Origin of the sequence: Blautia sp. HCP28S3_G10, assembly GCF_052065235.1 — a bacterium.
Taxonomy (GTDB): domain Bacteria; phylum Bacillota; class Clostridia; order Lachnospirales; family Lachnospiraceae; genus Blautia_A.
The window spans coordinates 1-57,671 of the sequence record NZ_JBQHUL010000013.1; the positions used below are offsets into that span (position 1 = coordinate 1).

Genomic DNA, 57,671 nt, shown 5'->3' on the forward strand with positions numbered 1-57,671 from the left:
TATTACCTGATTGACACTGGGACAATTATATCATGGGCTTTACTAAGCCTATTGAACAAATATTTATTGAGTTTTCAAGGTACATTTATGTATCTAAAAGATATTATACGAGGAGGAATAAAAATGAGCGAAAAACATCTGACCTGTATCGGCTGTCCTGTGGGCTGCCAGCTGACAGTTACCATGAATGGCAGAGATGTTACGGAAGTGAGTGGAAATAACTGCAAACGTGGTGCAGTATACGGAGCAAAAGAGGTGACAAATCCGACAAGAATTGTGACTACTACAGTACGTGTGACAGGGGGAGAGATCGGAGCAGTTTCCGTGAAAACGAAAGAAGATATTCCGAAAGAAAAAATCTTTGACTGTATAAAGGCTTTGAAGGATCTGGAAGTAAAAGCACCTGTACATATTGGTGATTTGATTTTGGCGGATGTAGCAGGAACAGGCACTGATATAATAGCAACAAAATCGGTAGATGTGTCTAACTGAACCCCCTGAAACAACAGTAATTACAATATTTTGCCATACACATCAGCAGTAATAAATTCATTGACATTATCTCCTTGAAACGCTATCATTGTATAGGATAAGGATTACAAAGGAGAAACATAAATCATGACAATTTCTATGATAGGAATTGACCACGACAGGGCTCCGGTAGACATTCGGGCTCTGTTTGCGTTTACAAGAAAAAATGCCGGAGAGGCAATGGAAAGACTTAAAGAAATGTCTTCTGTGCAGGGGTGTATTATTCTGTCCACATGTAATCGCCTGGAAATCTGGGCAAGCCATGAAGAGAATCAGAAATTATCACTGTACAGATGTCTCTGTGGACTGAAAAATATAGACGATGATTCATATGAAAACTATTTTACTGTCAGACAGGACAAAGAAGCTGTTGAACATCTGTTTTATCTGGCGGGCGGCCTGAAATCCCAGATACTCGGTGAAGATCAGATCCTGACACAGATCAAAGACGCACTGAATCTTGCAAGAGAGCATTTTACTACAGACGGGGTGCTGGAGGTGCTTTTCCGCATGGCAGTTACTGCCGGTAAAAAGATAAAAACAGAAGTGCCTCTTGCGCATGGAAATCCATCTGTGATTCATCAGGCAGTCAGAAAACTGGAAGAGCAGGGATATACTATGCGTGGCAAAATCTGCATGGTGATCGGCAACGGTGAGATGGGTAAGGTTGCAGCTCAGACACTTCGGGATGCGGGCGCAGATGTAACAGTAACTGTCCGCCAGTACAGAAGCGGTATGGTCAGTATTCCTATAGGATGCAGCAGGATCCATTATGGAGAGAGGATGAAATTTCTGCCACTCTGTGATGTGGTTGTCAGTGCTACGGCCAGTCCGAATTATACATTAAGAGAAGAATTGTTTCAGGATGTGAAACTTACGAAACCGTTACTGCTTCTGGATCTTGCAGTACCACGTGATATCGAACCGGCGCTTGGAAATAAAGAAGAAATCACACTTTATGATATGGACAGTTTCCGTTCAGAAAGATTTTCACCGGAAGCAATGGAAAGCCTCGAAAAAGCAGGTGCTATTGTACAGGAACAGATGGAAGAATTTTTCCAGTGGCTGGTTGGCAGGGATATCATACCAAGAATACAGGAAATCAGGGCAGATGCAGTTCAGGATCTGAATCTGCGTATCGAAAAAATACTCAGGAACACTCCGATGGAGCAGAATGACAGGGAAAATCTTCTGAAGGCAGTAGATACTGCTGCAGGGAAGGTGGTCAACAAAATGATCTTCGGACTGAGAGACAGCCTTAATCAGGAAGCATTCCTGGACTGTGTGGCAGGATTGGAGAAATTATATGAGGAATAAACATTTTTTTCCCATGTTTGTAGATCTTTCTGACAAGAATGTCGTAGTTGTCGGAGGTGGTAACATAGCTACCCGCAGAGTAAAAACTCTGCTTCAGTTTACAAGAAATGTTACTGCGATCGCCCCGAAATGTACAGTCGAGCTGCAGGAACTGGGCAAGGCCGGATATGTAAATCTTATTACCCGTCCGGTAAAAAGATCTGATTTTGACATGGCTTATATGGTTATAGCAGCAACCAATGACTGGAAGCTGAATGATGAGATATACAGAGTCTGTAAGGAAGAAGGCATTTATGTCAATGTTGCAGACGACAAAAGCAAGTGTGATTTTTATTTCCCGGGTATTTATATGAAAGATGAAGTTGTGGTCGGGATCACTGCAAGCGGGCTTAACCACAAAAAAGCACGCAGAGTCCGTGTGGCAATACAGGAAGCAATGGAGGAAACATCTGAAAATGAAGAAGACTGAGATCGTGATAGGCAGCAGAGAAAGCCGCCTTGCAGTTCTGCAGAGTGAGATGGTTCGTGATTACATAGAAGAGAAGCATCCGGAACTTACAGTTAATATTCTTACAATGAAGACAACAGGGGATAAAATACTTGACCGTACATTGGACAAGATTGGCGGCAAAGGCCTTTTTGTCAAGGAACTGGACCGTGCACTTTTTGATGGAAGGTCACAGCTTTCCGTACACAGTCTGAAAGATATGCCAATGGAAGTACCGGATGAACTTCCACTTCTTGCATTTTCGAGAAGAGAGGATCCGAGAGATGTTCTTGTACTTCCGGAGGGCAGTGCTGAAATTGATCCTTCAAAACCGCTGGGATGTTCCAGTCTCAGAAGAACTCTTCAGCTGCAAAAAATATATCCTGATATGAAAGTAAAAAGTATACGTGGAAACTTACAGACACGTCTTCGCAAGCTGGACGAGGGAGAATATTCTGCACTGGTTCTTGCGGCCGCAGGACTGAAAAGGCTTGGACTGGAAAACAGGATCAGTCGTTATTTTACCCCGGATGAAATACTTCCGGCTGCAGGTCAGGGAATTCTGGCAGTCCAGGGACACAAAAATCTTGAATATGATTTCCTTGAAGGTTATGGAGACAGGGACGCATGGGATGTCGGAACTGCTGAAAGAGCATTTGTAAAATACCTTGATGGTGGATGTTCATCACCGGTAGCTGCTTACGGGGAAATTGAGGGAGAAGAAATATTTCTTCGTGGATTATATTATATAGAGGAAACAGGAACTTATATAAAAGACAGCATACGGGGCAATCGCAGAGATGCCGCAGAGCTTGGAGCTTCTCTTGCAAAAATAATGAAAGAATCCTGTAGTGAAGCATTATGTTCCGATGAAAAAAAGACAACAGAAAAGGAGAGGCATAATGAATAAGGGAAAAGTTTGGCTTGTAGGAGCAGGACCGGGAGACATTGGCCTTTTTACTCTGAAGGGAATGGAAGTTTTAAGGCAGGCAGATGTTGTGGTATATGACAGTCTTGTTGGCCAGGGTGTGCTTGCAAAAGTTCCGGATACAGCCCGCCTGATCAATGTGGGAAAAAGAGCAGACAGACATACCATGCCTCAGGAACAGATTAATCAGGTGCTTCTTAAGGAAGCGCAGGAGGGGCACAGAGTGGTAAGGCTCAAAGGCGGAGATCCGTTTCTTTTTGGAAGAGGTGGAGAAGAACTTGAGCTTCTTACACAGAATGGAATTCCCTATGAGGTTGTTCCGGGAGTAACTTCTCCGATTGCAGTTCCGGCTTATAATGGAATTCCTGTAACACACAGGGATTTCTGCTCTTCACTGCACATTATTACAGGTCACAGAAGAGCCGGACAGGAATATGATATTGATTTTAACGCATTGGTCCGTACAAAAGGAACTCTTGTATTTCTTATGGGAATTGCCGCACTGCCGGATCTCATGAAAGGTCTTCTTAAGGGAGGCATGGATCCAGATATGCCGGCAGCTGTTCTGCAGCAGGGAACCACAGCCGGCCAGAAGCGTGTCGTTGCTACGTTGGGAACACTGGAAGATGAAGTGAAAAGGCAGGGGATCGAAACGCCGGCAATTATTGTTGTCGGAAAGGTCTGCACACTGGCAGATGAATTTGCCTGGTATGAACGGCTTCCTCTGGCAGGCTGGAAAGTACTGGTCACAAGACCAAAAGAACGCAGTTCACGTACAGCAGATATTCTCCGCCGTAAAGGTGCAGAGGTACTGGAACTTCCATCCATAAAGACTGTTCCGCTTGAAAATGAGAATCCGCTCCACAGTGCAATGGACAGAATCGGAGAATATCAGTGGCTGGTGTTTACAAGTCCGACGGGTGTGGAAGTTTTTTTCAGAGAACTGCGCCTGCAGCACAAAGATATCCGAAGTCTTGGCAGTATTAAAATTGCCTCTATTGGTCAGGGAACTGCAAAAGCGCTGGAAGAAAAAGGACTTCTTACAGATCTCATACCGGAAGTATATGATGGAGATTCTCTGGGAGAAGCGCTTGCTGCAGAGCTGAAAGGCGGCGAAAAGATTCTTATACCGAGGGCCGAAAAAGGTAATAAAAATCTTACAGCGATACTGCGGGAGGCCGGAGCATCTGTAGATGATGTGGCTACTTATGAAACGGTATATCAGAAAAGTGAACTGATTCATGTGGGAGATGAAATCCGTAAAGGTTCGATCAATTGCGTGGTATTTACCAGTGCATCTACAGTAAAAGGTTTTGTAAACAGTACAGGCCTTGAAGATTATTCGGGTATCACAGCGGCATGTATCGGCAAACAGACAAAGGCTGCTGCAGACAGTTACGGAATGAAAACTTATATGGCAGAAAAGGCAACAATCGAGGCTCTGGTGAGTCTTGTGGAAAATATAAAAGCAACAGAACAGGAGTGATAAAAATGGATCTTATTCAGAGACCAAGAAGATTACGTGGCAGCGAAACACTGCGAAAAATGGTAAGAGAGACAAGAATCGACAAATCTTCTCTTATATATCCGCTTTTTGTAAGAGAGGGAAAAGGAATTGAGGAAGAAATTCCATCTATGGAAGGACAGTTCCGTTACAGTGTGGACCGTCTTCCGTATGAACTGGAAAGACTTCAGAAAGCAGGTGTTTCCAGTATCATGCTTTTTGGGATTCCGGATCACAAAGATGAAGTGGGAAGTGGTGCATATGATGAAAACGGCATTGTGCAGAAAGCTCTGAGAGAGGCCAGAAAACAGTTCCCTGATATGTATTACATAACAGATGTATGTATGTGTGAATATACTTCTCACGGACATTGTGGAGTACTCTGTGGTCACGAAGTAGAAAACGATGCAACACTTGAACTCCTGGCAAAAACAGCACTCTCTCATGTAGAAGCCGGTGCAGATATGGTAGCACCATCCGATATGATGGACGGTCGTGTGCGTGCGATCAGAGAATGCCTTGACAAAGCAGGACACAAAGAAACACCGATCATGTCTTACGCAGTTAAATATGCATCTGCTTTTTATGGTCCGTTCCGTGATGCAGCAGGTTCAGCACCGGCATTTGGTGACCGTAAGAGTTATCAGATGGATTACCACAACAGAAGAGAAGGAATGAAAGAGGCACTTACTGATATTGAAGAAGGTGCGGATATTATTATGATCAAACCTGCCATGTCTTATCTGGATATGGTTTCTGAGGTGTATAAAGCTACAAATGTCCCGATTGCAGCATATAGTGTCAGTGGCGAATATGCAATGGTGAAGGCAGCGGCAAAAATGGGCTGGATCGAAGAAGACAAGATCGTGTGTGAGATGGCTGCAAGTGCATATCGTGCAGGCGTTTCCATTTATCTTACCTACTATGCAAAAGAACTTGCGAAATTTATTGATGAAGGGAGAATTGGCTAATGGACAGATCAGAAGAATTATTTGAACGTGCAGTCAAAAGAATCCCAGGTGGCGTAAACAGTCCGGTACGTGCCTATGGCGCTATTGGAATGGCTCCACGTTTTATCGACAGGGCAGAGGGCTGTCATATTTATGATGTAGATGGAAATGAATATGTAGACTATATTGATTCCTGGGGGCCGATGATTCTCGGACATAATTTCCCCAAAATCCGTGAGGCAGTAGTAAAATCCTGTGAAAAGGGCTTAAGCTTCGGCTGTGCTACGGAGATTGAAGTAGAAATGGCAGAGTTTATCTGCGAACGTATTCCTCATGTGGAAATGGTTCGTATGGTAAATTCCGGTACAGAGGCTGTCATGAGTGCAATCCGTACAGCGAGAGGTTTTACTGGAAGAGACAAGATTGTGAAATTTGCAGGCTGTTATCATGGACACAGTGATGCACTTCTTGTGAGTGCAGGATCCGGCGTTATGACCAGCGGAGTACCGGACAGTGCAGGTGTGCCGAAAGGCTGTACCCAGGATACCATGACAGCAGTTTATAATGATCTTGAAAGTGTACAGAAACTTTTTGATGAGGCTCCGGATCAGATCGCCTGCGTGATCGTAGAACCGGTAGCTGCCAATATGGGAGTCGTGGCACCCAGCAAAGGATTCCTTCAGGGATTGAGAAGCCTCTGCGATAAATATGGAGCACTTCTTATCTTTGATGAAGTTATTACAGGTTTCCGTCTTGCTTTTGGAGGAGCTGCCGAATATTTCGGAATCCGTCCGGATATGGTGACTTATGGCAAGATCATCGGAGCAGGAATGCCTGTTGGTGCATATGGTGGAAGAAAAGAAATCATGGAAATGGTTTCACCGGCAGGTCCTGTTTATCAGGCAGGAACACTCAGCGGAAATCCGATTGCCATGGCAGCAGGCCTTACGCAGCTGAAATATCTTTATGCACATCAGGAAGTATATAAAGATCTGGAAGCAAAAGGTGAGAAACTTTATGGGGGAATGCGCGAAATCCTTAAGAAGGCAGGTTCTCCATATCAGATTAATTATGTATCTTCTCTGGGAAGCATTTTCTTTGCGGAAGAGGAAGTGAAAGATTATACATCTGCAAAAACGTCTGATACAAAGGCTTTTGCACAGTATTTCCTTTATATGCTGAAAAACGGTGTCCATCTGGCGCCTTCGCAGTTTGAAGCAATGTTCCTTTCCATTGCACATACAGATAAGATTATCGAGGAAACTCTGGAAAAAGTACAGAATTATTTTACAAAGTAGGAAATGTGTAAGACCAAGTTGCTGTGAACAGTAACAGAAATGATAGAGGTTGCTAACTTGTCCTTGAGGAAAGTTTGTGATATAATGGTTGCACTTGGGTTGCGGTGAAACAGCACGGCAACAACTTAAATGAACAGTAAGCGAGCTTAGGAGGCAGTATAATGGGGAATAAAAAATATGTAGCTTATGTGGGAACATATACCCATGGCAACAGTAAAGGTATTCAGGTTTATGATGTTGATGTAGAAAAAGGTACTCTCAGAGAGCGTAATGAAGTTCAGGTAAGTAATGCGTCTCATACTGCAGTATCCAAAAACGGCAAATATCTCTATTCTATTGAAGATGAGGGCGTTGCAGTTTTTAAGCGTGATGAGAACGGAGATCTGGAACGAATCAACAGAGTCGGAATTGACGGCATGAGAGGATGTTTCCTTGCTACAGATGTTGACGGTAGATATCTTTATGTCGCAGGATACCATGACGGCAAAGTTACAGTTGTACATACTCACAAAGATGGTAGTCTGGGAAGAATTATGGATGGTGTTTTCCACAAAGGACTTGGAAGCGTGGCAGAACGAAATTTCCGTCCTCATGTAAACTGTGTACGTCCTACTCCGGATAACAAATATCTGTGTGCAGTTGATAATGGTATCGATCAGGTAAAAATCTACAGAATTAACAAAAGGCGTCATAAACTGGAACTTGTAGATATTCTCAGATGTCCGAGAGAAAGCGGACCGAGGATCATACGTTTCAGTGCAGACGGCAGATTTGCCTATATTCTTTTTGAACTGAGTAATGAGATTAAGGTATACAGCTATGACGGAAGTGGAAACACACCGGAATTTGAACTTCTTCAGAGCATAAGTACTCTTACGAAAAAACATGACAAGGATGCTTTTCATAATGCAGCTTCCGGTCTTGCTCTTGCACCTGATGGCAAACATCTTTTCTGTACAACAGCAGGAGAGAATACAGTTTCCATGTATGAGATTAATGATGAGACAGGACTTCTCGAAAAGAAGTTCACACTTCCGGTCAGTGGAGATTATCCGAAAGATCTTGTTATTTTCCCGGATAATAAACACATAGCAATAGCAAACCATGCAAGCAATTCAATCACATCTTTTACAGTTGACTATGATAAAAATATCATTGTTATGAATGATAAGCCACATAAAATCGAGACTCCGAACAGTATTCATATCTGGCCGGTGCCGGGAGACTGGGATCCGGTTGAAATACCGGAAGATTCAGAGGAAACAGAGGAAACAGAAGAATAATTGCTTTGAAAATGACTAGACTAATACAACAGAAAAGAAGAGCAGAATATGAAATGGTATAATGAAGCAGTTTTTTATCATATTTATCCGCTGGGACTTGCCGGTGCACCGAAGATAAATGATTATGGAGAACCGGTACACAGACTGAATAAACTGATTCCGTGGATCGACCATATTAAAGAAATCGGATGTACAGCTCTGTATATCGGACCGCTGTTTGAGAGCGTGGGTCACGGATATGAAACGACGGATTACCGTAAACTGGATTCCCGTCTTGGGACAAATGAAGATCTGAAAGAATTCGTCAGTATCTGTCATGAAAAAGGCGTCCGGGTTATTTTTGACGGTGTGTTTAATCATACAGGAAGAGATTTCTTTGCATTTAAGGATATTCAGCAGAACAGAGAACATTCCCGTTATCTGAACTGGTATTGTAACGTAAATTTCTATGGAAATAATGAATATAACGATGGCTTTTCCTATGAAAACTGGGGAGGCTATAATCTTCTGGTCAAACTGAATCAGAGAAATCCTGAAGTCAGGGATTATATCTGTGATGTGATCCGGTTCTGGGTATCAGAATTTGATGTGGATGGAATCCGTCTGGATGCAGCTGACGTACTTGATTTTGATTTTATGCGTGCACTGCGCAGGACAGCAGAAGAAGTAAAAGAAGATTTCTGGCTGATGGGAGAGGTCATTCATGGGGATTACAGCCGCTGGGTAAACGGAGAGACACTTCACAGTGTTACCAACTATGCCCTGCATAAGGCTCTTTACAGTGGACACAATGATCACAACTATTTTGAAATTGCCCATACAGTGAAATATTTGCAGAATATGGGAAATCTTGATCTGTATAATTTTGTGGACAACCATGATGTGGAACGTATTTATACAAAACTGTCCAACAAAGCTCATTTTGCACCGGTTCATGTGCTTCTCTATGCTCTGCCGGGAGTTCCGAGTATTTACTACGGCTCAGAATTTGGCATCGAGGGAAAGAAAGAACGCTTTTCTGACGATAGCCTGAGACCGGCACTTGAACTTGACGACTACAGAGATGCTCTTAAAGAAAACTCATGTACTGTACTGGTAGCTGCGCTTGGACGCATTAGGCAGAAAACACAGGCTCTCAGCTATGGTAGTTATACCGAATTACAGCTGACAAACCGCCAGTATGCTTTTGCAAGAGATTTTGACGGTGTTCGTGTGATTATTACAGTGAATAATGATGATTGTGATGCGGGAATGAATCTTCCAGCCGGACATGCAGCAGAATATGCAGGAATGTTGACGGGGCAGAAAGTGTCTGTGGATAACGGACACATACAGATAAACATTGCTGCCAACAGCGGGGAAATCTGGGTTCCTGTTCAGAACGGACAGGAATACGAAAAAGTAGTGATGCCGGAAGTCAGAATGCCGGAAGAAAAGAAAACTGTTTCAGATACAGAAGAAAAAGCTGCAGAAGAAATAAACTCTCAGTTAGCTGAACCATGTAAAAATGAAACACAAAAAGAAACTGAAAAGGTTATTGATCTTCATAAAATTCCTGAAGAGATGTCTGTAGAAGAACTTCAGCATGCGATTCTTGCAAAAATGGCAGGCAACGGACCGGTGACAGACCAGATGAAAAAAACGGTTACAGATAATATATGGCATGATTCACTGGTGAATTGGCTGAAGAGTTTCAGATAAATAATCAGTAATATGCAGATAACACAAAAGCGTGTACCCCTTACAAAGGAGTCACGCTTTTTGCATACTCTGGCAATATGTGATAGAAATTATTTACTGTAAAAATCACGGATCCGATCCATCTGTGAACTCATATTGGAAAACAGAGCATCTGTGACTGCAAGTGCACACATAGATTCAATCACCACAACTGCGCGTGGAACAATAACCGGATCATGACGTCCGTGAATTTCGAGAGAAATATTTTCGCCCTCTTTTGTGACTGTGTTCTGAGGCTGGCTGATAGATGGTGTGGGTTTTATTGTGGCACGTACGAGAATTTCGCTTCCATCACTGATTCCGCCCATGATACCGCCGGCATGATTGGAGGTTTTGCGGATCTGTCCGCTCTGGCAGGAAAAACCGTCATTATCTGATGAGCCCTTAAGAGAAGCAGTCAGGATTCCGTCACCAATCTCAACGGCTTTTACAGCACCGACAGACATGACTGCTTCTGCAAGTACAGCATCAAGCTTTTCAAAAACAGGAATACCAAGTCCGGCAGGTACACCTTTGATCCGGCATTCGATCACACCGCCTGCGCTGTCCTGTTCTTTCATACACTGCTCAAGATATTCACCGGCTTTTGCAGCTGCATCAGCATCCGGCATGTAAAATGCGTTATTGCTGATTTCATCTTCATGAAATTCGTTTATTGAGACAGGACCGATAGAACTGGTGTAAGTGCAGAAAGAAACTCCGAGGTTTTCAAGAATTTTGGAAGCAATTGCTCCGCCAGCCACACGACCGATGGTTTCACGGCCGGAAGAACGTCCGCCGCCTCTGTAATCGCGAAAACCATATTTGGCATCGAAAGTATAGTCTGCATGTCCCGGGCGGTAGGAATATGCGATATTGCCGTAATCCCTGGAACGCTGGTCTGTGTTTTTTACGATGACGGAAATTGGTGTGCCGGTAGTTTTGCCTTCGAAAACACCGGAAAGAATTTCAGCCAGATCTCCCTCTTTGCGGGCGGTAGTATAGCGGCTCTGCCCGGGTTTACGTCTGTCAAGAAACTTCTGTATATCTTCTTCGCTGAGTGAAAGACCGGCGGGACAGCCGTCAATAACTGCTCCAAGGGCTTTTCCATGGGATTCTCCCCAGGTGGTAACTGTAAAATTTTTTCCAAAACTGGATTTATTCATAAATGTGTTCCTTCCCTGCCAGAGTTTCCGGCATTTCAGTATTAATCTTCATTTTAGTGAAAGAAACTGTGAACAGCTTTTTTCAGTTTTCGAAAACCATTATAGCATAACAGTTTCAGAAAAAAAATGAAGAATTGACAAAAATTCGTGCACAATTTATAATGTAACTTGTATTTTTGTGTGATTGGGAGTATTCGGTTTATATACCGAAATAAGGTTACTGTGAATAGAATGAACAGTAACGAAATAAGAGAGTGGAAGGGGGAGAAAATCGTGGTTAGAATGTTTCGCACATCAGACGGAGCCATTCATGAAATACAGGAACCGCAGGAGGGTTGCTGGATAGCTCTTACAAATCCCACAGCTACGGAGATTTTTGAGATATCAGAGCAGTTTCAGATTGAAGTGGACGATTTAAGAGCCCCTCTGGATGAGGAAGAGCGTTCCCGTATAGAGGTAGAAGACACATACACACTGATTCTTGTCGATGTTCCTATGATCGAGGAACGAAATGACAAGGACTGGTACGGGACAATCCCTCTTGGTATTATTGTAACTGACAAGATAATCTTCACCATATGTCTGGAAGATACACAGGTACTTACCAGATTTATGGAGGGACGTGTGAGAAACTTTTTCACATACATGAAGACGCGTTTCATTCTGCAGATTCTGTACAGAAATGCCAGTATGTACCTGCGTTATCTGCGTATCATAGATAAAAAGAGTGAACAGGTAGAAGAAAAACTTCATTTTTCGCCAAAAAATCAGGAACTGATCGAGCTTCTGGAACTGGAAAAATCACTGGTGTATTTTACAACATCTCTGCGGTCGAATGAGGCAGTACTGGAAAAGCTGATCAAGGTAGAAAGCATTAAGAAGTATCCTGAAGATACAGAACTTCTTGAAGATGTTATCATTGAGAATACACAGGCTATCGAGATGGCCAATATATATAGTGGTATCCTCAGCAGCATGATGGATGCTTTTGCCTCTGTAATTTCCAACAATCTGAACGACGTTATGAAGATCCTGTCCGTGATCACAATCGTTATGAGTATACCTACGATCATTTTCAGCGCATATGGAATGAACCTGGCACCGTCAGGAATGCCTTTTTCCAGTACGCAGCTGGGATTTCTGGTTGTTATTCTGATATCCATCGCAGCCAGCATTATTGCTGCAATCTTCTTATCAAAGAAAAAATATTTCTAGGAGTGATTTTATGAACTGGATGGACAAACTTGAACGTAAGTTTGGAAGATTCGGAATTGAGAATCTTACAGTTTACGTTATTATCTGCTATGTTGTGGGATATGTGCTTATGTATCTGAATCCGTCTCTTTTGAATATGATGAGTCTTGATGTGGCAAAAATCATGCAGGGACAGATATGGAGACTGGTAACATGGGTGATTTACCCGCCGAGTACAGGTAATTTTATTCTGTTTCTGATTTCAATTGCTTTCTTTTATTATCCGGTAGGTACTTCGCTGGAACGTACCTGGGGAAGCTTCAGATATACTCTGTATATCTTTTCCGGACTGCTGTTTGTGCTGATCGCAGCATTTATCACATATTTTGTTACAGGTGGCTATATAGTGGTAGATGGTATTGCATATGTGATCGGAGGAGGAATTTTTACAACATATTATGTCAGCCTTTCTGTGTTTCTTGCATATGCTGCAAGCTATCCGGATATGCAGATACTGCTGTATTTCGTGATTCCGATCAAAATGAAATGGATGGCAGGAGTGTACGTGGCAATTGTTCTATATCAGATGATAACATATCTGAGAGCCGGTCTCTGGGTAATGGCTGTTCCGATTGCTGCATCACTTTTGAATTTTGTTCTTTTCTTTTTTAGTACAAAAAACATGCATCATTATAATCCGAAAGAAGTGAAACGGAGAAAAGAATTCAAGAAGGCAATGGCCCAGAGCAGAGTGAATCCTGCAGCTGGTGGAGTCACAAAACATAAATGTGCGATCTGCGGGCGTACAGAAAAAGATGATCCGAATCTGGAGTTTCGTTTCTGTTCCAAATGCAATGGAAATTATGAATACTGTCAGGATCACCTTTTTACACACCAGCATGTGAAATAATTTACACGAGGAGAAAAATTATGAAAAAAAAGCCGTTTGTAACACTGGAAAAACTCCAGGAAATTACTGCCCAGTATCCGACACCTTTTCATCTTTACGATGAAAAAGGAATCCGTGAAAACGCAAAGGCATTAAAAGAAGCTTTTTCATGGAACAGGGGATTTAAGGAATTTTTTGCAGTAAAAGCAACTCCGAATCCGTATCTGATCCAGATCCTTCAGGAATATGGCTGCGGCTGCGACTGCTCATCCATGACAGAACTTATGCTGTCAAAGGCAATTGGATGCAAAAAGGGGGATATTATGTTTTCCTCCAACGATACTCCGGAGGCAGAATTCCGCTATGCAGATGAGATCGGCGGGATCATCAATCTTGATGATATCACTCACATTGAAAGTGTTGAGCGTGCTGTAGGCAGAATCCCAAAGACAATCAGCTGCCGTTACAATCCGGGCGGACTGTTCAAGATCAGTAATGATATCATGGATAATCCTGGAGATGCAAAATACGGAATGACAACAGAGCAGATTTTTGATGCTTTCCGTATTCTGAAAGAAAAAGGTGCTGAGGAATTCGGTATCCACGCATTCCTTGCCAGCAATACAGTAACAAATGAATATTATCCGATGCTTGCGAAAGTCATGTTTGAACTTGCTGTGAAACTTCAGAAAGAAACAGGTGCTCATGTAAGCTTCATCAATCTTTCCGGCGGAATCGGAATTCCATACAGACCGGATCAGACTCCGAATGATATCCGCGTGATCGGAGAAGGTGTCCGCAAAGTATATGAAGAAGTACTTGTACCGGCCGGAATGGGTGATGTTGCAATTTATACAGAACTTGGCCGTTTCATGATGGGACCGTATGGCTGCCTGGTAACAAAAGCAATTCATGAAAAACATACTCACAAAGAATACATTGGTGTAGATGCCTGCGCAGTAAACCTGATGCGTCCGGCAATGTATGGTGCCTACCATCATATAACTGTAATGGGAAAAGAAGATCAGCCATGTGATCATCTGTATGATGTAACAGGTTCACTCTGTGAGAATAATGATAAATTCGCTATTGACCGTTATCTTCCGAAGATTGACATGGGAGATCTCCTTGTTATCCACGATGCAGGTGCCCATGGATTTGCTATGGGATATAACTACAACGGCAAACTGAAATCAGCAGAAATCCTTCTTCATGAAGACGGAAGCTTTGAGATGATCCGCAGGGCAGAGACTCCGAAAGATTATTTTGCAACTTTTGACTGTTTCCCGATTTATGAAAAACTTCTCCAGGATGAAGACAGACTTGTAAAATAAAACAAAACTCCGGGCAGATTTTGATCTGTACCGGAGTTTTTTTGTAAATAAAAAACTCTTCCCAACAGGAAAGAGCCTTATCATTCATGCCGCTGGCCGGACTCGAACCGGCACGGTTTCCCGCTTGATTTTGAGTCAAGTGCGTCTGCCAATTCCGCCACAGCGGCATATGAACCAAGAATTATAATAACATAAATGAGAATGCCCTGCAAGCTTTTTTTTATTTTATGAAAAGTTTATAAAATTTCATTTATTGTACATTGAATTGTGTGCGAAAAAGTGATATGTTACATCACATGAACTGTGTTGGGCATATTTCCCTGCGCAATCGTATTAACAGATATGGAGGACAGGAAATTAAATGAAGTTCGGCAATAAAAAACCGGAAAAAGTACCTATGTATGTGTATTATATCATCGTAGGGGTGATTATCATTCTTCTGAATATGCTGGTTGTCCCTGCGGTGCAGGAGCGTAGCGTACAGAAGACAGATTATTCTACATTTATCCAGAATGTGGAAAAAGGTAAAGTGACAAAGGCAACTATAGACGAAGCTTATATCTATTATGAAATGGAATCCGGGGATACAGGAAGTACAGTAACCTGCAAAACCGTAAAGATGGATGATCCGGATCTGGTGAACCGTCTTCTGGACGCAGGTGTATCTATGGATGAGGTTCTGCCGGAAAGCCCGTCTATTCTGGCAACCCTTCTTCTGAGTTATGTAGTTCCGATCGTGATCTTTATTTTCCTTGGCAGATGGCTCGGCAAAAAAATGATGTCATCTATGGGTGGTGGCCCCGGAGGAGCAATGTCATTCGGGAAGAGCAATGCGAAGGTTTATGTAAAGTCTTCAACAGGAATTAAATTTTCAGATGTTGCAGGAGAAGATGAGGCAAAAGATCTTCTTACGGAAATTGTAGATTACCTTCATAATCCGCAGAAATATACAGAAATCGGAGCATCAATGCCTAAGGGTGCACTTCTTGTAGGCCCTCCGGGAACAGGTAAAACACTTCTTGCAAAAGCAGTTGCAGGTGAGGCAGAAGTTCCGTTTTTCTCTATTTCGGGATCGGAATTTGTTGAGATGTTTGTTGGTATGGGTGCTGCAAAAGTTCGTGACCTGTTTAAACAGGCAAACGAAAAAGCACCGTGTATCGTATTCATTGATGAGATAGATACGATTGGTAAGAAACGTGACGGTGCCGGATTTACAGGCGGCAATGACGAGCGTGAACAGACGCTGAACCAGCTTCTTACAGAGATGGATGGTTTTGATGGTTCCAAAGGTGTTGTGATCCTCGCAGCAACAAACCGTCCGGATTCTCTTGACCCGGCGCTTCTTCGTCCGGGACGTTTTGACAGAAGAATTCCGGTAGAACTCCCGGATCTTCAGGGAAGAGAAGAAATTCTCAAAGTTCATGCAAAAAAAATCAAGATTGCGGATACTGTGCGGTTTGATGAGATTGCAAAAGCAGCAGCAGGAGCTTCCGGTGCAGAACTTGCCAATATTGTAAATGAAGCTGCACTGCGTGCAGTGCGTGATGGGCGTAAATTTGCAACACAGGCTGATTTTGAAGAAAGTATTGAAGTTGTTATTGCCGGTTACCAGAAGAAAAACCGGGTTCTTTCCAATAAGGAGAAGCTTATAGTGTCTTATCATGAGATTGGACATGCACTTGTTGCTGCAAAACAGACGGAATCAGCCCCTGTACACAAAATTACTATTATTCCACGTACTTCCGGAGCACTTGGATATACGATGCAGGTAGATGAAAAAGAACATTTCCTTATGTCAAAAGAGGAACTGGAGAACAAGATCGCTACATTTACAGGTGGACGGGCAGCAGAAGAGCTGATCTTCCATTCAATCACAACAGGCGCATCAAATGATATCGAGCAGGCAACAAAGATCGCAAGAGCGATGATCACCAGATATGGTATGAGTGATGACTTTGACATGGTTGCAATGGAAACAATGAGTAATCAGTATCTTGGAGGAGATTCAAGTCTGGCATGTTCTTTTGAAACACAGACACTGCTTGATAAGAAAGTTGTGGAACTTGTCCGGAGACAGCATGAAAAGGCTCTTAAAATCCTTCAGGATAATATCGGAAAACTTCATGAACTTGCGAAATATCTTTATGAACATGAGACTATCACGGGAGAAGAGTTTATGAAGATTCTTCAGGAACCTGCGCAGATAATTGCAGATGAAGAAAACAAGTGAACAATAGTAATTCCAAGTTGCTGTGAACGGAGTGAACAGTAACACATTCCGAAAATCAAATTTAATTTTTCGGGTATTTTGTGTTGAAAAATAGCATATAATAGAGTACAATATATATAGTTTAAATGTAACGTACATTTCTGGGATGTGCGAGGCCCCTTTTTTTATTTGAACCTACATTGATTAATAGGGAATCCAACATCGCTGATGTAATGTCAGGCCTCCTTTGCTGTGGAAGACAGATCATTCAGTTGAGGACACCCAACCTGGCTTAGGCTAGGCGTCAAATGGAAGGGAACGGCATCCTGGAGTAATTAAGAAGAAAAATGAGCCATTGATATGGCTCTTTTTTTGAATGGTTGGAGGAATTGGCATGGTAACAGAAAGACTTTTTGGAAAACTTCCGTCGGGTGAAGAAGTGTATATTTATCATATGGAGAACAAATCTGGTGCGTATGCGGAAGTTCTCCAGTTTGGTGGGATTCTCGTCAAACTCTGCATTCCCGACAGAGAAGGGAAACTGAGAGATGTGGTACTTGGATATGACAAACTGGAACAGTATGAAGAGAATGGCTGCTTCTTCGGTGCAACAGTCGGACGAAGCGGAAACAGAATTGCCGGATCAAGATTTATGATTGACGGAAAAGAAATAAAACTTACTCCAAATGAGGGAGAAAATAATCTTCACAGTGGACCGGATGGATTTGAAAAAAAATTATGGAAAGCAGAGATTCTGTCACAGGAAAAAAATGAAGTAAGATTTTCAAGAATCAGTCCGGACGGGGAGAATGGATTTCCGGGAGAATTTGCTGTTTCTGTTACATATATATTTACTGAAGAAAATGAATTGAAGATCATCTATGAAGGAGTCAGTGACAAAGCAACAGTTGCAAATATGACAAATCATTCTTACTTTAATCTGAATGGTGAGGGAAGTGGTACAGCGCTGGACCAGTATATGACAATTCATGCAGCTTCTTATACACCGGTAGGTGCAGGAGCTATTCCTACAGGTCTGTATGCAGATGTTGCAGGTACACCGATGGACTTTTGCAAAGCAAAAAAAATCGGACAGGATATAAATGTGGATTTTGAGCAGCTGAAACTGACAGGCGGATATGATCATAACTATGTGACTAATTATTATAACAGGGCGAGTGTAAGAGAAATTGCAGATGCCTGGTCAGAAGAATCAGGTATTGAAATGAAAGTGCTGTCAGATTGTCCCTGCGTTCAGTTCTATGCAGCTAATTTTGTTGAACAGGAACATGGCAAAAACGGACATATCTATAATCAGAGAGAAGCATTCTGTCTTGAAACCCAGGTGGAACCAAATGCAGTAAATGTAGAGGCGTTCCATTCTCCGATCATTGATGCCGGCGAAAAATATCATTCTGAGACAAGCTATTGTTTCTCAGTACGAAAATAAACGATATTGTAACTGCTGCAGGCAGATAATGTTGTGGAATATGATATATTTATCTGGTTTTTCTCATATAATCAAGTATGAGAAAAACCAGATTTTTTTTGACAAAAAATATATTCCTGCTTTTTGTACTTGCCTGGCTGCTTTTCCTGAATAATATAGTTAACAGAGAAGTGAAACAGCAGGCCGCGTTTCAGGAGAAACAGCAGGTAAAATATGAAATTTCTCCAACACCTGAACTGAAAAGTAAAGGAAACGTGACAGAAGAAAAAACGCACGAAATCAGAATACGAGTCCTGATTACGGACACCGGATTTCAGAATCCGTACCATCAGAATGTGAAGCTGACAGCAGGAGAGGAAGAATATGAATGGAGAGCAGAAGATCTGAAAGAAACGGTCAGGATTCCTGAACAGAAAAACGGAATCAGACTGCTTTCGATAGAACGACAGCAGGGAAATCCCGTGTACAGAGGAAGTATGGAGATTATCCCGGAAGAAAAGGGTATATTGTTGGTGAATGAACTTCCGCTGGAAGAGTATCTGAAGGCAGTAGTTCCTAGTGAAATGCCCTCTTTTTATGAAAAAGAAGCGCTGAAAGCACAGGCAGTCTGTGCGAGAACTTATGCAAGAAAACAGATGGAAACCTGTTGTATGGAAGAATATAATGTGCACGTTGATGACAGTGTGAACTATCAGGTATATGCAAATGTAGAGCCACAGGCATCTACAGATGAAGCGGTAGATGAGACAGGAAATCAGATTCTGACCTGGAATGGAGAACCGATAGAAGCTTATTATTTTTCAACATCAGCAGGGGTAACAAGCACAGATCAGATCTGGGGTGCCGAAAAAGCCTCTCCGTACCTGAAAAGTGTTCAGTGTGAATTTGACGCAGGGGAGCCGTGGAACAGATGGGAGGTTTCAATCCCATGGGAGACAGTGGCCAGGCGTGCAGAACAGACAGCAGAAGGAAAAGGAACACTGGTCGGTCTGCAGGTTGATAAGAAAAATCAGAGTGGAGCAGTAACCGGACTTCGGGTAATCCTGGAGAAGGGAAGTTTCCTTCTGGAAGATGAATATTCTGTCAGACAGTTCCTTTCACCGGAGGGCCTGGAAATTACAGAAAAAAACGGACAAAAAACAACAGGTGGAAGTCTGCTTCCGAGTGCATATTTTCAAATGCGGGCAATACAGGGTAAGATGTTACAGATAGATGGGGGTGGATATGGACACGGAGTGGGCATGAGTCAGACTGCGGCAAATGAAATGGCGAAAGAGGGATATTCATGTCAGGAAATCCTGGACTATTTTTTTACGAATGTTGAAATAAAAGAAGAATAAGACTTTCTAACTATTGTATCCTGGTGGCACAAAAGGTCAAACTTGTCACATAAAAGAATTCATGGTATTATGAAGCATAAACATATTTGACCGTTGGGAGAATAAATATGGAAACAAACAGAGAAAAAGGCAAGCTTCAGCTTATTTTGGGATTTATGAAGCGTATGCAGGAGGATCATATAGGTGCATATGCTGCACAGTCCGCATATTTCCTGATCATGTCGTTTATTCCCTTTGTTCTTGTACTGACAGCCATAGTTCAGTACACACCTCTGACGTATAAGGTAGTCAGACAGGCGATTATTGGATTTGTTCCGGATAATCTGCAGGAATTTGTGCTTAAGATCATTGCAGAAGTATTTACAAAGAGCGCTGCTGTCCTTCCGATTTCCGGTGTTTTTGCATTGTGGTCCTCGGGTAAGGGTATGATGTCCCTGATAGCAGGGCTGAATACAATCTATCATGTAAAGGAAACACGAAACTGGCTGATTAACAGAATTTATTCAGTGCTGTATATGTTTTTGTTTGCGATAGCATTGATCATCAGTCTACTTATGCTGGTTATGGGAAACCGTATTCATTCGCTCCTTGTAGTGCGTATGCCTCTGCTGGGCAGGATGATGGGAAGAATATTAAATGCGAAGACTTTTCTGGTGTTTGTTGTGTTGTTTTTGGTATTTCTCGTGCTGTACAGATATCTTCCAAACAGAAAAGCATCTCTGAAAAGCCAGGTTCCGGGGGCGTTTATCATTGCAGTTGCATGGTCCCTGTTTTCCTATTTCTTTTCCCTGTACTTCACATTCTTCCCGAATTTCAGCAATATGTACGGAAGTCTGTCCGCACTTATCATGGTTATGCTGTGGCTCTATATATGTATGAATCTGCTGCTTTATGGAGCTGAGATCAATGCATATTTTGAAAATCAGTTCAGGCAGGCACAGATAACTGTGTGGCAGGCAATAAAAAAACAGCTTGACAGAATTTTTCCTCTGTGGCATCATAAGAAAAGATGAAAAGCTGTGAAGGCGTTTCAGGAAATTGTTTTCTTACAGAGAGAGGAGGCCATCGGCTGGAAGCTTCCTTAAGTTCAGACAGTTTCTCAGTTTCCCGCCGGAGCTTCGTTTCTGAAATTACAGTAGGAAGCGACGTCCATGCGCGTTAAGCATAACCAAGTGCCTGTATTTTTTTGTACAGGAAACAGGGTGGTACCGCGGGTATATTTCCGTCCCTTTTACAGGGACGGTTTTTTTATGTAATAGGAAATTACTCCGTAATGTTCCTATTACAAAAAAACGCTTCGCGAGGATGCGACCAGATGCATGAGGAATATGTCTGCTGAAGCAGACTGCATCTGGCGCGCAAAGCGTAGCAAGTCCCTCAAAGATTGAGGGATTCAGGGAGTTTGAAGCGGACTTGTCCGCTTTGTTTATGCATTAGTAACTGTTCATGTATTAATTAAACACAAGGAGAGACAAAATCATGGATATGAAGGAAAGACTTCAGGAACTGGCAGAAGCAGCCAGAAAAAGGATTGAAGAATCAGATGGTCCTGAAAGACTGAATGAAGTAAAAGTTGCCTATCTTGGTAAAAAAGGTGAACTGACAGCTATTTTAAAAAGTATGAAAGATGTTGCACCGGAAGAACGTCCGAAAGTTGGCCAGATGGTAAATGAAACCAGAGCAAAAATTGAAGCTCATCTGGAAGAAACCAGAAAGAAACTTGAGGAAGCTCTCAGAGAAGAAAAAATGAAAGCAGAAGTGATCGATGTTACACTTCCTGCAAAAAAATCAATGATCGGTCATCGTCATCCGAACAGTATTGCACTGGATGAAGTAGAAAGAATCTTTATTGGTATGGGATACGAAGTTGTAGAGGGACCGGAAGTAGAATATGCAGATTACAACTTTACAAAACTGAACATTCCGGAAGACCATCCAGCAAGAGACGAACAGGATACATTCTTTATCAACGATTCTATCCTTCTTCGTTCTCAGACTTCACCAGTACAGGCGCGTACCATGGAAAAAGGAAAACTGCCGATTCGTATGATCGCACCGGGACGTGTATTCCGTTCAGATGAAGTAGATGCAACACATTCCCCTTCTTTCCATCAGATCGAGGGCCTTGTTATTGACAAGAATATTACGTTTGCTGATCTTAAGGGAACTCTTGAAGAATTCGCAAAGGAACTATTCGGACCTGAAACAAAAACAAAATTCAGACCACATCATTTCCCGTTTACAGAGCCAAGTGCAGAAGTAGATGTATCCTGCTTCAAATGTGGCGGAAAAGGCTGCCGCTTCTGTAAAGGATCCGGCTGGATTGAAATCCTTGGCTGTGGAACTGTTCATCCAAATGTTCTCCGTATGTGTGGTATAGATCCGGAAGAATATACAGGATTTGCTTTTGGTGTGGGACTTGAGAGAATCGCCCTTCTGAAATACGAGATCGATGATATGCGACTCCTCTACGAAAATGATATCAGATTCCTTAAACAGTTTTAATCCGCATAAGAGAATGGAAGCACGAACGTAGTGAGTATTTACATTCTATGCGGATTTAACGACAGAATCTTTAAAATATGCCGTAAGGCAGATTGGCAGTTTCATAAGAAACTGGATTCTGGAGTTTAACTCTGGATTTCGGAGTTTAATGCCCGGGGTTTGATCTCAGATTGAAATAACAATGACTTTATCGAAAGGTGGTAATATATAATGAATACTTCAATGTCCTGGATTAAAATGTATGTGCCGGATCTTGATGTTACGGCTCAGGAATATACAGATGCGATGACTTTGTCAGGAACAAAAGTAGAAGGTTTTGAGAAACTGGACGCAGATCTTGACAAAATCGTCATTGGACAGATTGAAAAAATAGAAAGACATCCTGATGCAGACAAACTGATCATCTGCCAGGTGAATATAGGAAATGAGACAGTACAGATCGTTACTGGTGCTCCAAACGTAAAAGAAGGAGACAAAGTTCCGGTAGTTCTGGATGGCGGACGTGTAGCAGGCGGCCATGACGGAAAGAAAACTTCTGGTGGAATCAAAATCAAAAAAGGTAAACTCCGTGGAGTAGAATCCTGTGGTATGATGTGTTCCATCGAAGAACTGGGAAGCACAAGAGAAATGTATCCGGAAGCTCCGGAATACGGTATTTATATTTTCCCGGAAGATGCAGTAGTCGGAGAAAGTGCCATCAAAGCACTTGGCCTTGATGATGTCGTTTTTGAATATGAGATCACATCCAACCGTGTAGACTGCTATGGTGTCCTTGGAATTGCAAGAGAGGCAGCAGCTACTTTTGATAAGAAATTTGTACCGCCTGTAGTAAAAGAAACAGGTAATGATGAAAAAACTTCTGATTATGTCAGGGTAACTGTAGAAGATCCGGAACTCTGCCCGAGATATACAGCAAGAGTTGTAAAAAATGTCAAGATCGGACCTTCTCCGAAATGGATGCAGAGATGTCTGGCTTCCAATGGAATCCGCCCGATCAACAATCTGGTAGATATAACCAACTATGTAATGGAAGAATATGGACAGCCGATGCATGCCTATGATCTCGACACAATTGAGGGAAATGAAATTGTAGTGCGTCGTGCAAAAGACGGTGAAACATTTGTGACACTGGATGGACAGGAACGTACCATGGACAAAGATGTTCTGATGATCTGTGACGGCAAAAAAGCAGTAGGCATTGCAGGGATTATGGGCGGTGAAAACTCCATGATCACAGATAATGTAAAAACAGTACTGTTTGAGGCAGCATGCTTCAACGGAACAAACATCCGTCTCTCTTCTAAGAGAATCGGACTTCGTACAGATGCTTCCGGTAAATTCGAAAAAGGTCTTGATCCGAATAATGCAAAAGCAGCAATTGACCGTGCATGCCAGCTGATGGAAGAATTTGGCGCTGGTGAAGTTGTGGGCGGCATTGTGGATGTATGCAATGAAGTAAGAGAACCGTCAAGAGTCCCATTCGAGCCTGAACGCATCAACGGACTTCTGGGAACAGATCTTACAAAAGAAGAAATGATTGCATATCTTGCAAAAGTTGAACTTGCGTATGATCCGGAAACAAACGAGATCGTTGCACCTACTTTCCGTCAGGATATCCACTGCATGGCAGATGTTGCAGAGGAAGTTGCCAGATTTTATGGATATGACAAAATTCCTACAACTCTTCCAAATGGAGAAGCTACTACAGGAAGACTTCCATTCAAGCTCCGCATTGAGCAGATTGCAAGAGATATTGCTGAATACTGTGGATTCTCTGAAGGAATGAGCTATTCATTCGAGAGCCCGAAGGTATTTGACAAACTTCGTATTCCTGAAGACAGTAATCTTCGCAGGGTGATCACTATCAGCAATCCTCTCGGAGAAGACTACAGCATTATGCGTACAACAACATTAAATGGTATGCTTTCTTCTCTGGCAACAAACTATAACAGAAGAAACAAAGATGTTCGTCTTTATGAGATTGGTAAGGTTTATCTTCCGAAAGCTCTTCCGCTTACAGAACTTCCTGATGAGAGAGTACACTTCACACTGGGAATGTACGGCGCAGGTGATTTCTTTGATATGAAAGGTGTATGTGAAGAGTTCTTTGAAAAAGTCGGAATGAAGAAAAAACCTCATTATACACCGGACAGCAACAAATCTTACCTCCATCCTGGAAGACAGGCAAATATCGTATATGAAGGTAAAGTAGTGGGATATCTCGGAGAGGTACATCCGCTCGTTGCAGATAATTATGGAATCGGTGACAGAGCTTATGTTGCGGTGATCGATATCAGGGATATTCTTGAATTCTGCAGCTTTAATCATAAATTTACAGGAATTGCAAAATATCCGGCAGTTACCCGTGACCTGAGCATGGTAGTTCCGAAGAAAGTTTTGGCAGGACAGATTGAAGATGTACTGGTTCAGAGAGGTGGAAAAATCCTTGAGTCATATCAGCTCTTTGACATTTATGAAGGTGCACAGATCAAGGCAGGATACAAATCCATGGCGTATTCTGTTGTATTCCGTGATCATGATAAGACCCTGGAAGAAGCAGAAATCACAGCAGCAATGAAAAAGATCCTGAATGGCCTTACAGATCTGGGAATCGAGCTGAGAAGCTGATGAAAATTTATGTGGTTCGTCATGGAGAGACTAAATGGAATGTACTTCATAAGGTTCAGGGTGTGGTAGATATACCGCTGGCTGAGGCCGGAATTATCCTGGCACAGAAAACTGGTGAAGCATTAAAAAATGTACATTTTGATGTATGCTTTACAAGTCCTCTTCAGAGAGCAAGGCAGACAGCAGAACTGATACTCAGGGAACAAAAAGACAATGTTCCGGTGATTACAGATGACAGAATCCGGGAAATTAATTTCGGAGTGCTGGAAGGAATGGTATGCCGGGACAAAGATGGAAATTATCTGAATGAAGATATGAAAACTTTTTTTACAGATCCGCTTCATTTCAAACGTCCTGAGGACGGAGAAAATATTTCGGATGTCATTCAGAGGACCAGAGAGTTCTGGGAGGAAAAAATAAATGATCCTGCTTTACAGGATAAGACAGTACTTGTGGCTTCTCATGGGTGTGCTGTGAGGGCACTTCTTCAGAATATATACCAAGATCCAGAGAATTTCTGGCATGGCTGTATTCCGCCAAACTGCAGTGTTAACCTTATTGAAGTTACAGATGGCAGAGCCAGATTTCTGGAAGAAGACAAGGTATATGCATAAGCAGTAAAATAAAAGAGAGCAGCTTTTCGGACAGATCCCGGAAGGCTGCTTTTTGCATAAATGTTTTTTTTGTGAAAACAGGGTAAAGTAGGGAAAACAGCTTGTGACTGAAAAAATGGTATGATAATATAGAATGTAATGATAAGGAGGTCAATATGAAGAAAAAGGTTATGAATGTGCTGCTTTTTCTGATTGTTCTGGCAGCAGCCATAGGAATGACTGTCTATGTTGGACAGGGTGCAACAAGTGTTCTAATTTATAATTTTGCATTTCTTGGAATTATGGTTGTAGTCTATATTGCAGGACTTGCAGGCGGAATGTTCCGCATAAACCGTATTTCAGATGCACTTTCTGATGGAACACAGGAATTGAAACATTTACTGGAAACTCCGGGAAAAATGGAAGTATCCAGAATACCTTCACTGAACGGGATTTTTCATCACAGATATCTGGATGACAGAATGCAGTCATTTACAGATGCAGTCTCGAAAAGCCAGGAGGGAATTGTAGACATTGAAGAATATCTGAATGAGGAAGACCTGGATATTCATATACATAAAAAAATTCTCGAGATGGCACCGGATCTGTTTACAAGCCTTGGTATACTTGGTACATTTGTAGGTCTTGTATGGGGACTCAAGAACTTCGAACCTTCTAATTATGAGGCAATGACAAATTCTGTGGCTTCACTTGTAGATGGTATCAAAGTGGCATTTCTCACATCTATTTATGGTATTGCAATGTCACTGATCTACAGTTCGGGAATGAAGGCAGAGTATTCATCAATGACTGAAAGCCTTCAGGAGTTTCTTGAAACATTCCATGCATATGTAATGCCGAGCGCAGAAAGTGAATCCAGAAATCTTCTTGTATCCAGCCAGAAAAATCAGGAAGCTGCCATGACTCTTATGGCAGAAAAAGTTTCAGGACAGATGGTAGAGAGCTTCGAAAAAGTAATAACGCCTACTTTCCGGAAAATGAACGATTCCCTGGATATACTTGTCTCATCTGTGACAAAATGTCAGGAAGACGCAGTCAGAGAAATTCTTGATGCATTTCTGAAAGAAATGAATCTTTCTTTTGAAGCGCAGTTCAGAGATTTCGGCAAGGCACTGGCACAGCTGAAAGATGCCCAGACAGACAATACAAATTATACTACTAACCTTTACCAGGCAATGAGTAAACAGCTTGGCGATGCATATGTCGAACATGAGAAGAACATGCAGAAAATGCTGGAAGAGTCCACAAAAATGCAGAAGGATTACCTGTCTGCAGCAGGACGTATCCTTCAGGATAACCAGACGATCCAGAAACAGCAGCAGGCAGATTATCAGCATCTGGCAGATTATCTGAAAGAAGCAGAAACTTCTTCTGCGAAGTTCTGGGTTGCATGTAATCAGACCATGCAGAAATATGTTGAAGCTGCAGCTTCAGGAATGGAAAAAATCTCTGCTGCAGGTAAGAACAATGTGGAATTACTGAACGCCAGCCAGAAGGTTGTTGAGGAATTTGACAGGAAACTTCAGGAATTTGCCCAGTACCAGAAACTTTCCTATAAGACTATGGAACAGGTTCGCAGACTTCTTACTGATATTTCTGTTTCAGGAGCAGGAAACGATGTCCAGCTTACTTCAGGACAGCTTTCCAGACAGGAATCCCTGGATCAGATCCGTGATCTTGTAGAAGCACAGGGAGATCAGCAGGCGGCACTTCTGGAAGACATTTCCAGAAATATCCGTGAGCTGTCAAAAGGAGCACAGAAAGGCAAATTCGGCATATTCAGATAAAGGAGAGACAGATGCGCAGAAAGAAAAAATCAGAGGACAGCGGATTTAATGTCTGGCGTTCCTACTCTGATATGATGGCAGGCGTGCTGCTGCTTTTTGTTCTGATCATGTGTGTGACTCTTTTTCAGGCGCAGAAAAGCTATAACGAAAGCCTTAAAGAGCAGGAAGAAAAGATTGCTCTTCAGGAAGAATATAATCAGGAACTTCTGGATAAGCAGAATGCTCTTGACGAAAAAGACGGAACTATTCAGACACAGGATGAGAAGCTGAAAAGTCAGTCGCAGAAACTGGCTGATCAGGAAAAAAAGCTGTCAGAACTGGCTGCAAAGCTGAAAGAGCAGGAGAAAACTCTTAATGCCCAGCAGTCTGATCTGGACACAAAAACAGCCCAGCTGAAAGACCAGCAGGCTCAGATTGACCAGATCATCGGAGTAAAAGCTGATGTTATTGAAGCACTCAAAAATGAATTTTCCAATAATAATATAGATGTTAATATTGATGCCCAGACCGGAGCGCTGACACTTCAGTCGAATGTCCTTTTTAATTATGATGAAGCAGAACTCAGTGATGCCGGCAAACAGGCACTTGAACAGATCCTGCCTATTTACTGCAAGGTGCTTCTGCAGGAAGACTATATGAAATATCTTGCGGAGATCATCATTGACGGATATACAGATACAGATGGTGACTACAGTTATAATCTTCAGCTTTCCCAGCAGAGATCACTTGCTGTTGCACAGTATCTTCTGGACATTCAGGGGAATTTCCTCAGTTCAGACCAGTCGCAGAGCCTGGAGAATTATCTGACTGTTAACGGCCATTCTATGGCAAATCCTGTACTGGATGCAAATGGTAATGTGGACAAAGATGCTTCAAGGCGAGTTGAAATTAAATTCCGTCTGAAAGATGATGAGATGATCGATGAACTGAATAAAATCATGTCAGAATCCGGAGAATCAGCTGAATCAGAAGCATCTGATGCGACAGCCACAAATTCAGAATCCTGATTTTTCTCCAAAAACATCTTGCAATAGTGGATTTTCTATAGTATAATCAACAATGTTGTAAAAAAGATGGTCCTCTGTTACAGATCATGTATTAAGAACATCCAGTTAAGAATAGGAGAGAAAAAATGAACGACATTATCAAAAACATCGAAGCAGAACAGCTTAAAGCTGAAGTGCCGGAATTCCGCACAGGAGACACAGTAAGAGTACACGCACTGATCAAAGAAGGAAACCGTGAACGTGTTCAGATCTTTGAAGGAACAGTTCTTAAGAAACAGGGCGGAAGCACAAGAGAAACTTTCACAGTAAGAAAGAGCTCTAACGGTGTAGGCGTAGAAAAAACATGGCCACTTCATTCCCCACATGTAGTTAAAGTTGAAGTTATCCGTCATGGTAAAGTTCGCCGTGCTAAGCTGAACTACCTGAGAGATCGTGTAGGTAAAGCTGCTAAGGTTAAAGAGCGTGTAAGATAATTCGATAATTCGAAAATTTCAAATGGTTTAAAGCAGGGACAATAACGACAGCTATTGTCCCTCTTTTCCATTATGGGGTATACAGATATGGATATAAAAAACTGGAAAGAACATCCGAAAGTTCAGGAAGTCAGACAGAAGTTTGAAAATGAAAAAGTCCGCAGCTCCATGAAATGGGTGTTTGAAATAATCGTTACGCTTGTATTTGCTGCTTTGGCCGCTATTATGATGTTTCAGACAGTAACCATGCAGGAAAGTTCAATGGAACCTACAGTTTCTGTAGGAGACAGATTTTTTATAAATAAAGCAGTATATAAATTTTCTTCACCAAAACGGGGCGATGTGATTGTTTTCAGGACAAATGCAAGTGATGATGCTGCATTACACATCCGCAGGATCATAGGACTCCCGGGAGAAACTGTTCAGATTTCAGATGGCAGAATTCTTATAGATGGAGAAACTTACAAAGAAGGCAGAGATTTTCCGAATATCAGTAATGCAGGAATTGCATCAAGTCCGGTAACGCTGGAGTCAGGGGAATACTTTGTACTTGGAGACAACAGAAATAACAGTGAGGACAGCCGGTATGCAGACATAGGAATGGTCAAAAAACGCTATATTGTAGGTAAGATATGGTTTACCTGTTCTCCGTGGAAGAAGATTGGAGTTTGGAAAGGTTAGGTAATATATGAACGTACAGTGGTATCCGGGTCATATGACCAAAGCAAAAAGACAGATGCAGGAAGACCTGAAACTGATTGACCTGATTATTGAACTGGTAGATGCCAGAGTGCCTTTATCCAGCAGAAATCCGGATATTGATAAACTTGGACAGAACAAATCAAGACTGATTCTTCTGAATAAAGCAGATCTTGCAGATGATCGTCAGAATGAAGCATGGAAAGAATATTTTCAGAAACAGGGTATTTACGTTGTGAAGGTCGATTCCCGAAATGGTGCAGGAATGAAAACCATACAGAATGTGATTCAGGAAGCATGCAGAGAAAAGATCGAACGTGATCGTAAACGTGGAATCAAAAACCGTCCTATCCGTGCAATGGTAGCAGGAATTCCGAATGTTGGAAAATCCACATTTATTAATACTTTTGCAGGAAAAGCCTGTGCAAAAACCGGAAACCGTCCCGGCGTAACAAAGGGCAAACAGTGGATCAGACTGAACAAAAACGTGGAGCTTCTGGATACTCCGGGAATTCTCTGGCCGAAATTTGAAGATCAGCAGGTGGGGATGCGCCTTGCATTTGTAGGCTCCATCAAAGATGATATCCTTAACATGGAGGAGCTTGCGCTGGAGCTGATAAATTATCTCAGAGAAAACTATCCCGGAATGCTGAACGGACGTTATGGGATATCAGAAGAGGGGGCGGCAGTTGAAGTGCTGGGAGAACTTGCACGGGCAAGGGGCTGCCTGAAACGTGGTGAAGAGCTGGATTACACGAAAGCTTCAGGAGTCCTTTTTGATGATTTCAGAAGCGGTAAGATCGGAAGAATCACGCTTGAATGGGCAGAAGCCTGACTGAGAGAGGTTCAGGGAGAATAAATGAAAACAATAGGTGAGATTAAGACGGAATTTCTTAATACCGGGTATACAGGCTGGCAGGAGCTCTGTGATGTCTACAGAAGTGACGAAAGAGCAGGAGTTACGAAGCTTGTACAACAGTATGAAAAAAAGATCAAGAATCTGGAAAACGAAAAACTTCGTATGCACAAGATGATGGAATATGAGCATAAATATGAACATCTGGGATATCTCTGCGGCATAGATGAAGTAGGCAGAGGGCCGCTTGCAGGACCGGTAGTTGCCTGCGCAGTGATTCTTCCGCATGACCATCATATTCTTTATCTTAATGATTCGAAGAAACTGACTGCCCACAAAAGAGAAGAACTGTATGATGTGATCCTCAGGGAAGCTGTGGCTGTGGGTATCGGGATGGCAGGACCTGCAAGGATAGATGAAATAAATATTCTTCAGGCAACTTATGAGGCCATGCGCCAGGCTGTCAGCAAACTGAAAGTTATGCCGCAGCTTCTACTGAATGATGCTGTTACCATACCACAGATCACCATACCGCAGGTGCCGATCATTAAGGGTGACGCCAAGAGTGCATCTATTGCGGCGGCAAGCATAGTTGCAAAGGTGACAAGGGACCGTCTTATGGCAGAATACGATAAGACTATGCCGGAATATGGTTTTGCATCCAATAAGGGATATGGCTCAGCAGAACATATTGCGGCTCTTAAGAAATATGGTCCGTCCCCAATCCATCGTGCAAGTTTTATTACACATTTTGTGTGAGAGAAAATATACATAAGATACCTACACTGAAAACAGAAAAGAGAAGATTATATCAATAAGCGAAAAATAGGCAGCTGCCATGAAGAACAGGCGGCTGCCTTTCTGAAAAAACAGGGGCTTTATATTGTGGAAAGAAATTTCCGATGCAGAACAGGTGAAATTGATATTATTGCCAGAGATGGCGATTACCTGGTGTTTACAGAAGTCAAATATCGAAGGACAGGAGAGAGTGGCTGGGCTTCAGCTGCTGTTGACTGGCACAAACGGCAGAGAATAAGCAGAGCGGCACAGTTTTATCTGATCCGTCATGGATATGCGGATATCCCATGCAGATTTGATGTTGTGGCAATAGACGGAAACAGAATTCAATGGATCAGAAACGCTTTTGATTATACTGAATAATTAATTCAGAAGAAAAGAGGTAGAAGATGCAGAAAATAAAATGGGCACACAAAGATATGCCGGAAATGCATGTGAATAACAGGAACGGAGTTACTTATCTGACATATCCGGAACTTGAAAAACTGCCGGATTTTGTCCATTGTTTCAGTACAAGACTGGGAGGAGTCAGTGAAGGAATATATTCTTCCATGAACCTGAGCTTTACCAGGGGCGATGCTGAAGATGCTGTCAGGGAGAACTATCACCGGTTGGCCGATGCTGTGGGATTTGAGATGGAAAGTATTGTTACCTCAGATCAGACACATACTTCAAATGTGATAAGAGTAACAGAAGAAGACCGTGGAAACGGTATCACGAAGCCGAGACCATATACAGATGTAGATGGAATGATAACAGATGTTCCGGGGCTTGTCCTTGCCACATTTTATGCAGACTGTGTACCGTTGTATTTCGTGGATCCTGTACATAAGGCAATCGGGTTGTCACATTCCGGGTGGAGAGGGACAGCAGCCAGAATTGGAGAGGTTACCGTAAATAAAATGCGGGAATGCTTTGGTTCGGATCCGGAAGATATTTATGGCGCGATCGGGCCGTCTATCTGCCAGGACTGTTATGAAGTCAGCGAAGACGTGATTCTGGAATTTCAGAAAAGTTTTGACAGGAAAGACTGGGAGGCGCTTTTTTACAGAAAAGAAAATGGAAAATATCAGCTGAATCTCTGGGAAGCAAACAGAAAAATCATGCTGGAGGCCGATCTTAAGGAAGAACATATTTCCATGCCAAATATCTGCACCTGCTGCAATCCAGAATTTTTGTTTTCACACAGAGCATCAAAAGGAAAAAGAGGAAATCTTGGAGCATTTCTTTCAATAAAAAAATAAACACAAAAAACGGGAACCTGTCTGACAGTGACATGGTTCCCGTTTGCTGCAACTGTATTATTTGTTTACTTTTTTCATGAGTTCCATGATCTTTTCATTGCTGGAACGTACTTTTTCTACGGATACATCATGGTTGATGATATCAATAATACTTGCAAGATATTTGCTCATGTTTGCTTCAATGTAATATGGCTTTGTGAGAAGGTCTGGAATACGGTAATTCAGGTTTGTAGTGATAACCTTGTCGATCCAGCCTTTTTCGTAATATTCATCAAATTTGTCAAGACCATCTGTAAACAGTCCGTAAGTAGTACAGATAAATACACGTTTTGCGTGACGCTCTTTGATCTGTTTTGCAACATCCAGCATACTTTCTCCGGAAGAAATCATATCATCGATGATGACAACATCTTTGCCTTCTACAGAGTCGCCGAGGAATTCGTGAGCAACGATAGGGTTCTTGCCATTGACAACTGTAGAGTAATCACGACGTTTGTAGAACATACCCATATCTACACCAAGAATGTTGGAAAAATATACGGCTCTGGACATTGCGCCTTCGTCCGGGCTGATGATCATCAGATGATCGTTATCCAGTTTGAAATCTTTTACCTCTTTTACAAGTGCTTTCAGGAACTGATAAGTCGGGAAGAAGTTATCGAATCCATCAAGCGGGATAGCGTTCTGAACACGCGGGTCATGTGCATCAAAAGTAATGAAGTTGGATACACCCATATCTCTTAATTCCTGAAGCATCAATGCACAGTCGAGAGATTCTCTCTTGGTACGACGGTGCTGACGGCCTTCATAAAGGAACGGCATGATAACATTGATTCTGTGGGCTTTTCCTGTTGCGGCAGAAATGATACGCTTCAGATCCTGGTAGTGGTTGTCCGGAGACATATGGTTTTCGTGACCGCAGACCTTGTAAGTAAGACTGAAGTTAGTGATGTCTACCATGATAAAAAGATCAGTACCACGAACAGATTCTTTGATGTAACCTTTACCTTCACCGGTTCCGAAACGGATACATTCGCATTCTACAAGAAAAGACGGTTCACTGTAACCCTGTGGAATGGTGATTGGCTTTTTCTTTGCTACAAGTTCTCTACGGAATTTTACAAGTTTCTTGTCAACCTCCTTGGCAAGATCCTGACATCCGGCAAGTGCTGCAATACGGATAGGAGCAACTGGGGTTGATTTTTCAAGTAACTCTATATTTGGCATAATAATCCTCCTAGGTATAAGTTTTTCAAACTGAGTCCTACTACATTTATAACATTTGCCCTAAACATCGTCAAGGAATTTATTGATATTTACTTCGAATAAATGTATTCATTGTTGTACAAAAACTGAAACTGGTAAAAGTGATTAACATTATGGAGCAAGTTCTTTTTCATTGACAAACGCGCAGAAAAATGTAAAATACATAGAGTAAAAATGAAAAATATTTACACATGATTAAGGAGAACGACTGAAATGAAAGTGATGGAAGCTGAATTCGCAAAAGAATTATTCTGGATCATGATGAAAATACATTTACAAAAGCACTTTGGGATATGGAACCTGAGTGTCCGATGACATTTCCTGATGGAATCGGTATTATCGACTGGGTTGTGCCTGGAACAGCAGAGCTCGCAGAGGCGACAGGTGAACTCATGAAAAAACATGACGTAGTACTCTGGTCCCAGCATGGAATTCTTGCTGTTGGGGAAGGGTTCGATGATACTTTTGGAATTGCAGATACAGTAGAAAAAGCATCTGAAATTCTTCTTAAGATTATGTCAGTTGGCACTTACACAGGAAAGACTCCGGGAAAAGCACAGTATAAAGATCTTGCGGAAGTCTTCCATCTGAATCTTGATGAGAAATATATGGGCTGACCAGAAAATGGATAATGCCACCGGATAAAAATGTCCGGTGGTGTTTTTTGACTCGTATTCACGGCAAAAATCAATGGTTGTTTTTTATCACTGAAATTGTTATGATAGTAATGATGTGATAAACAGAAAGGATATATATGAAAAAAAAGAAACATGTAATTTCCAGGGTTTTGCCGGGGAGCATTGGCGAAGAACTGGAATTAGAACCGGGGGATATTCTGCTGGAGATCAATCATCAGCCTGTGGAAGATGTATTTGATTACAGATACCTCCTGAATGATGAATATATAGAAATTCTTATTGAAAAAGCCGATGGGGAGATCTGGGAGCTGGAAGTAGAGAAGGACTATGACGAAGACCTTGGTGTGGAATTTGAGAATGGCCTGATGGATGAATATCGTTCCTGCAGTAACCACTGTATGTTCTGCTTTATTGACCAGATGCCGCCTGGTATGAGAGAAACCCTTTATTTCAAAGATGATGATTCGAGACTTTCGTTTCTTCAGGGAAACTATGTAACACTGACAAATATGAGCCAGGAGGATATTGAAAGAGTAATAAAATATCATTTATCGCCGATCAATGTTTCTTTTCAGGCCATGAATCCGGAACTCCGGTGCAAAATGCTCCACAACCGTTTTGCAGGAGATGCTCTTAAGAAAGTAGATCAGCTGTATGAAGCAGGCATCACAATGAACGGACAGATCGTTCTGTGCAAGGGCGTAAATGACGGGGAAGAACTGGAATACAGCCTTCAGAAAATGTCTGAATATGCACCGGTTCTTCAGAGTGTATCGGTGGTACCTGTAGGACTTACGAAATTCCGTGAAGGACTTTATCCGCTGGAAAGTTTCAATAAAGAAGATGCAGTAAAAGTACTGGAACAGATCGAGCGATGGCAGGATATTATGTACAGAAAGCATGGGATACATTTTGTTCATGCATCGGATGAATGGTATATCCTTGCAGACCGGGAACTTCCTGAGGAAGAACGGTATGACGGTTATCTGCAGCTTGAAAACGGTGTGGGAATGCTGAGACTTCTTGATACGGAAGTGAGACAGGCTGTAGAAGAAAGAACAGGAGATGACAGGAAACTCTCAGTAACTGTTGCGACAGGTCGCCTTGCGGCACCTTATATACGGCGGTGCATGGATATAATAAGAACAAAGTATCCAGGAATCAGTGCAGAGGTGATTCCTGTAGTGAACAATTTCTTCGGAGAAAAGATCACAGTATCCGGTCTGATCACAGGAAAGGATCTGAAAGAACAGCTTTCAGAGAAAAAACTCGGGGACAGACTTTTAATCCCGTGTAATATGCTGAGAAGTGGTGAAAATGTTTTTCTTGATGATGTGACAATAGAAGAACTGTCAGATTACCTTGGAAAAGAAATTATAGTAGTAGATGAAAACGGTGCAGACCTTGTGGCTTCGGTTCTTGATCCCGTAATCAGCAAAAAACAGATAAGGAGACAAATGTATGAGCAAACCAGTAGTGGCAATTGTGGGCAGGCCTAATGTCGGCAAATCCACATTATTTAATGCCCTGGCAGGCGAAAAGATATCAATTGTAAAAGATACACCGGGTGTAACCCGTGACAGAATATATGCAGATGTATCATGGCTGGACAAATCCTTTACCATGATCGATACAGGCGGTATTGAACCGGACAGTGGCGATATAATCCTCTCTCAGATGAGAGAACAGGCACAGATCGCCATAGATACGGCAGATGTGATCATATTTATCACAGATGTCCAGCAGGGACTTGTGGATTCTGATGCGAAGGTTGCCGATATGCTTCGCCGCAGCCAGAAACCAGTGGTACTTGTTGTAAATAAGGTGGACAGCCATCAGAAATATATGATGGATGTATACGAATTTTATAATCTTGGAATCGGAGAGCCGATGGCAATTTCAGCAGCCAACCGTATGGGGCTTGGCGATATGCTGGATGAAGTTGTAAAACACTTCCCGGAGGAAACAGAACAGGAGAAAGAAGACGATATTCCGAAGATCGCAGTAGTAGGAAAGCCAAACGTTGGAAAATCTTCCCTGATCAACAAACTCCTTGGCGAAGACAGAGTTATTGTTTCTGATATTGCGGGAACTACAAGAGATGCTATTGATGCCAAGGTTGAATGGAATGGCAAGGAATATATTTTTATTGATACAGCAGGGCTTCGCCGCAAAGGTAAAGTTAAAGAAGAACTGGAACGGTACAGTGTGATCCGTACAGTAACAGCTGTGGAAAGAGCGCATGTTGTGGTTATCGTCATCGATGCAACAGAAGGTGTTACAGAGCAGGATGCGAAGATTGCAGGCATTGCCCATGAACGAGGCAAGGGAGTTATCATAGCAGTAAATAAATGGGACGCCATCGAAAAGGATGACAAAACCATTTACAAACATACAAACCGCATCAGAGAAGTTCTTGCCTATATGCCTTATGCTGAACTTGTGTTTATTTCAGCAAAAACAGGCCAGAGACTTCCGAAACTTTTCGAGACGATTGATGCAGTTATTGAAAATCAGACTCTCAGAATCCAGACAGGTGTTCTTAATGAAATCCTTTCTGAAGCAGTTGCAATGCAGCAGCCGCCGTCTGACAGAGGAAAACGTCTGAAAATATTCTATATGACTCAGGTTGGGGTTCGGCCGCCAACATTTGTTATCTTTGTAAATGATAAAGAACTGATGCACTTTTCATATACAAGATATATTGAAAACAAAGTCAGAGATGCTTTCGGATTCAGAGGAACACCTCTCAAATTTATTATCCGTGAACGCGGGGAAAAGAGCTGACAGAGATGATGGAACGTATCGTATGTCTTGTGATCGGATATATTTTCGGTCTTTTTCAGACTTCCTATATAATAGGAAAAATTCACAAAACTGATATAAGAGAGCATGGCAGTGGAAATGCCGGAACGACGAATGCGCTTCGTACTTTCGGCAAAAAAGCCGGGGCACTGACACTTCTGGGCGACTGTCTGAAGTGCGTTTTTGCGATTCTCGTTGTAAAGGCGCTGTTTGCAGGAAAATATCCGGAGATGCTTCCGCTTCTGAGCCTGTATGCGGCAGCGGGATGTATCCTGGGACACAATTTTCCGGTGTATCTGAATTTCCGTGGCGGAAAGGGAATTGCAGCTTCGGTAGGATTCCTGATCGCATTTGACTGGAGAATTTTTCTGATCTGTGCAGTATTGTTTTTTGTACTGTTTTTTACAACACATTATGTATCCCTGGGTTCCCTTTCCTGCTATACCGTGGCACTGATAGCAATGATCGTTCGGGGAGAGATGGGCGGCTATGGAATGAGCAGGCCTCTTACGCTGGAAATGTATGGGATAATGTTTCTTATGACATGTCTTGCGTTCTGGCGCCACAGAGCAAACATCGGACGTCTTGTCAGGAGAAATGAAAATAAGGTTTTTCTTGGAAAATCAAAGAAAGGTTAAATGGTGAAACAGATGGCAAAAGTTAATGTACTGGGAGCAGGCAGCTGGGGAACTGCACTTTCTCTGCTTCTTAACAAAAACGGACACCAGGTGAAACTCTGGTCAGCCCTCGAAGACGAAGTGAAACTTCTTCAGGAAAAAAGAGAGCATCCGAACAAACTTCCGGGAGTACATATTCCGGAGGATGTTGAAATTACGAGTGATCTTGAGGGATGCCTGAAAGACCCGGATGTGGTTGTTCTTGCTGTTCCATCTCCATTTACAAGATCTACAGCAAAACAGATGGCTCCTTTTGTAAAAGAAGGCCAGATTATTGTAAATGTTGCCAAAGGAGTAGAGGAAAAAACTCTGATGACACTCAGCGAAATCATCAGTCAGGAAATTCCGGTGGCAGATGTCTGCGTCCTTTCCGGTCCGAGCCATGCAGAAGAAGTTGGAAGAGAAATTCCAACGACCTGTGTTGTCAGTGCAGAAACAAGAAAAACAGCAGAATATCTTCAGGGAATATTTATGAGCCCTGTATTCCGCGTGTATACAACACCGGATATTCTGGGTGTTGAACTTGGAGGTGCACTGAAAAATGTTATTGCTCTGGCAGCAGGAACTGCGGATGGTCTGGGATATGGCGATAACACCAAGGCGGCGCTGATCACAAGAGGAATTGCCGAGATTGCCAGACTTGGAACAAAGATGGGAGCCAGGATAGAAACGTTTTACGGTTTATCCGGAATCGGAGATCTGATCGTAACCTGCGCAAGCGTTCACAGCCGAAACCGAAAAGCCGGTTATCTGATGGGGCAGGGACGCACCATGAAGCAGGCAATGGACGAGGTTCAGATGGTTGTTGAAGGAGTATATTCTGCAAAGGCTGCCAAGAGTCTTGCCCAAAAATACGAAGTGGATATGCCAATAATTATGGAAGTGAATAAGGTATTATTTGAAGACAAATCTGCTGCAGATGCAGTAAGGGATCTGATGGTCCGCGATAAAAAAGTCGAAACACCGATGCTTCCGTGGTAAGAAAAACAGAATAAATACAAAATAAAAAGACCTCCATTCGCCGGTATGAAAGTGACGAATGGAGGTCTTTTTGTCTTAAAAAACAATATCACGTAAATCTTCGGGAACATGTGAACTGTGGAAATCCTGATTAAGAGTATCAAGGAGATCCATATCTTCCTGCTCGATTTCAAAGTCAAAGATCCTCGCATTGGAAGCGATTCGCTCAGGATGAACAGATTTTGGAATTACGGAAATACCTTTCTGTATTGCCCAGCGAAGACCTACCTGTGCAGGAGTATGAGCGTATTTTGTACCCAGTACACACATGACATCATTATCAAGGTAGGCACCTCTGGCGAGCGGGGCATAAGCCTGAACCTGGATATCGTTAGCCTGACAGTATTCGATGAGTTCTTTGGGATAACACAGTGGATGACATTCGATCTGGTTGACTGCGGGAACAATTCCGGATACTTTGCGCAGCTCTTCCAGATGTCTGATTTCGAAATTACTTACGCCGATAGATAATGCTTTGCCTGATTCGAGAAATTTTTCCATTGTTTTCCAGGTACTGAGGTAGCAGCCGGGTACAGGCCAGTGTATCAGATAAAGGTCGATATAATCGAGACCGAGACGGTCAAGACTTCGCTGAAATGCGCCTTCCACATCGCCGAGACGCTGTGCGTTATTCCAGATCTTTGTGGTAATAAAAAGATCTCTTCTCGGAATTCCGCAGTTAGCGATACCCTGTCCTACATTTTCCTCGTTTTTATATGCAGAGGCTGTATCGATCAGACGATAGCCGTTCTGTACGGCGGCGGCAATCGCAGATTCTGCTTCTCCCTCGGCAGTTACTTTATATAAGCCAAGCCCCAGCAGAGGCATGGTTCTGGCGTTATTTAAAAATACAGAAGTATTCAAAATTGTTCCTCCTTGCAGATTAAATCCAATTTTTGTATATTATAACATAAAAATGTGAAAGAAGAACATCAAATATGTTAAATAATTAATACGTATATGCCAGGTGCAGAGAAAAGTACGAAATATACATCAGAAAGAGTGATTGTTAATATTAAGACAAACCTGTTATCAATATAACACCTGAATAAGAAAAATAATATATAAAAATGCAATAAAAGTAATGCTGGCATGGCTTCTTTTTGTGTAAATTTTCTTGCTATAGCCTTGATTAACGATAAAAAAAGATGTATAATGAAACCAATTGATAAAAACTTGTCATAAGTTTGTCTTGAAATAGACAACATGGTCGGTAAGACCAGAGAAAGGAGTACAATATGCATCTTATAAAAGATGAAAACGGTAATCTCGTCCAGCACGGACATGAACATACACCGGAACATACTCATGAGCACACACACGCAGATGGTGTAACACACACACATGCACACAGCCATGAAGCGGATGGCGAGCATGCACACTCTCATGGAGATGGATGTGGGGATACACACAGCCACTGCGGATCCTGTGATGGAGGTGACTGTAAAAAAGAAACTATCGCACTTCTGACCTATATGCTTCAGCATAATGAACATCATGCATCAGAACTTGATCAGATGGCAGATAATCTGCAGAAGATGGGACTCGCAGCTTCCGCAAAAACAATTAAAGAAGCTGTAGACGATTTCCAGAAAGGAAACATGCGTCTCGGACTTGCACTTACACTTGTAAAAGAAGAAATGAAATAGACATAACTTACTTCAGGAGGTGACAGAAATGTGTCTTGCAACTGTATATAAAGAAAGTGATGACTCAGTTATCTTCAAGAATGTAGCGAAGATCGAAGTAGACGGAAACAAACTCACTCTCAGAGATATCATGGGGGATGAAAAAATTGTAGAAGGCAGGATCCTTATGGTGGATCTGGCCAACAGTATTGTAAAACTTGCATGCGAATAAGACATAATGAGCAGGAGGCACTCTAATAGTATGGCACATGTAATTGCGGTCGCTGGTAAAGGCGGCGTAGGTAAGACCACTTTATGTGGGATGCTGATTCAGTATCTCTGTGAACAGAAAAAAGGACCGATCCTTGCAGTCGATGCAGATGCGAATTCCAATCTTAACGAAGTCCTCGGGGTTGAGGTAGAGACAACTCTCGGCGATGTACGTGAAGAGATCGCACAGGCAGAGCTTGCGAAGGTAAGCCCGATTCCGAAAGGAATGTCAAAAGCAGATTATGCGGAGATGCGTTTTGAAGATGCACTTGTAGAAGATGATGATTTTGATCTTCTTGTAATGGGCAGAACACAGGGTAAAGGCTGTTACTGTTATGTAAATGGTCTGCTTCAGACCCAGCTTGCCAAGTATCAGAATCATTATCCATATATTGTAGTAGATAACGAAGCAGGTATGGAACACATCAGCAGAGGTGTGCTTCCGTCCATGCAGACAGCAATTCTTGTCAGCGACTGTTCCAGAAGAGGAATTCAGGCGGTTGGCAGAATTGCCAAACTGATTGATGAATGCGGAATGAAACCGGATACAGTCGGACTGATCGTTAACCGTGCACCGGGCGGCAAGCTGAACGCAGGTATTCAGGAAGAAATCGAGAATCAGGGACTGCATCTCCTTGGAGTTGTACCACAGGATGAAGATGTATATGAATATGACTGCGAAGGCAAACCGACAGCGGATCTTCCGGAAGACAATCCGGTAAAGAAAGCGCTCAGAGAAATTGTTGCAAATCTGAATTTATAAGTAACTGTAAACAATAATATGATTTCCCCTGCTGCTTCTGGCAGCAAGGGAATTTTCGGCTGAAAATACAGCATTTTTTATTACCGAAAATAACCCATGGGCGGGGATGGGTTCTGTCTGCGGGGTTATTATATAAAATTTATAGAAAGGCAAATATACATGACTCATTCATGTATCATTAAAGGAGGTCTATAATGAGTGAATTCAAATTAACTACAGTGGAAGAATTTGAAGCTGCCACTAACCGGCTTTTAGAAACCGGCGCAAAGGTAGGCGCTGATGCTTGGCAGTTTCGAGTAAAAAATCAGACTCCGCACTGTAAATTTGGCGAATCCGGCGTTTGCTGCCGTATTTGTTCAATGGGTCCATGCCGTATTACACCAAAGGCACCGAGAGGTATCTGTGGCTGTGATGTACATGGTATCGTAGGAAGAAACTTCCTTCGTTTCACAGCTGGTGGTGCTGCTACACATTCAGATCATGGCCGTGAAATCTGTCACACCCTGTATGCTTCATCAGCAGATGGAAATTACCACGTAAAAGATGAGGAAAAACTGTACAGACTTGCAGCTGAGTTTGGCGTAGAAACAGAAGGAAAAGATCTTTATGATGTTGCACATGAAGTTGCTGAAGTAGGACTTCTGGAATATGGTAAACCTTTCGGAAATCAGATATTCACAAAGAGAGCACCTGAGCATACTCAGAAAATCTGGGAAAGAGAAGAAATCCTTCCACGTGCTATTGACAGAGAAGTGTCCTGCGCAATGCATATGACACATATGGGATGTTCTTCAAAAGCAGAAGCACTGATCCGTCAGGCTCTGCGTAACGGACTTTCCGATGGCTGGGGCGGTTCCATGATGGGAACTGAGTTCTCTGATGTACTTTTCGGAACTCCTAAGGAAATCGAAACAGAAGCAAACCTCGGTGTTATGGTTGAAGAAAACGTAAACATCGTTGTTCATGGACATGACCCGAGTCTTTCCGAAATGATCTGTGAATATGCAGACAGTAAGGAAATGATCGACTACGCAAAATCTGTAGGTGCACAGGGAATCACTGTTTCAGGTGTATGCTGTACATCAAATGAAGTTGCAATGCGTCGTGGTATCCCGATGGCAGGTAACTTCCTGCAGCAGGAAAACGTGGTTCTGACAGGTGCATGCGAAGCTATCGTAGTTGATGTTCAGTGTATTTTCCCTGCTTTGGGACCTCTGAGCAAATGCTTCCATACTAAATTTATCACAACTTCTCCAATCGCTCAGATGCCAGATTCTGATTTTATCAGATTCAATGCAAAAACAGCCGGTGAAAATGCAAAACAGATTGTAAAACTTGCAATCGATAACTTCAAAAACAGAAATAAAGATCTGGTTTATATTCCTCAGATGAAACAGAAAGCAGTTGTCGGATATTCCGTAGAACAGATTGAAAAGAAACTCGACGGAGTAACAAACAGCCATGTTGATGTAACTGGTACAATGATGCCTCTGGTTGACTGTGTTAAATCAGGTGTACTTCGTGGTGCAGTAGCTATGGTAGGTTGTAACAACCCGAAAATTCGTCCGGACGCTGCACACATTGAACTGATGAAGAAACTTATTGCTAACGATATCATCCTTGTAGTTTCCGGATGTTCCGCACAGGCAGCTGCAAAAGCAGGTCTGATGGATAAGAGAGCCAAAGATCTCTGCGGCGCAGGTCTGAAACGAGTATGTGAACTCGTAGATATCCCGCCTGTATTACATATGGGATCCTGCGTAGATATCAGCCGTATGATGGTTCTTGCTGCCAGAATTGCAAAAGATTCCGGATGGAACATCTCCCAGATCCCGCTTGTTGGCTGTGCTCCTGAATGGATGTCCGAAAAAGCAGTATCAATCGGTAACTATGTAGTTGCTACAGGTATTGATACATATCTTGGTGTAGATCCATATGTATATGGTTCTACAGAAGTAGACGGACTGCTTAAGGGCGGCATCAGAGACTGGGTTGAAGCTGCTTACACAGTAGAAAAAGATATTGACAAATTAGGCGATCTGATGATCGAGAGAATTGAAGAGAAGAGAACTGCTCTCGGCATCTGATAAGACAGAATAAACAGAAAGGCGCGATAACATTATGAAAATAGCAGTAACCGGTAAAGGCGGTGTAGGAAAAACAACATTTGCCGCAACTCTTGCCAGACTATACGCAGCAGAAGGAAAACATGTGCTTGCAGCAGATGTGGATCCGGACGCAAACCTTGGACTTGCACTGGGATTTGATGAGGAGACACTTGATTCTATCGTTCCCATTTCAAGAATGAGAAAACTGGTGGAGGAACGTACCGGCGCCAACAGCCAGAATCAGTTTTATAAACTGAACCCCAAGGTTGATGATATACCGGATGCATACGGCAAGGTGTGCAACGGTGTGAAGCTTCTGGTACTTGGCACTGTAGAAACCGGAGGAGGCGGTTGTGTCTGTCCGGAACATGTCATGCTGAAAAGGATCATCAATAATCTTGTGCTCCACAGAGATGACGTAGTGATCCTTGATATGGAGGCAGGACTGGAACATCTGGGAAGAGGAACTACAGAAAGCGTGGATGCTTTCATCGTAGTGATCGAACCTGGTGCAAGAAGTGTACAGACATATCGGAATGTTAAGCGTCTGGCCAAGGATCTGGGAGTTTCACAGGTAAAGGTTGTTGCAAACAAAGTCCGCAACGAAGATGATGAAGCTTTTATCCGTGAGAGAATCCCCGAAGAAGATCTTCTGGGCATGATTCATTACAACACTGAAGTAATGGATGCGGACCGTCAGGGCAAATCCCCTTACGATTTCAGCAAAACCGTTACCGACGAAATTACCAAAATCAAATCAAAGATAGATCGGCAGGCCGATTTATAAAACAGGAGGTATGACAGTGCTTTTATTTGATATCGTATTTAACGGAAATGATACCATGTATGCAGAAGCCGTGGAAGCCGTAGAAGGAGCTATTGCCAAATATGGCGAAGATATGGCCATTGGATTTCCGGATACCGCATATACTCTTGCATGTTATTATGCAGAGACAGGAACAAAAATCACAACTCTGAAAGAAGCTAAAGAAGCCCTTACATATATCAAGTCTCTTATGACTCGTGAAAGACGTCTTGACGCTGGCTTCAAATCAGGCGTTGCAACTGCTTTATCTGCAGAGCTGATCGAAGCAGTTAAATATATCGATGGACAGAAACCATATGAAGAACCATATCTGGGACATATGACAGATGCTCAGATCCGTGAACTTGGTGTACCGCTTGTAACAGGAGATATCCCAGGTATCGCAGTTATTATCAACGCAGCTCCTACAGTAGAAGAAGCATGTGCACTGGTTAAGAGCTATCAGGCTCAGGGTAACTTCGTATGTCTGGTTGGTGGAATCATCGAACAGTTAAAAGAAGCTAATTACAAAACAGGCTTCAACGTACGTGTATTCCCAATCGGAGAAAATATCTCTTCCGTATGCCACGCAGTATCCGCAGCATGCAGAACAGCAATGATCTTCGGTAACATCACACCTGGCGACAAGAAAGCTCTTCAGGAGTATACATTCAACAGATTCCGTGCATTTGTCAATGCATTCGGACCTCTGGATGAAAAAACAGTTGCATGTGGTGCAGGTGCAATCTATTATGGATTCCCGGTTGTAACAAACGATATGGATTACACACCATCTGTACCGAAGAGCCTTATCAAACAGCCTAACATTGAAGAGTTCAACGCTACTTCTCTTGAGGCTCGTGATATCAGAATCAAGATCACTAACGTAGATATCCCGGTAGCATTCGCATCTGCATTCGAAGGTGAGATCATTCGTCGTAAAGATATGCAGGTTGAATTCGATGGTTCCCGTGTTGACTGTGCTGAGCTTGTTCAGACATGTGAAATGTCTGAAGTTGAAGATCACAAGATCACAGTAGTAGGACCGGAAGTAGATGACATGGAGCTTGGAAGCAAGAACAGCATTGCATATGTTGTAAAAGTTGCCGGCAAGAACATGCAGCCTGACTTTGAACCGGTTATCGAACGTAAATTCCACAACTACATCAACTGTATTGAGGGTGTATATCATACAGGACAGCGTGACATGCAGCGTATCCGTATCAGCATCGATGCATTTAACGCAGGCTTCAAGATCAAACATATCGGTGAAGTCCTTTACACTCAGGTTAAAAACGAATTTGATGCAGTTGTTGATAAATGTGAGGTTGTTATCTACACAGATCCGGCAGAATGTACAAGAGTACGTCATGAAGTTGCAATCCCGATCTTCGACAAACGTGATGAGCGTCTTGATACTCTGACAGATGAATCTGTAGATGTATATTACAGCTGTATCCTCTGCCAGGCATTCTCACCAAGCCATGTATGTGTTGTTACACCTGAAAGACTTGGACTTTGCGGTGCCGTTTCATGGCTGGATGCAAAAGCTACTCATCAGCTGGATCCTAACGGACCTTGCCAGGAAATCACAAAAGAACGTCCGATCGATGAGAATCTCGGATCTTATGAAGATGTTGATGAAGCAGTTCAGAAATTCTCACAGGGCGCACTGGAGCACGTTACACTGTACTCCATCATGCAGGATCCTATGACTTCCTGCGGATGCTTCGAATGTATCTGTGGTATCGAGCCATTCTCCAACGGTGTAGTAATTGCTAACCGTGAGTATGCAGGAATGACTCCACTCGGAATGACATTCCCTGAAATGGCATCTATGACAGGTGGTGGTGTTCAGACACCTGGATTCATGGGACATGGAAAACATTTCATTTCTTCCAAGAAATTCATGAAGGCAGAAGGCGGTATCGAGCGTATCGTATGGATGCCAAAAGAACTGAAAGAATTTGTTGCTGAGCGTCTTAACAAGACAGCACAGGAACTTTACGGAATCGAAAACTTCACTGATATGATCGGTGATGAGACAGTTGCAGAAGATCCTGAAACACTGGTAGCATTCCTTACCGAAAAAGGACATCCTGCACTTGCAATGGATCCAATGATGTGATTTCCGCAAAGAGAATGAATGCGAGCATTCATTCTCTGGGAAATCAACCTGGAATTATTTGCAGGACGTAAAGCTACGTCAGTAGCGAGTCATGCAGATAATTTCAGGTTTATAGTATGTTAAGCTTATAATTTAACTAGTTTCAAAATACAAAAAGAGTGGAGATGTGCACATGTTAATTAACAGAATTTTCAACGGAAACGATGCAGTATACGGACTTACCGTACAGGCTGTGGACGATGCAATTCAGAAACATGGTGCAGACAAAGCAGTGGGCTTCCCCCATACGGCATATTGCCTGCCATGTTATTACGCAGTAACCGGCGTAAAAGTAAAAACACTGGGAGAACTAAAAGAAGCCCTTGGCGTTGTCAAGACACTTATGACAAGAAATCATGAGCTTGATGATGCACTGATGTCCGGTGTGGCTACCGCTCTCTGCGCAGAATTTATTGAAGCACTGAAATATCTGGATGGAGCAGAACCGTACAGCGAACCATGCTATGGCCATCTGGCAGATTCTATTATCCGTGAGCTTGGTGTACCGCTTGTAACAGGAGATATTCCTGGTGTGGCAGTTATCCTTGGCGCAGCACCTACAGCTCAGGAAGGTGTTGATCTGATCAAGAGTTACCAGAAACAGGGTATTCTTGTAACACTGGTAGGCGGAATCATTGATCAGGCTGCTGAACTTGGACTGAAAATGGGATACAATGTGCGTATCGTTCCTCTGGGCAAAGATGTTACTTCAGTTGTGCATGTGGTATCTGTTGCTATCCGTGCAGCACTTATCTTCGGTAATGTAACACCTGGAGATGCAGGAGCACTTCTTACATATACAAAAGACCGTGTTCCGGCATTTGTCAATGCTTTCAAACCGATTGATGATGTGATACTTGCAGCTGGTGCAGGCGCCATCAAACTTGGCTTCCCTGTAATTTCCAACGAAGATCAGAACATCGTAGAAGTTCCTGGAGCACTGATTGCCTGCCCGAATGTAGCAGATTTTAATAAAGTTTCTCTGGAAGCCAGAAATATTAAGATCAAAATCACAGATATTGATATTCCTGTAGCATTTGCATCTGCATTTGAAGGAGAAATTATCCGTCGTAAAGACATGCAGGTTGAATTTGACGGTTCCCGTGTTGACTGTGCGGAACTTGTTCAGACAAAACCGATGGCTGAAGTTGAAGATCACAAGATTACAGTCGTTGGACCGGAAGTAGATACATTTGAACCAGGCAGCAAACACAGCCTTGCATATGTGGTCGAAGTTGCAGGCAAGAAGATGCAGCCTGATTTTGAACCGGTCATCGAACGTAAATTCCATAACTACATCAACTGTATTGAAGGTGTATATCATACCGGACAGAGAGATATGTTCCGTATTCGAATCAGCATTGAAGCATTTAATGCCGGATTCCGTGCAAAACATTTCGGTGAAGTTCTGTATGCACAGGTCAAAAATGAATTTGACGCAGTTGTTGATAAATGTGCAGTTACTATCTACACAGATCCGGCAGAATGTACAAGAATCCGTCATGAAGTTGCAATTCCGACATTTGACAAACGTGATGAACGTCTGGATACACTGACAGATGAGTCTGTAGATGTATATTACAGCTGTATTCTCTGCCAGGCATTCTCACCAAGCCATGTCTGCGTTGTAACACCTGAAAGACTTGGACTGTGCGGTGCCGTTTCATGGCTGGATGCAAAAGCAACCAACGAACTCGATCCTACAGGTCCGTGTCAGGTTATTACAAAAGAACGTCCGATCGATGAGAATCTTGGTTCTTATGAAGACGTTGATGAAGCAGTTCAGAAATTCTCTCAGGGTGCGCTGGAACATGTAACACTGTATTCCATCATGCAGGATCCTATGACTTCCTGTGGATGCTTCGAATGTATCTGCGGTATCGAACCGTTCTCAAACGGTGTAGTTATCGCTAACCGTGAATATGCAGGTCAGACACCACTTGGAATGACATTCCCTGAAATGGCTTCCATGACAGGTGGCGGTGTTCAGACACCTGGATTTATGGGACATGGCAAGCATTTCATTTCTTCCAAGAAATTCATGAAAGCAGAAGGCGGTATTGAGCGTATCGTATGGATGCCGAAAGAACTGAAAGAAACAGTTGCCGAACGTCTGAACAAGACAGCAAAAGAACTTTATGGAATCGAAAACTTCACTGATATGATCGGTGATGAAACAGTTGCAACAGATCCTGAAACACTGGTAGCATTCCTTACCGAAAAAGGACATCCGGCACTTGCAATGGATCCAATGATGTAAATATGTGTTTTTTTTAACAAATTCTCTCCCTGCCATTGTAAATACCACGGGTGATGTAGTATAATAGGACAGGAGTGAATATTAATTCAAATAATTTAGAGGAGGCTTATGAGAAATGCCGTTTAATCAGAAACCACAAAAGTTTAACGCAAAAATCAACTCTGTCACAATCGGTAGCGGAGAAAAGACTGTGACATTTGGTGGAGACAGCACATTTCCATTCTATACTTTTGATGCTCCATCAGAAAATCGTCCGAAGGTTGGCGTAGAAATCTCTGACCTTGGTCTTGACGAGTTCTCTGACGGAATCAAAGCATACTATGAAGGTGCAACAACAATGGCTGACATTGCAAAAAAAGCTGCAGCAATTGAAGGTGCAGATTTCGTAGCACTTATCCTTGACGGTGGAGATCCGAACGGAGAAAACAAATCCGTTGACGAACTGATTGCAGTTGTTAAAGAAGTAGCAGATGCTATTGACTGTCCACTTGTTGTAGAAGGCTGCAAAAACGTAGAGAAGGATGCGGAACTTCTCCCGAAAGTAGCAGATGTTCTTCAGGGAAGAAATGTACTTCTTCTTTCCGAAAAAGAAGAAAACTATAAAGCAATCGGTGCAGCAGCAGGTCTTGCATACAATCAGATCGTTGGTGCAGAATCAGCCGTTGATATCAACCTTGCAAAACAGCTGAACGTTGTTACTACACAGCTTGGCGTTGACGCTAAGAAAATCGTTATGAATATCGGTAGTGCAGCAGCTGGTTACGGATATGAGTACGTAGTTTCCACTATGGACCGTATCAAGGGAGCAGCATTAGGTCAGAACGACAACATGCTGCAGATGCCTATTATTACACCTGTATCCGCAGAGACATGGGCAGTTAAAGAAGCAACAGCTTCCGAAGCTGATATGCCTGAATGGGGATCAGCAGACGAGCGTGGAATCGATATGGAAGTCATGACAGCAGCAGCAGACCTGGCAGCAGGATCTGACGCCGTTATCTTAAGACATCCGGAATCTATCAAAACAATTGCTAAGATGATCGATGCACTTGTGTAAGAATAATAGGAGGATAAATTAGCTATGGCACTGAATGGTATTCAGATTTTTAAATTAACACCAAAGAAAAACTGTAAGGAATGTGGATGTCCGACTTGTATGGCGTTCTCCATGAAAGTTGCACAGGGCGCAATGAAGATCGAACAGTGTCCACATATGTCTGACGAAGCTCTGGCTTCTCTGTCAGAAGCAACTGCACCGCCGATGAAGACAATCAAGATCGGAACAGGCGATGGAGAATTCACTCTCGGAGGAGAAACTGTTCTTTTCAGACATGAAAAAACATTTGTAAGCAAACCAAGATATGCAGTTGCACTGTGCACATGCATGGATGATGCAGAAGTAGATGCAAAGATCGCAGCTATCCCGCATGTAGACTATGACCGTATCGGTGAGAGAATGCATGTTGAACTTGTATATGTAAACTGTGACGAAAATGCTGATGCAGCAAAATACACAGCATTAGTAGAAAAAGCAGCAGGACTGGGAAGAACTCTGGTTCTCGGATGTACAGATCCTGAAAAAGCAAAAGCAGCTCTTGCAGTATGCAAAGACAGCAAACCGGTTCTGAACGGAGCAAACGCTTCCAACTATGAAGCAATGAGCGCTGTTGCTACAGAAGCTGGTGTAGTTCTCGGTGTATCCGGTAAAGATCTCAACGAACTGTATGATACAGTTGCAGCTATCGAAAAACTTGGAAACAAGAACCTTGTTCTTGACACAACAGGTGCTGATATCAAAGAAACCTTCGCAAATACTGTACAGGTTCGTCGTGCAGCACTGAAAGATCAGGACAGAACATTTGGATATCCTTCCATTGTTAACCTGGTTAAACTCGCTAAAGGCGATTATCATTTACAGGCAGCACTTGCTTCCGTATTTACAATGAAATACGGTTCAATCATCGTTATGGAACAGATGACTTATGCAGAAGCACTTCCTCTGTTTGGTCTTCGCCAGAACGTTTATACAGACCCACAGAAACCGATGAAAGTAGAGCCGGGTATCTACCCACTGAACGGTGCAGACGAGAACTCTCTTGTTGTTACAACCGTAGACTTCGCTCTTACATACTTCGTAGTTTCCGGAGAACTGGAACGTTCCGGTGTTCCGCTTAACCTGGTAATCAACGATGCAGGCGGACTTTCCGTACTTACATCATGGGCAGCAGGTAAATTCTCCAGCACAAGTATTTCCGAATACATCAAAGCTGAAGTTGAACCTAAAGTAAAATGCCGTAAACTGGTTATTCCTGGTAAAGTAGCAGTCCTGAAAGGTGACCTTGAAGCAAAACTTCCTGGATGGGAAATCATCGTAGGACCTAGAGAAGCAGTACAGCTTGTTAAATTCTTAAAAGATATGCAGGCATAATTAGCCCGCAATAATATTCATGGACAGGGAAGTATTCCCTCCCTGTCCATTATTAATTAATGTAAAGGAGAATACGGGTATGGCTAAATTTGTAACAATTGGAGAAAGACTTTCAACAACAGCACCGGCAGTAAACAAAGCATTCACAGAGAGAGATCCTGAACCGATCCTCAAAAGAGCAAAACAGCAGCTTGATGCAGGCGCTACTTATCTTGATGTAAATATCGGACCTGCTGAAAACGACGGACCTGAACTTATGAAATGGGCAGTAGAACTTCTGCAGAGCAATTTTGACAATGTTCCGCTGGCTCTGGATACATCCAATGTTGCAGCTATCGAAGCTGGTATTTCCGTATACAACCGCGATAAAGGTAAACCGATCGTTAACTCCGCTGATGCAGCTGGAAGAATCGGATACATTGACCTTGCAGCAGCTAACGATGCAATCGTTATCGCTCTCTGCAACGGTGAAGGAATCGCAAAAGACAACGATGAACGTATGATGTACATGCAGACCATGATGGAACGTGGTATGGAACAGGGCATGGACGTTGAGAACGATATGTGGTTCGACCCGCTGTTCCTTGTTATCAAAGGAATGCAGGACAAACAGATGGAAGTTCTTGATTTCATCAAAATGATCTCTGACATGGGAATGAAGAGCACCGGCGGTCTTTCCAATAACTCCAATGGTATGCCGAAACATATCCGTCCGATCATGGATTCCGCTATGGTAGCTATGGCTATGATGCAGGGTCTTACATCAGCAATCGTTAACCCTAACGACCTTCGTCTGATGGAAACAATCAAATCCTGCGATATCATCAAAAATAATTACCTGTATGCAGATTCCTATCTGGAAATCTAATCAGTTACAAAGGGCTGGAGGCTTCGGCCTCCGGCTTTTTTTATAAAGAAAGGTGGTAACCCCATGTTTAAAGTGACATTTGCATTTGAAGATGGCAATAGGGTAGAAGCATTTGCCAATGCGGGGGATAATCTGCTGGAGGTAGCACGTGGTGCCAACGTAGCTATTGATGCACCGTGCTCTGGAAACGGGGCATGCGGAAAATGCAGAGTTCAGTTAAAAAGCGGTGAACTGGACTCCAAAAAAACACTTCATATATCTGATGAAGAATATGCAGTCGGATGGCGTCTGGCATGCATGAGCAAAATTACAGCAGATGTGGAAGTTATAGTTCCGGATATTGCATCTGCGTATAAAAATAGAATGAAAGTGGCAGATCTCAGTTCCAAAGAAGAGATTGCCATATTTGAAAATGCAAAAAACCAGGTTGAAGAAGCAGGAATCAAGCTGAAAAACAGCCTGGATGTTATAGAAGTAAAAATGGATGCTCCTTCACTGGATGATACCATGCCGGATGTGGAACGACTTACCAGAGGACTTCGTAAGTATATGAATCTTAAGAGGGTAAGAGTTCCTTATGCAGTACTGCGTAAACTTCCGGATGTGCTGAGAAAAAGCAATTTCTCGGTGAAATGCGTTGTAAGAACAACTCCTGATGATATGTTTGTGTATGATGTTTTTGACAGCAGTCAGGAGGTAATTGTAGGTGGTCTGGCAGTTGATATCGGTACAACAACCGTTTCAGCAGTCATCATTAATATGGAAACAGGAGAGATCCTGGCAAAAAGTTCTTCCGGAAACGGACAGATCCGTTATGGTGCAGATGTTATCAACAGAATTATTGAAACAACAAAACCAGGCGGAATTAAGAAACTTCAGGATGCGGTGATCAAAGAGACCATTAATCCTATGATCCATGAAATGTGCAGAAGCATTAACCTTCCTGAATCACAAATCTACAGGATGTGTGTTGCTTCCAACACTACCATGAACCATCTGTTTGCGGGGATCAATGCAGATTATCTTCGCCAGGAACCATACATTCCTGCATTCTTCAAAACAAACTCTATGTTTGCTTCCGATGTGGGAATTGAAATAAATCAGGATGCCCACATTATCATGGCTCCGAATATCGGAAGTTATGTAGGTGGGGATATCACAGCAGGTACACTGGTAAGTATGATCTGGAACAGACCTGAATTTTCACTGTTCATTGACCTTGGAACAAACGGCGAGCTTGTTTTCGGTAATTCTGACTTTATGATGAGCTGTGCATGTTCTGCAGGACCGGCATTTGAAGGTGGAGATATCAGCTGTGGCATGAGAGCTACAGACGGTGCTATCGAGGCCTGTACTATTGATAAAGATACAATGGAACCTACATACAAAGTTGTCGGAGAACCTGGAACAAAACCTGTGGGACTCTGCGGTTCCGGTATCATTGATGTGATCAGTGAACTATTTATGACTGGAATTATCAACCCGAAGGGTAAATTTGTCCGTGAAGGAAAGAGAGTCCGTCATGACCATTATGGAATGGGAAGTTATGTGATCGCATTTGAAGAGGAAGCAGGATCTGTTAAGGATGTTGAGATCACAGAAGTTGATATTGACAACTTTATCCGTGCAAAAGGAGCTATTTTCTCAGCAATCAGAACAATGCTTTCCTCACTTGACTTTGATGTATCCATGATTGACGATGTCTATGTTGCAGGTGGAATCGGAAGTGGAATTAATATGCAGAATGCAGTCAACATCGGAATGTTCCCTGATGTACCTCTTGAGAAATTCCATTATATCGGAAACTCTTCTCTGACAGGTGCGTATCTGATGCTTCTTTCCACACCGGCGGAGAAGAAAACTTACGAGCTGGCTTCCAATATGACATACATGGAACTTTCAACAGTTCCGACATACATGGATGAATTTGTAGGAGCATGTTTTATCCCTCATACAGATACAAATATGTTCCCAAATGTACATCAGAGATAAAAATAAAAATACAGAGGTGTGTTATGAGTTCTGACGTAAAAGACATAAAAGATATACAGAATGAGACAGAAGAAAAAGCTACTGTAGGTGACAGACTTGGTTACGAAAAAGACAGCAAAGAGCGTATGCCATGGGAACATTACCTGAAAGAGTATCAGGAAGCTGATTCAAAAGAAATCGCTCACCGTCTGGGGATACCATATGATGAGAGTAACCAGACACTGACACTTAAGTTCCTTGGAACTGTTTATCATATCTCCTGGCCGGAGTTTGAGGTCACTCATGAAGTGGACGACCTTGGATATTATCCCCTGGAAGAAATGATCTACGCCAGAATTCTGACGATACGTTTTCTTCTTGGAGGAGCACTGTCAGAGGGAACCGGTAAGTTCAAAACCTACCGTGAAATGCCATGGGGAGAAGTGTATCTGAGACAGTTTGACGGACGCTGCATCAAGAGACTTGCGTTTTCTTATGGAAACCGTATCCAGGATTTCAAAGCTATTATGGAACATATTCACAGTGAACCTGTGAAACACGGTGATGTGGCATACCAGATGGAAATTTTTCCGGGATATCTGATCCAGATGATTCTGTGGGAGGGTGATGATGAATTTCCGCCGTCTTCCCAGATACTTTTTTCGGATAATTTTCCTGTATCCTTCCAGGCAGAAGACATGGCTGTTATGGGTGATGTGATCATAGGATCACTGAAAGCATTTGCCAAAGTTCTTTGAGAACTACAACGAAACAAAATATGAAAAAAGGGCGGGTAGCCTTTTTATAAAAATGTGCATAAAACAAGGAGGTAACTTTTATGGGATTCAAAAGTGACATCGAAATTGCACAGGAGTGCACAATGCAGCCGATTACAGAAATCGCAGCAAAAGCAGGTATTGATGACAAATACCTGGAGCAGTACGGAAAATACAAAGCAAAGATCGATTACAACCTTCTGAAAGAAACAGAAAAGAAAGACGGCAAACTGATCCTGGTAACAGCTATCAACCCGACACCGGCAGGTGAGGGAAAAACAACCACAACAGTAGGTCTCGCAGATGGTATGCAGAAACTCGGCAAGAACGTTATGGTTGCTCTTCGTGAGCCATCCCTCGGACCGGTATTCGGTGTTAAGGGCGGCGCAGCAGGCGGCGGATATGCACAGGTAGTTCCAATGGAAGACATCAACCTTCATTTCACAGGTGACTTCCATGCGATCGGAGCAGCAAACAACCTTCTTGCAGCAATGATCGACAACCATATCTTCCAGGGCAACGCACTGAACATTGACCCACGTAAGATCACATGGAGAAGATGCGTGGATATGAATGACCGTCAGCTTCGTAACGTAGTAGACGGACTCGGCGGAAAGACAAACGGAATGCCGCGTGAAGACGGATATGACATCACAGTTGCATCCGAGATCATGGCAGTTCTCTGCCTGGCAAGCGACATCAAAGATCTGAAAGAAAGACTTTCCAGGATCATCATCGGATATACATACGGAAAAGTTGCAGAGCAGAAACCGGTAACAGCTGGTGACCTTCATGCAGAAGGCGCTATGACAGCACTTCTGAAAGATGCCCTGAAACCAAACCTTGTTCAGACACTGGAGCATGTACCGGCAATCGTTCACGGTGGACCATTCGCAAACATCGCTCACGGATGTAACTCCGTAACAGCAACAAAAATGGCCATGAAACTTGCAGATTATGCAATCACAGAAGCAGGATTCGGTGCTGACCTCGGTGCTGAGAAATTCCTCGACATCAAATGCCGTATGGCAGGGCTGCACCCGAACGCAGTTGTTATCGTAGCAACTGTACGTGCACTGAAATACAACGGCGGTGTGCCGAAGGCTGATCTGAACAACGAAAACCTGGAAGCACTGGAAAAAGGTATCCCGAACCTTCTGAAACATGTAAGCAACATCAAAAATGTTTACAAACTTCCATGCGTTGTTGCGATCAATGCATTCCCGACAGATACAAAGGCAGAGCTTGACTTCGTAGAAGCAAAATGTAAAGAGCTCGGCGTAAACGTAGCACTTTCCGAAGTATGGGCAAAAGGCGGCGAAGGCGGAATCAAACTTGCAGAAGAAGTGATCCGTCTCTGTGAAGAACCAAATGACTTCACATATTCCTACGAACTGGAAGGCTCCATCGAAGATAAACTGAACCAGATCGTTCAGAAGATCTATGGCGGCAAGAAAGTTGTACTTACAGCAAACGCACAGAAACAGGCAAAACAGCTGGAAGCTATGGGATTTGGCAACTGCCCGATCTGCGTTGCAAAGACACAGTACAGCTTAACAGATGACCAGACCAAACTGGGCGCGCCGACAGACTTTGAAGTTACAGTACGTAACCTGAAGATCTCCGCAGGAGCAGGCTTCATCGTAGCCCTGACAGGCGAGATCATGACCATGCCAGGACTTCCTAAAGTACCGGCTGCAGAGCGCATCGATGTAGATGAAACCGGAAAAATCACAGGACTTTTCTGATTTTTTAAAAAAAGAAAAAACAAAAAAATTTGCTAGGGGAGGGCACTCACAGTTGCGAAGGCCGTTCGCCCCTCGCACTCCCCACCGGGCCACGCCGAAAATATTTCTTAAACTTTAAAATTTTCAGTATCAGTCACGTTTGTAAAAATATTTAAAACAGCGTTCGCTTGCTTTGCGGTGGCCAAGAAGGGGGAGTCTGAGGGGGACCTTCGGCCTTCGCAACTATGAGATGGTCCCCCTCAGGTTTCAAATATGTAAAATAGAATTTAAGAAAAAAACTCTTTATTTAAAACAATTTTTTCAGGAGGAGAAAAAATGGGATTTTCAACAAGTACATGCACAGAATTCGTTGAAGTACTTGCTTCCAAAGCTCCGGTTCCAGGGGGCGGCGGTGCTTCTGCACTCGTAGCTGCTGTCGGAACAGCGCTTGGAAACATGGTAGGCAGCCTGACAGTAGGCAAAAAGAAATATGCAGACGTAGAAGACGAAATGTGGGAGCTGAAAGCAAAATGCGACCAGCTTCAGAAAGATTTCCTTCGTCTGATCGAGAGAGATGCAGAAGTTTTTGAACCACTTTCCAAAGCATATGGAATGCCGAGAGAAACAGAAGAAGAAAAAGCTGAAAAAGCACGTGTTATGGAGATCGTTCTGAAAGATGCATGCTCCGTACCTATGGAAATTATGGAAAAGTGCTGTGAAGCTATTGAACTGATCGTTGAATTCGGAGCAAAAGGTTCCAAACTTGCAATCAGTGATGCCGGCGTTGGCGCAGCATTCTGCAAGGCAGCCCTGAAAGGTGCGAGCCTTAACGTTTATATCAATACAAAATCCATGGCGGACAGAGAATATGCAGAAGAACTGAACAAGAAGGCAGACGCAATGCTTGAAAAATATACAAAGATTGCAGATGAGACCTTTGACAGTGTTCTTGGCAGATTAAAATAATATAAACTAATATATGTGGAGGAAATAAAAAATGGCTAAACAGTTATTAGGAAAAGAAGTAACAGCAGCACTTAACGAAAAAATCAAAGCAAACGTTGCAGAATTACAGGGAAAAGGAGTAAATCCTACACTCTGCATTATCCGTGTCGGCGAGAATCCAAGTGATATCTCTTATGAAAGAGGAGCTACAAAACGCTGCGAAACACTTGGCGTAGCATGTGAAAAGATCCTTCTTCCGGGAGACGTTACACAGGAAGAACTTCTTGCAACAATTGACAAAGTAAACAAAGATGACCATATCCATGGCGTACTTCTGTT

General features: G+C 42.7%; 50 protein-coding genes, 1 tRNA gene, 1 other RNA gene and 1 other annotated feature (1 of these 53 running past the window's edge). Of the genes, 48 read left to right on the forward strand and 4 right to left on the reverse strand.

Annotation, left to right across the window (positions count from 1 at the left end; translation table 11 throughout):
* Window positions 1–123: 123 nt before the first annotated feature.
* The 9 genes from ACTNB8_RS07120 (at window position 124) to ACTNB8_RS07160 (ending at window position 9,999) form a co-directional block, all read left to right on the forward strand.
* A complete protein-coding gene (locus ACTNB8_RS07120) occupies window positions 124–492 on the forward strand; it encodes a DUF1667 domain-containing protein (RefSeq protein ID WP_441053501.1) in 369 nt (122 codons plus the stop codon).
* 126 nt (window positions 493–618) lie between these two features.
* Entirely contained in the window at window positions 619–1,848 is a 1,230-nt protein-coding gene (gene hemA / locus ACTNB8_RS07125) for a glutamyl-tRNA reductase (RefSeq protein WP_441053502.1), read from the forward strand.
* Window positions 1,838–2,317, forward strand: a complete 480-nt coding sequence (locus tag ACTNB8_RS07130) for a precorrin-2 dehydrogenase/sirohydrochlorin ferrochelatase family protein (protein ID WP_441053504.1) — start codon at window positions 1,838–1,840, stop codon at window positions 2,315–2,317. Before hemA ends, ACTNB8_RS07130 begins: the two co-directional genes overlap by 11 nt.
* Complete coding sequence (gene hemC / locus ACTNB8_RS07135; RefSeq protein ID WP_441053506.1) at window positions 2,304–3,245, forward strand: hydroxymethylbilane synthase; 942 nt, start codon at window positions 2,304–2,306, stop codon at window positions 3,243–3,245. Before ACTNB8_RS07130 ends, hemC begins: the two co-directional genes overlap by 14 nt.
* Window positions 3,238–4,749 (forward strand): uroporphyrinogen-III C-methyltransferase, encoded by a 1,512-nt coding sequence (gene cobA, locus ACTNB8_RS07140; protein WP_441053508.1) that lies wholly within the window; start codon window positions 3,238–3,240, stop codon window positions 4,747–4,749. The genes hemC and cobA overlap by 8 nt, the downstream gene beginning before the upstream one ends.
* A gap of 5 nt (window positions 4,750–4,754) precedes the next feature.
* Window positions 4,755–5,738, forward strand: coding sequence for a porphobilinogen synthase (gene hemB / locus ACTNB8_RS07145; RefSeq protein ID WP_441053510.1), 984 nt, complete (start codon window positions 4,755–4,757; stop codon window positions 5,736–5,738).
* The gene (gene hemL, locus ACTNB8_RS07150) at window positions 5,738–7,015 is read left to right on the forward strand and encodes a glutamate-1-semialdehyde 2,1-aminomutase (RefSeq protein ID WP_441053512.1); all 1,278 of its coding nucleotides are present in this window, start codon (window positions 5,738–5,740) and stop codon (window positions 7,013–7,015) included. Before hemB ends, hemL begins: the two co-directional genes overlap by 1 nt.
* Before the next feature lie 161 nt (window positions 7,016–7,176).
* Window positions 7,177–8,298 carry a lactonase family protein gene (locus ACTNB8_RS07155; RefSeq protein ID WP_441053514.1) on the forward strand — a complete coding sequence of 374 codons (1,122 nt, stop codon included), beginning with the start codon at window positions 7,177–7,179 and terminating at the stop codon, window positions 8,296–8,298.
* 48 nt (window positions 8,299–8,346) lie between these two features.
* Window positions 8,347–9,999: an alpha-amylase family glycosyl hydrolase gene (locus tag ACTNB8_RS07160; protein ID WP_441053516.1), complete on the forward strand. Its 1,653-nt coding sequence runs from the start codon at window positions 8,347–8,349 to the stop codon at window positions 9,997–9,999.
* Between the two features lie 89 nt (window positions 10,000–10,088).
* On the opposite strand, the gene aroC is transcribed toward ACTNB8_RS07160, so the two are convergent.
* The gene (gene aroC / locus ACTNB8_RS07165; RefSeq protein ID WP_441053518.1) at window positions 10,089–11,183 is read right to left on the reverse strand and encodes a chorismate synthase; all 1,095 of its coding nucleotides are present in this window, start codon (window positions 11,181–11,183) and stop codon (window positions 10,089–10,091) included.
* Between the two features lie 273 nt (window positions 11,184–11,456).
* Between aroC and ACTNB8_RS07170 the strand changes: the two genes are divergently transcribed.
* Genes ACTNB8_RS07170 through ACTNB8_RS07180 form a run of 3 tightly spaced genes read left to right on the forward strand, consistent with a single transcriptional unit; the run spans window position 11,457 to window position 14,600 of the window.
* Window positions 11,457–12,398, forward strand: a complete 942-nt coding sequence (locus tag ACTNB8_RS07170; RefSeq protein WP_441053520.1) for a magnesium transporter CorA family protein — start codon at window positions 11,457–11,459, stop codon at window positions 12,396–12,398.
* 10 nt (window positions 12,399–12,408) lie between these two features.
* On the forward strand, window positions 12,409–13,287 hold the full coding sequence (locus ACTNB8_RS07175; RefSeq protein WP_441053522.1) for a rhomboid family intramembrane serine protease: 879 nt from the start codon (window positions 12,409–12,411) through the stop codon (window positions 13,285–13,287).
* Between the two features lie 20 nt (window positions 13,288–13,307).
* Entirely contained in the window at window positions 13,308–14,600 is a 1,293-nt protein-coding gene (locus tag ACTNB8_RS07180) for a diaminopimelate decarboxylase family protein (protein WP_441053524.1), read from the forward strand.
* A gap of 87 nt (window positions 14,601–14,687) precedes the next feature.
* Here ACTNB8_RS07180 and ACTNB8_RS07185 read toward each other — a convergent pair.
* Window positions 14,688–14,767 (reverse strand) — tRNA-Leu (locus ACTNB8_RS07185).
* 194 nt (window positions 14,768–14,961) lie between these two features.
* On the opposite strand from ACTNB8_RS07185, the gene ftsH reads away from it, so the two are divergent.
* The 16 genes from ftsH (at window position 14,962) to pgeF (ending at window position 32,210) form a co-directional block, all read left to right on the forward strand.
* Window positions 14,962–16,830 (forward strand): ATP-dependent zinc metalloprotease FtsH, encoded by a 1,869-nt coding sequence (gene ftsH, locus ACTNB8_RS07190; RefSeq protein WP_441053526.1) that lies wholly within the window; start codon window positions 14,962–14,964, stop codon window positions 16,828–16,830.
* A 134-nt stretch (window positions 16,831–16,964) separates the two neighbouring features.
* Window positions 16,965–17,146, forward strand: a non-coding RNA gene (ssrS, locus tag ACTNB8_RS07195) — 6S RNA.
* Between the two features lie 57 nt (window positions 17,147–17,203).
* On the forward strand, window positions 17,204–18,259 hold the full coding sequence (locus tag ACTNB8_RS07200; protein ID WP_441053528.1) for an aldose epimerase family protein: 1,056 nt from the start codon (window positions 17,204–17,206) through the stop codon (window positions 18,257–18,259).
* Between the two features lie 98 nt (window positions 18,260–18,357).
* Window positions 18,358–19,599 (forward strand): SpoIID/LytB domain-containing protein, encoded by a 1,242-nt coding sequence (locus tag ACTNB8_RS07205; RefSeq protein WP_441053530.1) that lies wholly within the window; start codon window positions 18,358–18,360, stop codon window positions 19,597–19,599.
* Between the two features lie 107 nt (window positions 19,600–19,706).
* Window positions 19,707–20,612 (forward strand): YihY/virulence factor BrkB family protein, encoded by a 906-nt coding sequence (locus ACTNB8_RS07210; protein ID WP_441053532.1) that lies wholly within the window; start codon window positions 19,707–19,709, stop codon window positions 20,610–20,612.
* Window positions 20,610–20,832 (forward strand) — a binding site (T-box leader). (Overlaps the previous gene by 3 nt.)
* Window positions 20,833–21,084: 252 nt before the next feature.
* Window positions 21,085–22,104, forward strand: a complete 1,020-nt coding sequence (gene pheS, locus ACTNB8_RS07215) for a phenylalanine--tRNA ligase subunit alpha (RefSeq protein WP_296155543.1) — start codon at window positions 21,085–21,087, stop codon at window positions 22,102–22,104.
* A 210-nt stretch (window positions 22,105–22,314) separates the two neighbouring features.
* Window positions 22,315–24,732 (forward strand): phenylalanine--tRNA ligase subunit beta, encoded by a 2,418-nt coding sequence (pheT, locus tag ACTNB8_RS07220; RefSeq protein WP_441053534.1) that lies wholly within the window; start codon window positions 22,315–22,317, stop codon window positions 24,730–24,732.
* A complete protein-coding gene (locus ACTNB8_RS07225) occupies window positions 24,732–25,346 on the forward strand; it encodes a histidine phosphatase family protein (protein WP_441053536.1) in 615 nt (204 codons plus the stop codon). The genes pheT and ACTNB8_RS07225 overlap by 1 nt, the downstream gene beginning before the upstream one ends.
* 155 nt (window positions 25,347–25,501) lie before the next feature.
* Entirely contained in the window at window positions 25,502–27,133 is a 1,632-nt protein-coding gene (locus ACTNB8_RS07230; RefSeq protein ID WP_441053537.1) for a MotA/TolQ/ExbB proton channel family protein, read from the forward strand.
* A gap of 11 nt (window positions 27,134–27,144) precedes the next feature.
* Entirely contained in the window at window positions 27,145–28,140 is a 996-nt protein-coding gene (locus ACTNB8_RS07235; protein ID WP_441053539.1) for an OmpA family protein, read from the forward strand.
* Between the two features lie 125 nt (window positions 28,141–28,265).
* Window positions 28,266–28,613 carry a 50S ribosomal protein L19 gene (gene rplS / locus ACTNB8_RS07240; protein WP_296155286.1) on the forward strand — a complete coding sequence of 116 codons (348 nt, stop codon included), beginning with the start codon at window positions 28,266–28,268 and terminating at the stop codon, window positions 28,611–28,613.
* 87 nt (window positions 28,614–28,700) lie between these two features.
* A complete protein-coding gene (gene lepB / locus ACTNB8_RS07245) occupies window positions 28,701–29,294 on the forward strand; it encodes a signal peptidase I (RefSeq protein WP_441053541.1) in 594 nt (197 codons plus the stop codon).
* Between the two features lie 7 nt (window positions 29,295–29,301).
* Window positions 29,302–30,147 carry a ribosome biogenesis GTPase YlqF gene (ylqF, locus tag ACTNB8_RS07250; RefSeq protein ID WP_296155285.1) on the forward strand — a complete coding sequence of 282 codons (846 nt, stop codon included), beginning with the start codon at window positions 29,302–29,304 and terminating at the stop codon, window positions 30,145–30,147.
* A 24-nt stretch (window positions 30,148–30,171) separates the two neighbouring features.
* Window positions 30,172–30,927, forward strand: coding sequence for a ribonuclease HII (locus ACTNB8_RS07255; protein ID WP_441053542.1), 756 nt, complete (start codon window positions 30,172–30,174; stop codon window positions 30,925–30,927).
* 51 nt (window positions 30,928–30,978) lie between these two features.
* Entirely contained in the window at window positions 30,979–31,329 is a 351-nt protein-coding gene (locus tag ACTNB8_RS07260; protein WP_296155538.1) for a YraN family protein, read from the forward strand.
* Between the two features lie 26 nt (window positions 31,330–31,355).
* Entirely contained in the window at window positions 31,356–32,210 is an 855-nt protein-coding gene (gene pgeF / locus ACTNB8_RS07265) for a peptidoglycan editing factor PgeF (protein WP_441053544.1), read from the forward strand.
* Between the two features lie 57 nt (window positions 32,211–32,267).
* Here the strand turns inward: pgeF and ACTNB8_RS07270 are convergent, their stop codons facing one another.
* Window positions 32,268–33,437, reverse strand: a complete 1,170-nt coding sequence (locus ACTNB8_RS07270) for a ribose-phosphate pyrophosphokinase (RefSeq protein WP_441053546.1) — start codon at window positions 33,435–33,437, stop codon at window positions 32,268–32,270.
* A gap of 332 nt (window positions 33,438–33,769) precedes the next feature.
* Between ACTNB8_RS07270 and ACTNB8_RS07275 the strand changes: the two genes are divergently transcribed.
* From ACTNB8_RS07275 to ACTNB8_RS07295, 5 genes are all read left to right on the forward strand, one after another.
* Complete coding sequence (locus ACTNB8_RS07275; RefSeq protein ID WP_441053548.1) at window positions 33,770–34,093, forward strand: class II aldolase/adducin family protein; 324 nt, start codon at window positions 33,770–33,772, stop codon at window positions 34,091–34,093.
* A gap of 137 nt (window positions 34,094–34,230) precedes the next feature.
* Window positions 34,231–35,613 (forward strand): DUF512 domain-containing protein, encoded by a 1,383-nt coding sequence (locus tag ACTNB8_RS07280; RefSeq protein WP_441053550.1) that lies wholly within the window; start codon window positions 34,231–34,233, stop codon window positions 35,611–35,613.
* Window positions 35,576–36,901: a ribosome biogenesis GTPase Der gene (der, locus tag ACTNB8_RS07285; RefSeq protein WP_441053552.1), complete on the forward strand. Its 1,326-nt coding sequence runs from the start codon at window positions 35,576–35,578 to the stop codon at window positions 36,899–36,901. The genes ACTNB8_RS07280 and der overlap by 38 nt, the downstream gene beginning before the upstream one ends.
* A gap of 5 nt (window positions 36,902–36,906) precedes the next feature.
* Window positions 36,907–37,557: a glycerol-3-phosphate 1-O-acyltransferase PlsY gene (plsY, locus tag ACTNB8_RS07290; RefSeq protein ID WP_441053554.1), complete on the forward strand. Its 651-nt coding sequence runs from the start codon at window positions 36,907–36,909 to the stop codon at window positions 37,555–37,557.
* Between the two features lie 12 nt (window positions 37,558–37,569).
* Entirely contained in the window at window positions 37,570–38,577 is a 1,008-nt protein-coding gene (locus tag ACTNB8_RS07295) for an NAD(P)H-dependent glycerol-3-phosphate dehydrogenase (RefSeq protein WP_441053555.1), read from the forward strand.
* A gap of 75 nt (window positions 38,578–38,652) precedes the next feature.
* Here ACTNB8_RS07295 and ACTNB8_RS07300 read toward each other — a convergent pair whose 3' ends face one another.
* Window positions 38,653–39,480, reverse strand: a complete 828-nt coding sequence (locus ACTNB8_RS07300; RefSeq protein ID WP_441053556.1) for an aldo/keto reductase — start codon at window positions 39,478–39,480, stop codon at window positions 38,653–38,655.
* A gap of 374 nt (window positions 39,481–39,854) precedes the next feature.
* Between ACTNB8_RS07300 and ACTNB8_RS07305 the strand changes: the two genes are divergently transcribed.
* The 15 genes from ACTNB8_RS07305 to ACTNB8_RS07375 form a co-directional block, all read left to right on the forward strand.
* A complete protein-coding gene (locus ACTNB8_RS07305; protein ID WP_441053558.1) occupies window positions 39,855–40,265 on the forward strand; it encodes a cobalt transporter in 411 nt (136 codons plus the stop codon).
* A 28-nt stretch (window positions 40,266–40,293) separates the two neighbouring features.
* The gene (locus tag ACTNB8_RS07310; protein WP_441053559.1) at window positions 40,294–40,476 is read left to right on the forward strand and encodes a CooT family nickel-binding protein; all 183 of its coding nucleotides are present in this window, start codon (window positions 40,294–40,296) and stop codon (window positions 40,474–40,476) included.
* A 30-nt stretch (window positions 40,477–40,506) separates the two neighbouring features.
* The gene (locus ACTNB8_RS07315) at window positions 40,507–41,277 is read left to right on the forward strand and encodes a nucleotide-binding protein (protein WP_441053561.1); all 771 of its coding nucleotides are present in this window, start codon (window positions 40,507–40,509) and stop codon (window positions 41,275–41,277) included.
* A 194-nt stretch (window positions 41,278–41,471) separates the two neighbouring features.
* Window positions 41,472–43,364: an anaerobic carbon-monoxide dehydrogenase catalytic subunit gene (cooS, locus tag ACTNB8_RS07320; RefSeq protein WP_441053563.1), complete on the forward strand. Its 1,893-nt coding sequence runs from the start codon at window positions 41,472–41,474 to the stop codon at window positions 43,362–43,364.
* Between the two features lie 34 nt (window positions 43,365–43,398).
* On the forward strand, window positions 43,399–44,172 hold the full coding sequence (locus tag ACTNB8_RS07325; RefSeq protein WP_441053565.1) for a nucleotide-binding protein: 774 nt from the start codon (window positions 43,399–43,401) through the stop codon (window positions 44,170–44,172).
* A gap of 16 nt (window positions 44,173–44,188) precedes the next feature.
* Entirely contained in the window at window positions 44,189–46,318 is a 2,130-nt protein-coding gene (acsB, locus tag ACTNB8_RS07330) for an acetyl-CoA decarbonylase/synthase complex subunit alpha/beta (RefSeq protein ID WP_441053567.1), read from the forward strand.
* 172 nt (window positions 46,319–46,490) lie between these two features.
* Window positions 46,491–48,617, forward strand: coding sequence for an acetyl-CoA decarbonylase/synthase complex subunit alpha/beta (gene acsB, locus ACTNB8_RS07335; protein ID WP_441053568.1), 2,127 nt, complete (start codon window positions 46,491–46,493; stop codon window positions 48,615–48,617).
* Window positions 48,618–48,732: 115 nt separating this feature from the next.
* The gene (gene acsD / locus ACTNB8_RS07340) at window positions 48,733–49,674 is read left to right on the forward strand and encodes an acetyl-CoA decarbonylase/synthase complex subunit delta (RefSeq protein ID WP_296155254.1); all 942 of its coding nucleotides are present in this window, start codon (window positions 48,733–48,735) and stop codon (window positions 49,672–49,674) included.
* A 24-nt stretch (window positions 49,675–49,698) separates the two neighbouring features.
* Window positions 49,699–51,045, forward strand: coding sequence for an acetyl-CoA decarbonylase/synthase complex subunit gamma (acsC, locus tag ACTNB8_RS07345; protein WP_441053570.1), 1,347 nt, complete (start codon window positions 49,699–49,701; stop codon window positions 51,043–51,045).
* Between the two features lie 79 nt (window positions 51,046–51,124).
* On the forward strand, window positions 51,125–51,913 hold the full coding sequence (gene acsE / locus ACTNB8_RS07350; RefSeq protein WP_296155250.1) for a carbon monoxide dehydrogenase/acetyl-CoA synthase methytransferase subunit: 789 nt from the start codon (window positions 51,125–51,127) through the stop codon (window positions 51,911–51,913).
* Window positions 51,914–51,976: 63 nt separating this feature from the next.
* A complete protein-coding gene (gene acsV, locus ACTNB8_RS07355; protein ID WP_441053572.1) occupies window positions 51,977–53,905 on the forward strand; it encodes a corrinoid activation/regeneration protein AcsV in 1,929 nt (642 codons plus the stop codon).
* 23 nt (window positions 53,906–53,928) lie between these two features.
* Window positions 53,929–54,642 (forward strand): DUF3786 domain-containing protein, encoded by a 714-nt coding sequence (locus tag ACTNB8_RS07360; protein WP_441053574.1) that lies wholly within the window; start codon window positions 53,929–53,931, stop codon window positions 54,640–54,642.
* 80 nt (window positions 54,643–54,722) lie between these two features.
* Window positions 54,723–56,408 (forward strand): formate--tetrahydrofolate ligase, encoded by a 1,686-nt coding sequence (locus tag ACTNB8_RS07365; RefSeq protein ID WP_296155245.1) that lies wholly within the window; start codon window positions 54,723–54,725, stop codon window positions 56,406–56,408.
* Between the two features lie 315 nt (window positions 56,409–56,723).
* Window positions 56,724–57,353 carry a cyclodeaminase/cyclohydrolase family protein gene (locus tag ACTNB8_RS07370; protein ID WP_156353044.1) on the forward strand — a complete coding sequence of 210 codons (630 nt, stop codon included), beginning with the start codon at window positions 56,724–56,726 and terminating at the stop codon, window positions 57,351–57,353.
* A gap of 31 nt (window positions 57,354–57,384) precedes the next feature.
* A protein-coding gene (locus tag ACTNB8_RS07375; protein ID WP_441053575.1) for a bifunctional 5,10-methylenetetrahydrofolate dehydrogenase/5,10-methenyltetrahydrofolate cyclohydrolase crosses the window boundary here: on the forward strand, window positions 57,385–57,671 show its beginning. 568 nt of this gene lie beyond the right edge of the window; the window shows 287 of its 855 coding nt (coding positions 1–287); the start codon lies at window positions 57,385–57,387; its stop codon lies off the right edge, out of view.

Coding starts and splice junctions, on each gene's coding strand:
- ACTNB8_RS07120 (WP_441053501.1), top strand. CDS start 124: ATGAGCGAAAAACATCTGACCTGTATCGGCTGTCCTGTGGGCTGCCAG.
- hemA (WP_441053502.1), top strand. CDS start 619: ATGACAATTTCTATGATAGGAATTGACCACGACAGGGCTCCGGTAGAC.
- ACTNB8_RS07130 (WP_441053504.1), top strand. CDS start 1,838: ATGAGGAATAAACATTTTTTTCCCATGTTTGTAGATCTTTCTGACAAG.
- hemC (WP_441053506.1), top strand. CDS start 2,304: ATGAAGAAGACTGAGATCGTGATAGGCAGCAGAGAAAGCCGCCTTGCA.
- cobA (WP_441053508.1), top strand. CDS start 3,238: ATGAATAAGGGAAAAGTTTGGCTTGTAGGAGCAGGACCGGGAGACATT.
- hemB (WP_441053510.1), top strand. CDS start 4,755: ATGGATCTTATTCAGAGACCAAGAAGATTACGTGGCAGCGAAACACTG.
- hemL (WP_441053512.1), top strand. CDS start 5,738: ATGGACAGATCAGAAGAATTATTTGAACGTGCAGTCAAAAGAATCCCA.
- ACTNB8_RS07155 (WP_441053514.1), top strand. CDS start 7,177: ATGGGGAATAAAAAATATGTAGCTTATGTGGGAACATATACCCATGGC.
- ACTNB8_RS07160 (WP_441053516.1), top strand. CDS start 8,347: ATGAAATGGTATAATGAAGCAGTTTTTTATCATATTTATCCGCTGGGA.
- aroC (WP_441053518.1), bottom strand. CDS start 11,183: ATGAATAAATCCAGTTTTGGAAAAAATTTTACAGTTACCACCTGGGGA.
- ACTNB8_RS07175 (WP_441053522.1), top strand. CDS start 12,409: ATGAACTGGATGGACAAACTTGAACGTAAGTTTGGAAGATTCGGAATT.
- ACTNB8_RS07180 (WP_441053524.1), top strand. CDS start 13,308: ATGAAAAAAAAGCCGTTTGTAACACTGGAAAAACTCCAGGAAATTACT.
- ftsH (WP_441053526.1), top strand. CDS start 14,962: ATGAAGTTCGGCAATAAAAAACCGGAAAAAGTACCTATGTATGTGTAT.
- ACTNB8_RS07200 (WP_441053528.1), top strand. CDS start 17,204: ATGGTAACAGAAAGACTTTTTGGAAAACTTCCGTCGGGTGAAGAAGTG.
- ACTNB8_RS07210 (WP_441053532.1), top strand. CDS start 19,707: ATGGAAACAAACAGAGAAAAAGGCAAGCTTCAGCTTATTTTGGGATTT.
- pheS (WP_296155543.1), top strand. CDS start 21,085: ATGAAGGAAAGACTTCAGGAACTGGCAGAAGCAGCCAGAAAAAGGATT.
- pheT (WP_441053534.1), top strand. CDS start 22,315: ATGAATACTTCAATGTCCTGGATTAAAATGTATGTGCCGGATCTTGAT.
- ACTNB8_RS07225 (WP_441053536.1), top strand. CDS start 24,732: ATGAAAATTTATGTGGTTCGTCATGGAGAGACTAAATGGAATGTACTT.
- ACTNB8_RS07230 (WP_441053537.1), top strand. CDS start 25,502: ATGAAGAAAAAGGTTATGAATGTGCTGCTTTTTCTGATTGTTCTGGCA.
- ACTNB8_RS07235 (WP_441053539.1), top strand. CDS start 27,145: ATGCGCAGAAAGAAAAAATCAGAGGACAGCGGATTTAATGTCTGGCGT.
- rplS (WP_296155286.1), top strand. CDS start 28,266: ATGAACGACATTATCAAAAACATCGAAGCAGAACAGCTTAAAGCTGAA.
- lepB (WP_441053541.1), top strand. CDS start 28,701: ATGGATATAAAAAACTGGAAAGAACATCCGAAAGTTCAGGAAGTCAGA.
- ylqF (WP_296155285.1), top strand. CDS start 29,302: ATGAACGTACAGTGGTATCCGGGTCATATGACCAAAGCAAAAAGACAG.
- ACTNB8_RS07255 (WP_441053542.1), top strand. CDS start 30,172: ATGAAAACAATAGGTGAGATTAAGACGGAATTTCTTAATACCGGGTAT.
- pgeF (WP_441053544.1), top strand. CDS start 31,356: ATGCAGAAAATAAAATGGGCACACAAAGATATGCCGGAAATGCATGTG.
- ACTNB8_RS07270 (WP_441053546.1), bottom strand. CDS start 33,437: ATGCCAAATATAGAGTTACTTGAAAAATCAACCCCAGTTGCTCCTATC.
- ACTNB8_RS07275 (WP_441053548.1), top strand. CDS start 33,770: ATGGAACCTGAGTGTCCGATGACATTTCCTGATGGAATCGGTATTATC.
- ACTNB8_RS07280 (WP_441053550.1), top strand. CDS start 34,231: ATGAAAAAAAAGAAACATGTAATTTCCAGGGTTTTGCCGGGGAGCATT.
- der (WP_441053552.1), top strand. CDS start 35,576: ATGAGCAAACCAGTAGTGGCAATTGTGGGCAGGCCTAATGTCGGCAAA.
- plsY (WP_441053554.1), top strand. CDS start 36,907: ATGATGGAACGTATCGTATGTCTTGTGATCGGATATATTTTCGGTCTT.
- ACTNB8_RS07295 (WP_441053555.1), top strand. CDS start 37,570: ATGGCAAAAGTTAATGTACTGGGAGCAGGCAGCTGGGGAACTGCACTT.
- ACTNB8_RS07305 (WP_441053558.1), top strand. CDS start 39,855: ATGCATCTTATAAAAGATGAAAACGGTAATCTCGTCCAGCACGGACAT.
- ACTNB8_RS07310 (WP_441053559.1), top strand. CDS start 40,294: ATGTGTCTTGCAACTGTATATAAAGAAAGTGATGACTCAGTTATCTTC.
- ACTNB8_RS07315 (WP_441053561.1), top strand. CDS start 40,507: ATGGCACATGTAATTGCGGTCGCTGGTAAAGGCGGCGTAGGTAAGACC.
- cooS (WP_441053563.1), top strand. CDS start 41,472: ATGAGTGAATTCAAATTAACTACAGTGGAAGAATTTGAAGCTGCCACT.
- ACTNB8_RS07325 (WP_441053565.1), top strand. CDS start 43,399: ATGAAAATAGCAGTAACCGGTAAAGGCGGTGTAGGAAAAACAACATTT.
- acsB (WP_441053568.1), top strand. CDS start 46,491: ATGTTAATTAACAGAATTTTCAACGGAAACGATGCAGTATACGGACTT.
- acsD (WP_296155254.1), top strand. CDS start 48,733: ATGCCGTTTAATCAGAAACCACAAAAGTTTAACGCAAAAATCAACTCT.
- acsC (WP_441053570.1), top strand. CDS start 49,699: ATGGCACTGAATGGTATTCAGATTTTTAAATTAACACCAAAGAAAAAC.
- acsE (WP_296155250.1), top strand. CDS start 51,125: ATGGCTAAATTTGTAACAATTGGAGAAAGACTTTCAACAACAGCACCG.
- acsV (WP_441053572.1), top strand. CDS start 51,977: ATGTTTAAAGTGACATTTGCATTTGAAGATGGCAATAGGGTAGAAGCA.
- ACTNB8_RS07360 (WP_441053574.1), top strand. CDS start 53,929: ATGAGTTCTGACGTAAAAGACATAAAAGATATACAGAATGAGACAGAA.
- ACTNB8_RS07365 (WP_296155245.1), top strand. CDS start 54,723: ATGGGATTCAAAAGTGACATCGAAATTGCACAGGAGTGCACAATGCAG.
- ACTNB8_RS07370 (WP_156353044.1), top strand. CDS start 56,724: ATGGGATTTTCAACAAGTACATGCACAGAATTCGTTGAAGTACTTGCT.